Source organism: Micromonospora sp. NPDC048842, assembly GCF_040649935.1.
GTDB lineage: Bacteria > Actinomycetota > Actinomycetes > Mycobacteriales > Micromonosporaceae > Micromonospora > Micromonospora hortensis.
In genome coordinates this window covers 173,015-222,449 of sequence record NZ_JBEZGK010000011.1, presented here as the reverse complement: position 1 = coordinate 222,449, position 49,435 = coordinate 173,015, and the positions used below count along the sequence as shown (strand labels likewise).

At 71.6% G+C, this 49,435-nt stretch carries 39 protein-coding genes and 1 pseudogene (1 of these 40 only partly in view); 19 read left to right on the top strand and 21 right to left on the bottom strand.

Features of this window, described 5'->3' with window-relative positions:
• Positions 1-137: 137 nt before the first annotated feature.
• From AB0C19_RS18270 to AB0C19_RS18245, 6 genes are all read right to left on the bottom strand, one after another.
• A complete protein-coding gene (locus AB0C19_RS18270; protein WP_357186485.1) occupies positions 138-1,094 on the bottom strand; it encodes an NAD(P)H-binding protein in 957 nt (318 codons plus the stop codon).
• A 133-nt stretch (positions 1,095-1,227) separates the two neighbouring features.
• The gene (locus tag AB0C19_RS18265) at positions 1,228-2,355 is read right to left on the bottom strand and encodes a CaiB/BaiF CoA-transferase family protein (RefSeq protein ID WP_357186482.1); all 1,128 of its coding nucleotides are present in this window, start codon (positions 2,353-2,355) and stop codon (positions 1,228-1,230) included.
• A complete protein-coding gene (locus AB0C19_RS18260) occupies positions 2,355-4,511 on the bottom strand; it encodes a 3-hydroxyacyl-CoA dehydrogenase NAD-binding domain-containing protein (RefSeq protein WP_357186479.1) in 2,157 nt (718 codons plus the stop codon). Before AB0C19_RS18260 ends, AB0C19_RS18265 begins: the two co-directional genes overlap by 1 nt.
• A gap of 14 nt (positions 4,512-4,525) precedes the next feature.
• Positions 4,526-5,740, bottom strand: a complete 1,215-nt coding sequence (locus AB0C19_RS18255; RefSeq protein ID WP_357186476.1) for an acetyl-CoA C-acetyltransferase — start codon at positions 5,738-5,740, stop codon at positions 4,526-4,528.
• The gene (locus tag AB0C19_RS18250) at positions 5,730-6,896 is read right to left on the bottom strand and encodes an acyl-CoA dehydrogenase family protein (protein ID WP_357186473.1); all 1,167 of its coding nucleotides are present in this window, start codon (positions 6,894-6,896) and stop codon (positions 5,730-5,732) included. The genes AB0C19_RS18255 and AB0C19_RS18250 overlap by 11 nt, the downstream gene beginning before the upstream one ends.
• Positions 6,897-7,402: 506 nt before the next feature.
• Positions 7,403-7,618, bottom strand: coding sequence for a hypothetical protein (locus tag AB0C19_RS18245; RefSeq protein ID WP_357186470.1), 216 nt, complete (start codon positions 7,616-7,618; stop codon positions 7,403-7,405).
• Between the two features lie 147 nt (positions 7,619-7,765).
• Here AB0C19_RS18245 and AB0C19_RS18240 point away from each other — a divergent pair, with 147 nt between their 5' ends.
• The 3 genes from AB0C19_RS18240 (at position 7,766) to AB0C19_RS18230 (ending at position 10,189) form a co-directional block, all read left to right on the top strand.
• Positions 7,766-8,419: a TetR/AcrR family transcriptional regulator gene (locus tag AB0C19_RS18240; RefSeq protein ID WP_357186467.1), complete on the top strand. Its 654-nt coding sequence runs from the start codon at positions 7,766-7,768 to the stop codon at positions 8,417-8,419.
• A 257-nt stretch (positions 8,420-8,676) separates the two neighbouring features.
• Positions 8,677-9,525 carry an MBL fold metallo-hydrolase gene (locus tag AB0C19_RS18235; protein WP_357186464.1) on the top strand — a complete coding sequence of 283 codons (849 nt, stop codon included), beginning with the start codon at positions 8,677-8,679 and terminating at the stop codon, positions 9,523-9,525.
• A gap of 16 nt (positions 9,526-9,541) precedes the next feature.
• On the top strand, positions 9,542-10,189 hold the full coding sequence (locus AB0C19_RS18230) for a CGNR zinc finger domain-containing protein (RefSeq protein WP_357186461.1): 648 nt from the start codon (positions 9,542-9,544) through the stop codon (positions 10,187-10,189).
• Between the two features lie 9 nt (positions 10,190-10,198).
• On the opposite strand, the gene AB0C19_RS18225 is transcribed toward AB0C19_RS18230, so the two are convergent.
• On the bottom strand, positions 10,199-11,077 hold the full coding sequence (locus AB0C19_RS18225) for a zf-HC2 domain-containing protein (RefSeq protein WP_357186458.1): 879 nt from the start codon (positions 11,075-11,077) through the stop codon (positions 10,199-10,201).
• Positions 11,078-11,149: 72 nt separating this feature from the next.
• Here AB0C19_RS18225 and AB0C19_RS18220 point away from each other — a divergent pair, with 72 nt between their 5' ends.
• From AB0C19_RS18220 to AB0C19_RS18185, 8 genes are all read left to right on the top strand, one after another.
• Positions 11,150-12,190, top strand: a complete 1,041-nt coding sequence (locus tag AB0C19_RS18220) for an SAM-dependent methyltransferase (RefSeq protein WP_357186455.1) — start codon at positions 11,150-11,152, stop codon at positions 12,188-12,190.
• A 443-nt stretch (positions 12,191-12,633) separates the two neighbouring features.
• Positions 12,634-12,723: a K(+)-transporting ATPase subunit F gene (gene kdpF / locus AB0C19_RS18215; protein ID WP_036410889.1), complete on the top strand. Its 90-nt coding sequence runs from the start codon at positions 12,634-12,636 to the stop codon at positions 12,721-12,723.
• Positions 12,723-14,378: a potassium-transporting ATPase subunit KdpA gene (gene kdpA, locus AB0C19_RS18210; protein WP_357186450.1), complete on the top strand. Its 1,656-nt coding sequence runs from the start codon at positions 12,723-12,725 to the stop codon at positions 14,376-14,378. Before kdpF ends, kdpA begins: the two co-directional genes overlap by 1 nt.
• Before the next feature lie 20 nt (positions 14,379-14,398).
• On the top strand, positions 14,399-16,594 hold the full coding sequence (gene kdpB / locus AB0C19_RS18205) for a potassium-transporting ATPase subunit KdpB (protein WP_357186447.1): 2,196 nt from the start codon (positions 14,399-14,401) through the stop codon (positions 16,592-16,594).
• Positions 16,594-17,475, top strand: a complete 882-nt coding sequence (locus AB0C19_RS18200) for a potassium-transporting ATPase subunit C (protein WP_357186444.1) — start codon at positions 16,594-16,596, stop codon at positions 17,473-17,475. The genes kdpB and AB0C19_RS18200 overlap by 1 nt, the downstream gene beginning before the upstream one ends.
• 72 nt (positions 17,476-17,547) lie before the next feature.
• Entirely contained in the window at positions 17,548-20,097 is a 2,550-nt protein-coding gene (locus tag AB0C19_RS18195) for a DUF4118 domain-containing protein (protein ID WP_357186442.1), read from the top strand.
• On the top strand, positions 20,094-20,774 hold the full coding sequence (locus AB0C19_RS18190; RefSeq protein ID WP_238683747.1) for a response regulator: 681 nt from the start codon (positions 20,094-20,096) through the stop codon (positions 20,772-20,774). Before AB0C19_RS18195 ends, AB0C19_RS18190 begins: the two co-directional genes overlap by 4 nt.
• Positions 20,775-20,876: 102 nt before the next feature.
• Positions 20,877-22,898 carry an FAD-dependent oxidoreductase gene (locus AB0C19_RS18185; RefSeq protein ID WP_357186437.1) on the top strand — a complete coding sequence of 674 codons (2,022 nt, stop codon included), beginning with the start codon at positions 20,877-20,879 and terminating at the stop codon, positions 22,896-22,898.
• On the opposite strand, the gene AB0C19_RS18180 is transcribed toward AB0C19_RS18185, so the two are convergent.
• Positions 22,799-23,182 carry an SAV_915 family protein gene (locus AB0C19_RS18180; RefSeq protein ID WP_357186434.1) on the bottom strand — a complete coding sequence of 128 codons (384 nt, stop codon included), beginning with the start codon at positions 23,180-23,182 and terminating at the stop codon, positions 22,799-22,801. The two genes, AB0C19_RS18185 and AB0C19_RS18180, sit on opposite strands and share 100 nt — an antisense overlap.
• A gap of 56 nt (positions 23,183-23,238) precedes the next feature.
• Positions 23,239-23,649 carry a hypothetical protein gene (locus tag AB0C19_RS18175; protein ID WP_357186431.1) on the bottom strand — a complete coding sequence of 137 codons (411 nt, stop codon included), beginning with the start codon at positions 23,647-23,649 and terminating at the stop codon, positions 23,239-23,241.
• 163 nt (positions 23,650-23,812) lie between these two features.
• On the opposite strand from AB0C19_RS18175, the gene AB0C19_RS18170 reads away from it, so the two are divergent.
• Positions 23,813-24,568, top strand: a complete 756-nt coding sequence (locus tag AB0C19_RS18170; protein WP_357186428.1) for a dienelactone hydrolase family protein — start codon at positions 23,813-23,815, stop codon at positions 24,566-24,568.
• 17 nt (positions 24,569-24,585) lie between these two features.
• Here AB0C19_RS18170 and AB0C19_RS18165 read toward each other — a convergent pair whose 3' ends face one another.
• The 8 genes from AB0C19_RS18165 to AB0C19_RS18130 all read right to left on the bottom strand — a co-directional run bounded on the left by AB0C19_RS18165 (position 24,586) and on the right by AB0C19_RS18130 (position 31,728).
• Positions 24,586-25,689: an L-dopachrome tautomerase-related protein gene (locus tag AB0C19_RS18165; RefSeq protein WP_357186425.1), complete on the bottom strand. Its 1,104-nt coding sequence runs from the start codon at positions 25,687-25,689 to the stop codon at positions 24,586-24,588.
• A 100-nt stretch (positions 25,690-25,789) separates the two neighbouring features.
• Positions 25,790-26,671 (bottom strand): SMP-30/gluconolactonase/LRE family protein, encoded by an 882-nt coding sequence (locus AB0C19_RS18160; RefSeq protein WP_357186422.1) that lies wholly within the window; start codon positions 26,669-26,671, stop codon positions 25,790-25,792.
• Between the two features lie 20 nt (positions 26,672-26,691).
• Entirely contained in the window at positions 26,692-27,633 is a 942-nt protein-coding gene (locus tag AB0C19_RS18155) for a sugar kinase (RefSeq protein ID WP_357186419.1), read from the bottom strand.
• A complete protein-coding gene (locus AB0C19_RS18150; RefSeq protein ID WP_357186416.1) occupies positions 27,630-28,250 on the bottom strand; it encodes a bifunctional 4-hydroxy-2-oxoglutarate aldolase/2-dehydro-3-deoxy-phosphogluconate aldolase in 621 nt (206 codons plus the stop codon). Before AB0C19_RS18150 ends, AB0C19_RS18155 begins: the two co-directional genes overlap by 4 nt.
• 10 nt (positions 28,251-28,260) lie before the next feature.
• Positions 28,261-29,088, bottom strand: a complete 828-nt coding sequence (locus AB0C19_RS18145) for a hypothetical protein (protein WP_357186412.1) — start codon at positions 29,086-29,088, stop codon at positions 28,261-28,263.
• 5 nt (positions 29,089-29,093) lie between these two features.
• Positions 29,094-30,239, bottom strand: coding sequence for a galactonate dehydratase (gene dgoD, locus AB0C19_RS18140; protein ID WP_357186409.1), 1,146 nt, complete (start codon positions 30,237-30,239; stop codon positions 29,094-29,096).
• Positions 30,236-30,946, bottom strand: coding sequence for an FCD domain-containing protein (locus AB0C19_RS18135; RefSeq protein ID WP_357186406.1), 711 nt, complete (start codon positions 30,944-30,946; stop codon positions 30,236-30,238). Before AB0C19_RS18135 ends, dgoD begins: the two co-directional genes overlap by 4 nt.
• Before the next feature lie 35 nt (positions 30,947-30,981).
• Complete coding sequence (locus AB0C19_RS18130) at positions 30,982-31,728, bottom strand: SDR family oxidoreductase (protein ID WP_357186403.1); 747 nt, start codon at positions 31,726-31,728, stop codon at positions 30,982-30,984.
• Positions 31,729-31,887: 159 nt separating this feature from the next.
• On the opposite strand from AB0C19_RS18130, the gene AB0C19_RS18125 reads away from it, so the two are divergent.
• Genes AB0C19_RS18125 through AB0C19_RS18105 form a run of 5 tightly spaced genes read left to right on the top strand, consistent with a single transcriptional unit; the run spans position 31,888 to position 39,267 of the window.
• Positions 31,888-33,183 (top strand): extracellular solute-binding protein, encoded by a 1,296-nt coding sequence (locus AB0C19_RS18125; protein ID WP_357186400.1) that lies wholly within the window; start codon positions 31,888-31,890, stop codon positions 33,181-33,183.
• A gap of 1 nt (position 33,184) precedes the next feature.
• A complete protein-coding gene (locus AB0C19_RS18120) occupies positions 33,185-34,105 on the top strand; it encodes a sugar ABC transporter permease (RefSeq protein ID WP_357186397.1) in 921 nt (306 codons plus the stop codon).
• Positions 34,102-34,923, top strand: coding sequence for a carbohydrate ABC transporter permease (locus AB0C19_RS18115; RefSeq protein ID WP_196920834.1), 822 nt, complete (start codon positions 34,102-34,104; stop codon positions 34,921-34,923). Before AB0C19_RS18120 ends, AB0C19_RS18115 begins: the two co-directional genes overlap by 4 nt.
• Positions 34,920-37,007, top strand: coding sequence for an alpha-galactosidase (locus AB0C19_RS18110; protein ID WP_357186393.1), 2,088 nt, complete (start codon positions 34,920-34,922; stop codon positions 37,005-37,007). Before AB0C19_RS18115 ends, AB0C19_RS18110 begins: the two co-directional genes overlap by 4 nt.
• A 46-nt stretch (positions 37,008-37,053) precedes the next feature.
• A complete protein-coding gene (locus tag AB0C19_RS18105; protein WP_357186390.1) occupies positions 37,054-39,267 on the top strand; it encodes a glycoside hydrolase family 27 protein in 2,214 nt (737 codons plus the stop codon).
• A gap of 51 nt (positions 39,268-39,318) precedes the next feature.
• On the opposite strand, the gene AB0C19_RS18100 is transcribed toward AB0C19_RS18105, so the two are convergent.
• Both AB0C19_RS18100 and AB0C19_RS18095 read right to left on the bottom strand, forming a co-directional pair.
• Positions 39,319-41,757, bottom strand: a complete 2,439-nt coding sequence (locus AB0C19_RS18100; protein ID WP_357186387.1) for an AAA family ATPase — start codon at positions 41,755-41,757, stop codon at positions 39,319-39,321.
• Between the two features lie 97 nt (positions 41,758-41,854).
• Positions 41,855-44,881 (bottom strand): S8 family serine peptidase, encoded by a 3,027-nt coding sequence (locus tag AB0C19_RS18095; RefSeq protein WP_357186384.1) that lies wholly within the window; start codon positions 44,879-44,881, stop codon positions 41,855-41,857.
• A 293-nt stretch (positions 44,882-45,174) separates the two neighbouring features.
• Between AB0C19_RS18095 and AB0C19_RS18090 the strand changes: the two genes are divergently transcribed.
• Complete coding sequence (locus AB0C19_RS18090) at positions 45,175-45,633, top strand: hypothetical protein (protein WP_357186381.1); 459 nt, start codon at positions 45,175-45,177, stop codon at positions 45,631-45,633.
• Positions 45,634-45,847: 214 nt separating this feature from the next.
• On the opposite strand, the pseudogene AB0C19_RS18085 reads toward AB0C19_RS18090, so the two are convergent.
• Positions 45,848-47,098, bottom strand: a pseudogene (locus tag AB0C19_RS18085) (DUF222 domain-containing protein).
• Positions 47,099-47,348: 250 nt separating this feature from the next.
• Positions 47,349-47,828: a helix-turn-helix domain-containing protein gene (locus AB0C19_RS18080; RefSeq protein WP_357186378.1), complete on the bottom strand. Its 480-nt coding sequence runs from the start codon at positions 47,826-47,828 to the stop codon at positions 47,349-47,351.
• Positions 47,829-47,931: 103 nt separating this feature from the next.
• Here AB0C19_RS18080 and AB0C19_RS18075 point away from each other — a divergent pair, with 103 nt between their 5' ends.
• Positions 47,932-49,435 carry the 5' portion of an MFS transporter gene (locus tag AB0C19_RS18075; protein WP_357186375.1) on the top strand. Its footprint extends 74 nt past the window's final position, so the window shows 1,504 of its 1,578 coding nt (coding positions 1-1,504); the start codon lies at positions 47,932-47,934; the stop codon falls past the right edge of the window.

The following is a 49,435-nucleotide window of genomic DNA, read 5'->3' as shown; positions in this document are numbered from 1 at the left end:
CGATCTCCCACCCCCACCCCCACCCCCACCCCCACCCCCACCCGTCCCCATCCCCGTCCAACCCGGTTGATCAAGAAGTTTGCGTCACCAGAGGGCGAATCCCTGACGCGAACCTCTTGATCAACTCGACGGAACGTTCAGCGGAACAGTCGAGCATTCTCGACCGCCCAGCCGTCGAAGCCGAGTAGCGGACGGCCGATGATCTCGCGCACGGCCGGCCGCTGGTCGAGCGTCCACTGGGTGAGGTCAGCGAGGCGCGTGCCGTACTCCTCAAGGGCGTACAGGGTCACGTCGATACCGCTGTCGGGCCAGCCGCGACGCCGCCAACGCGCGCGGCTGTAGTCGGGCGTCACCTCGATGGCGACGATGTCGCGGCCGACCGCTCTGGCGATGCTCGCCACCCGCGAACGGCTGCTGATCGGCAGCCCGACCGCTTCGAGGACAGTGCCGACATGGTCGTCGGTACGCAGCGCCGCCAACGCGACAGCGGCGAGGTCGTCCTCGTGGATGAAGGGGTAGTGCCCGCCGTCCAGGTACGCCTCCCGTACGGTGCCCTCGCCCCTGACCATCTCTGGCCAGTCCGAGCCGGTGGCCGGATAGGTGCCCTCGATCACCGAGCCCATCACCGCCGACGGCCGGATGTGCACCCACTCCATCCCGGAGCCTTCGACAGCCCGCTCGATCGCCAGCCAGAACCAGGTCTCGGGCGGGTAGCTCTCCTCGTACTCCGGCCCGTGCGAGGACAGCACGACGATTCGCCGCACACCGGCACCACCGGCGACATCCAGGGCATCCCGCACCGTCGTCGGCGAGGCTCCGGCGAGGAAGACGCCGTCGACGTCGTCGTAGACCTGGATGTGATCGAGCGGCCGGGTGATGGACCCCTCGACGACCTCGACCCCGTCGGGCCAGCCAGCCACCTGGTCGGATTCGGCGAGAACACGCACGCGGTCCCCAGCGTCCAGCAGTTGCCGCGCGAGGCTCCGCCCGACAATCCCCGTGGGGCTGCTGCCCGCGTCCTTCCGGGCGTTGACCGCGGTCAGCAGGTGCAGACGAGTGCGCGAGGCAGCCGCAACCCGATCGGTTTCAGCCATGGCAAGACCCTCCAGCAGCAAAGCGGAGATCTTGCGCCTCCCGCCGGACGGGAGGTTGCGGATCGTGAGGTCGTCAACGCTACCAGCCACCGCAACGGCAGGCCGGGCCGTCGGCGCGCCTGCACGCGCCTGGTCAGGGGTGTTGCGGCCAGTTGGTGAGGATGTCCTCTACCGGTAGGACGTCCCGCTCCGGATCTGGTGCCGGGGTTGGCCGCGCTGTCGGCGTTCGGTCGAAGCGGGGTGCGGGGGCCGGCTGGATCTCGCCGCCCACCTCGACGAACGTGCCCCGGGCGGCGTTGTGCGGGTGCTCGTGCGCCTCGCCGGGGGCGAGCACCGGCGCGACGCAGGCGTCCAGGTCGGCGAAGACCGCCGTCCACTCGTCCCGGGTGCGCTCGGCGAACCGCTCGGTGAAACGGCGGCGCAGCTCGTCCCAGCCGCTCGGGTCGTACTGGGCGGGCAGGTCCGGGTCGTCGGCGAGGCCGAGGCCGGTGAGCAGTACGGCGTAGAAGGCCGGTTCCATAGCGCCGACCGCCATGAATCCCCCGTCGGCGGTGGCGTACGTGTCGTAGAACGGTGCCCCGCCGTCGAACATGTTGCGCCCACGCGGGGCGGCCCACAGGCCGGTGCCGAGCAGCCCGTGCAGGAACGAGGTGAGCAGCGCCGAGCCGTCCACCATCGCCGCGTCGACCACCTGGCCGAAACCGGAGCGCTCCCGCTCCAGCAGCGCGGCCAGCACCCCGACGGCGAGCAGCATCCCGCCGCCGCCGAAGTCGCCAAGGAGGTTCATCGGCGCGTACGGGCGCTCGCCGGCCCGTCCCAGCGGCTCCAACGCCCCGGCCACCGCGATGTAGTCGATGTCGTGCCCGGCTCGGGCTGCCAGCGGGCCGTCCTGGCCCCAGCCGGTCATCCGCGCGTACACCAGTCGGGGGTTGCGGGCCTGGCACACCTCCGGCCCGATGCCGAGCCGCTCGGCCACCCCCGGCCGATACGCCTCGACCAGCACGTCCGCGCGCTCGGCGAGGCGCAGCAGGTCCGTCACCCCGGCCGGGGACTTCAGGTCCAGCGCGGTGACCCGCCGCCCGCGTTGCAACGGCCCGCTGGTCGGCGCGGCCAGCCGGCCCGCTCCCGGAGCGCCCGGCCGGTCCACCCGCACCACGTCCGCGCCGAGGTCGGCGAGCACCATGCAGCCGAACGGCGCCGGGGCGAGGCTGGCCAGCTCGACCACGCGTACCCCGGCCAACGGTCCGCCGCGTGCCGCCATCACGCGACGTCAGCCGGTTCGGCCCGCAAGGCGGCGAGCCGGTCGGCCAGGTCGGCGGGGGGCGTGAACCGGTCGCCGTAGATGCCGGCCAGCTCGGTGGCACGGGCCGCGAAGCCGGCGGGGCCGCCCGCGTACTGCCGGACGTAGCGGATCACCCCGCCCGTCCACGCCGGGAAGCCGATGCCGAAGATCGAGCCGATGTTGGCGTCGGTCTCGGTGCGCAGCACCCCCTCGTCGAGGCAGCGCAGCGCGTCAAGCGCCTCGGCGAAGAGCATCCGCTCCTGAAGGTCGGTGAACGGCACCGCCCGACCCGCGTCGGTGATCAGGTCGGCGAGACCGGGCCACAGTCGGCCCCTGGTGCCGTCGTCGTAGGAGTAGAAGCCCCGTCCGGCGGCGCGCCCCGGCCGGTCGTACGCGTCGACCAGCTCGTCCACCAGTCGGTGCGCCGGCAGCGGGCGGAACTCCTCGCTGGCCGCCTCGAACTGGCGGCGGATCCGCTGGATCAGCGTGAGACTGACCTCGTCGGCCAGCGCCAGCGGCCCGGTCGGGTAGCCGGCCTGAAGGGCGGCCTGCTCCACCGATGCGGCGGGGACACCCTCGGCGACCATGCCGACAGCCTCGTCGATGAACTTGCCGATCACCCGGCTGGTGAAGAAACCCCGGCCGTCGTTGACCACGATCGGGGTCTTGCCGATCCGCCGGCCCAGGTCGAACGCCCGGGCCAGCGCCACGTCCCCGGTCCGCTCGCCCACCACGATCTCCAACAGCGGCATCCGGTCCACCGGGGAGAAGAAGTGCATGCCGATGAAGTCCGTCGGTCGGTCCACGCCGGCGGCGAGCTCGGTGATCGGCAGGGTGGAGGTGTTGGAGGCGAGCAGCGCGTCGGGCGCCAGCACGGGCAGCACCTCGGCGAAGACCTGCTGTTTCAGCGCCGGGTCCTCGAAGACCGCCTCGATGACCGCGTCGCAGCCGGCCACCGCGTCCACCTTGTCGGTGGTGGTGATCCGGTCCAGTACGGCGCGGGCGTCCGCCTCGGTAGTGCGACCCTTGCGTACCGCGCGGGCCAGCAACCGCTCGGCGTGCTCCCGGGCCCGGCCGGCGGCCTCCGGCGTGACGTCCTTGACCACGACGTCCAGCCCGGCTTTGGCGCAGGCGTACGCGATGCCCGCGCCCATCATGCCGGCCCCGAGCACCGCCACCCGGCGTACCGGTGCGGCGTCCACATCGGCCGGTCGGGCCGCGCCACCATTGACGGCCTTCAGGTCGAAGAAGAACGCACCGATCATGTTCTTGGCTACCTGGCCGGTGAGTAGGCCGATCAGGTGCCGGGTCTCCACGGTCAGGGCGGTCTCCAGGTCGACCTGTGCGCCCTCGACGGCGGCGGCCAGGATCGCCTCGGGCGCGGGCAGCCGGGCGCCCTTGAGCTGCTTGCGCAGCGTCGCCGGGAAGGCGGGTAGTTGTGCGGCCAGCGAGCGGCTTGCCGGGGTGCCGCCGGGCATCCGATAGTCCGGCCGGTCCCACGGCTGCGCCGGGTGCGGGTTCGCCGCGATCCAGGCCCGCGCCCGGTCCAGCAGCTCGGCGGGCGTGGCGACCACCTCGTCGACCAGCCCGGCGGACATGGCGTCGGCCGGGCGCATCCGTCGGCCGGTGAGCAGCACCGTGGTCAGCGCGCCGGCCAGGCCGAGCATCCGCACGGTCCGGGTGACACCGCCCGCCCCGGGCAGGAGGCCCAGTGTCACCTCGGGCAACCCGAGCCGGCTGCCGGGCGCGTCCAGCGCGATCCGGTGGTGGCAGGCGAGGGCGATCTCCAGGCCGCCTCCGAGCGCGGAGCCGTTGACAGCGGCGACCACCGGTCGGCCCAGCGTCTCCAGCCGGCGAAGGTCCCGTTTGATGGCACCGAGCAGGGCGGCTAGGTCGGGCGCGTCGGCGCGGGTGGCCCGGATCATCTCGGGCAGGTCGCCGCCGGCGAAGAAGGTCGACTTCGCGCTGGTCACGATGACGCCGACGAGATCGCTCTCGGCCTCCAGCCGGTCCAGCGCGGCGCTCATCGAGGCGGCGTACGCCCGGTTCATGGTGTTGGCGGACTGGGTGGGGTCGTCCAGTGTGAGCGTGACGATGTCGTCGGCGCCGCGGTCGTACCGGATGGTGTTGGTCATTGTCGTCCTCCGGGTCAGCAGCGCTCGAGAACTGTGGCGACGCCCATGCCGCCGCCGATGCAGAGGGTCACCACGGCACGGCGCAGGTCGCGGCGCTCCAACTCGTCCAACGCCGTACCGAGCAGCATCGCTCCGGTCGCACCGAGCGGATGGCCGAGCGCGATAGCGCCGCCGTTGACGTTCACCCGGTCCGGGTCGAGGCCCAGGTCGCGGACGTACTTGAGCACCACGGCGGCGAACGCCTCGTTGATCTCGAACAGGTCGATGTCGTCGACTGTGAGCCCGGCGACGGCGAGCGCCTTGTGGGTGGCCGGGATCGGCCCGGTCAACATGAGCGTCGGGTCCGCGCCGGTGACCGCCGCCCCGACGATCCGGGCGCGTGGGTTGAGGCCGAGATCCTGACCGACCTGCTCCGAACCGATCAGCGCCAGCGCCGCGCCGTCCACGATGCCTGACGAGTTGCCCGCGTGGTGGACGTGCTCGATGGCCTCCAGCCAGTGGAACTTCTGCAACGCGACAGCGTCGAAGCCGGCCGCCTCACCCATCGTGGCGAAGGACGGGGTGAGCTTGGCCAGCGCCTCCCGGGTCGTCTCCGGGCGCGGGTGCTCGTCGACGGTGAGGATGTCCAGCCCGTTGCCGTCGCGGACCGGCACCACCGAGCGGGCGAAGTACCCGCCGGCCCACGCCTTGGCGGCCCGCTCCTGCGACCGCAGCGCGTAGCCGTCCACGTCGTCGCGGGTGAAGCCCTCCAGGGTGGCGATCAGGTCCGCGCTGACGCCCTGCGGCACGAACGACGTGGCCAGCGCGGTCTGCGGATCGGTGGCCCAGGCCGCGCCGTCGGAGCCCATCGGCACCCGGGACATCGACTCGACCCCGCCGGCGAGCAGCAGATGCTCCCAGCCGGAGCGGATCCGCGCGGCGGCGGAGTTGACCGCCTCCAACCCGGAGGCGCAGAACCGGTTGAGCTGCACCCCACCCACCTGGTCGGGCAGCCCGGCAAGCAACGCGGCCGCCCGCGCCAGGTCGCCGCCCTGCTCACCGACCGGGGTCACGATGCCGAGCAGCAGATCCTCCAGCCGGCCAACGTCCAGGCCGGGGTTGCGCTCCCGCAACGCGTCGATCAGGCCGACCACCAGGGAGATGGGCTTGACCCCGTGCAGGGCACCGGTGTCCCGGCCGCGTCCGCGCGGGGTGCGGACCGCGTCATAGACGTACGCCTCAGAGAGCACGGGCGATCAACTCCTTCATGATCTCGTTGGTGCCGCCGTAGATCTTCTGGACGCGGGCGTCGGCGTACATCCGGGCGATCGGGTACTCCGTCGTGTAGCCGTAGCCGCCGAAGAGTTGGAGGCACCGGTCGACGACCTCACACTGCCCCTCGGTGAGCCACGACTTCGCCATCGCCGCTGTGGAAACGTCCAGGTCACCACGCGTGTGGCGGACGATGCAGTCGTCCAGGAAGACGCGGCTGACCCGGGCGCGGGTGGCGCACTCGGCGAGCACCATTCGGGTGTTCTGGTGACCCATCAGGGTCTTACCGAAGGCGGTGCGCTCCTTGGCGTACGCGACGGTCAGCGCGACCGCCCGTTCCATGGCGGCGACCGCGCCGACGCCGATGACCAGCCGTTCCTGCGGCAGTAGCTGCATGAGCTGGACGAAGCCCAGCCCTTCGGCGCCGCCGAGCAGGTTGGCCGCCGGCACCCGGAACTCGTCGAAGAACAACTCCGCAGTGTCGTTGGCGTGCAGGCCGATCTTGGACAGCAGTCGACCCCGCCGGAAGCCCTCCGGGTCGCCGCCCACCTCGCAGACCAGCAGCGAGACGCCGGCCGCCCGCTGCTCGGGGTCCGTCTTCACAGCCACGATGACCAGGTCGGCCACACCACCGTTGGTGATGAACGTCTTCGCGCCGGTCACCAGGTAGTCGTCGCCCTCGCGGACCGCCCGGGTACGCATCGCCTGAAGATCCGAGCCCCCGTCCGGCTCGGTCATCGCGATGGCGCCGACCAGCTCACCGCTGCACAGGCCGGGTAGCCAGCGTCGCTTCTGCTCCTCGCTGCCGTACGCCACCAGGTAACCGGTGACGATGCCACTGTGGACGGCCAGGCCGAGGCTGCTCTCCCCGGCGTACGCCTGCTCGTGCAGCAGCACCGCCTCGTGGGTGAACCCGCCGCCCCCACCGCCGTACTCCTCCGGGACCGACAGGCCGAGCAGCCCCAGCTCACCGGCGCGCCGGTAGTGCTCGCGGTCCGGATGGCCCTGCTCCTGAAGGCGCTCGGCGTGCGGCAACACCTCCTTGGTGAAGAAGGTGCGGGCCAGTTCGGCCAGGTCGTCATGCTCCGGCTCGCGCCACTGGGAGGGGGAGCCGTCGGGCGGGGGGGTCGGCATGTGCACCACCCTCGCGCGCTGTTGGCGGCATGTCAATAAGTCGTGATCAGCCGCCGGGCCCCGGTGGCCAGGCACACGTCGGGACGTCCGGTCCGCAACCCGGCGCCGCTGGGCGGGATCCGCCAGGGCTGACTGGGGCTACGGCAGTACGAGATCGCCGGCCCAGGCCCCAGACGTCGTCGATCATGGAGTTGTGGTGCTTCACAAAGAGGGAACGCGCGGCCATGTCGCCCACCACAACTCCATGATCGACGGTCGTCCGGGCGGCACGCGGGCCGGGAAGGCTGCGCGCCGACGGGGAGGCTGCCACTGTCGTGTACGCGGAGATCTTGGACAGTTTCCGTTACGAGCTAACGGAAACTGTCCAAGATTGCGGGAGCATGCCCCGCCCCGAGGCGTGCGTGGTGCGGGGCGCGGGGTTGTGGAGGTGCATCGATCGCGCGAACCCGCTGCTGTCAGACATCACTGGCGGGCGGCGAGTGGGGGCGCGAGGCGGAGCGTGCGAACTACTCGGCCTCGTCGCCGTCGGTGGGGCGCGGCGGGCGGTGCTCGGCGATCCACGCCTCGACATCAGCACGCAGCCAGACCGTCGTGCCGTGCAGCCGTTGGAACGGCGCGGGCAAGGTCGGGTAGCGGATGAGCTGGCGCATGCGGGTCCGGCTCACGCCGAGCAGGTCTTGCAGCTCGTGAGGACCGACCAGCGGACCCGGGACTTCACCCATCACTTGACGGTAGTCAACGCGGCGCTCTACTCCGAGGCGTCCAATCTGCGCCACCTGGGCCGACACCTGGTCCGGCGTCGCCGGGGCCTGTGGTGATCATGGTGACGAACGGCGGCTGGTCGGTGAGCTGTCGATAGGGTCGGGCAGATGAGTGTCGAGACGGCTCCGCGCCGCCGCCGTCTGGAGCCGGACGCCCGGCGTGGGCAGATCCTGGCCTGCGCGGTCCGGCTGTTCGGTGAGCGCCCGTACGCGGACGTGTCGACCACCGACGTCGCCCGTGAGGCAGGTGTCGCTCGCGGCCTGGTCAACCACTATTTCGGTGCGAAGAAGGACCTCTATCTGGAGGTCGTCCGGGTCATGGTGACCATCCCCGAGGTCGCCCTGGAGCGGCTGCCCAAGGGTGATCTCCGGACCCGGGTCGACGCCAGCGTCACCTGGTTCCTCGACGTGGTTTCCCGGCACAGCACCTCGTGGCTGGCGGCGGTCACCGCCCGGGGAATGGGCGGCGACGCCGACGTGGAGCGGGTGCTCGCCGAGGCCGAGGAGGTCGCCGCGGACCGCATGCTGGTCGCCGTCGGGCTGGCCGGCGAGGCGGAGCACCGCGAGGAGCTGCGCGGGATGGTCCGGGCGTACGGGGGTCTGGCCACCTCGACCGCCCGCGAATGGCTTCAACGTGGCGCGCTGACCCGCGCCCAGGTGCACCTACTGCTCACCACGACCCTGCTGACAATCGTCGAACAGGTCATCCCGCAGGTGCTCGCCGTGGACGGTTCGACCCGGCCGGCCGAGCCTCAGCCTTAGCGGCTGGACCTTCGGCCTGGGGCGTAGCAAGCAGCAGCCCGGACCCGCACCCGGTCTCGGGTCGGGCCGCCCTGCCCTGGCCAAGTGGCGTGCCGGCTCACCTTCAGCCGGCGGTCCTCGGTGTGCCCGACCTGTGGTGTGCCGCAGGCCACGGGCGTGATGATCGCAGTGAAATAGGCATAGTGGCTATGGTTATTTCAATGGTCGGCGGGTACCCATCCGCGACATGCGGGCGATCGCGTCACCGAGGAGGAGACATGACCACATCTGCCCTGTCCTACGAGGTCTTTGTCTCGGACGGTCCGGTGCGAGCGGGTGACCAGCGCATGCCGGACGGGTCACGGATCCACTGGAATCCGGTCTCTTCAACGTTGATCTTCGGAGCCGAGGAGGCGCTCCTCGTGGATCCACCGTTCACCCACGAGCAGATCTCGAAGGTGGGCGACTGGATCGCACAGTCGGGTAAGCGGCTGACGTACATCTACGCCACCCACGGGCATGGCGACCACTGGTTCGGCGCGGGTGAGCTGGTCAAGCGCTTCCCCGGCGCGGTCACCTACGCGACGCCCGGCACCATCGAGGTCATGCACCAGCAGGCCACCGTCGGACGGAGCGAGTTGTTCGACCGGGTCTTCCCCGGCCTCATCCCGGAGTCGCCGGTCGATGCGGTGTCCGTGCCGGCCGAAGGGTTCCTGCTCGAGGGCAATCTCATCCAGCCCGTCGAGACCGGACACACCGACACCGATCAGACCACTGTCCTGCACGTTCCGTCGATCGGCCTGGTGGTCGCCGGTGACGTGGTCTACAACGGGGTTCACCAGTACATCGTGGAGACGGTCGACGGCGGCCTAAGGCATTGGCTTGACGCCCTCGACCGCGTCGAAGCGCTCGCGCCGCGCGCAGTCGTCGCCGGCCACAAGAATCGGGACCGCCCCGACGACCCGGCAAGCGTCGACCTGACACGGGAGTACCTGCTGAACGTGGAGCGACTGCTGGCCGAGAAGTCGACAGCCCGCGAGTTCTTCGACGAGATGGTGCGGCTCTACCCAGACTGGGTGAATCCGGGACCGGCGTGGTACGGGGCACTTGCCCTGCTCGGGAAGTGAGCTGATGACGCCCTCCATGCCCGAACGCACGGTCGATGCGGTGGCCGGGCCGTGGATCGCCACCGCGAGGTACGGCATCGACCACGCCCCGGGCGGCCTCGGGCTCGTCCAGGATCTGCTCAACACGATCTCGGCCGGCGCGCCACGGCATCCGGACCTCCTGGACGATCTGGGCAGCGCTACCGAGTGGGCACGGGTGGCCGTCGGGCAGTGGTCGACGGCCACCGGGCGCCCGGCGCCCGACGTCACGCTCGACGCCGCGGGGCTCCGGGCACTACGGATCTTTCGCGAGGAGCTGCTGGACGAGATCGATGCCAGGCTCCACGTCACGCCCGACCCCGGGCAACCCGTCACGGCGTCGTACCGGGTTTCGACCGGATCTCGTACCAGCGGCGCCACCCTCCGACTCGATCGAGGCGGATCCGTCCACCTCGACCCGGCCGGGGTCGGTGCCGATCTGCTGGTCTCGCTCGTCCTCGCCACGCTGTTCGAGGCGCAGCTCGCCGACGTCGGACGGCGGATCAAGACCTGCCGCAACCCCCGCTGCCGAGTGGCGTTCTACGACCGCTCCCGCAACAACAGCGGAGTCTGGCACTCCGTACGCGCCTGTGGGCACCCGACCAACCTGCGCGCCCATCGCGCGCGGCAGCGGCAGGTGGGCTGACTCAGCCGATCAGGCGGCCCGCCGCTCGTCGGCCTCGCCGGTGCGGGTGGATCGACCGGCATGCGCCGCCGGTGCCGCGTACCGATCGGCGGCCTGCACTGGATAGGACTCGGGGCCTACCACGCGCAGCGGCCGGTCCACCTCGTCGGCCCCAAACCGCCAGCGCGACGGTGTCGGCTGCCGTTGTGGTGCCGGGCCACCGGGGCGCAGCCCGGGCCGGGACAGCAGCACGGTGATCAGGTAGCCGACCACCAGGAAGCCGTGGCTGATCAGCCGTTCCCCGCCCACCGAACCGGTGGCCAGGTCGTTTACCGACAGCAGCAGCAACGTGCCGACGAACGCGCTGAGCATCGGCAGCAGCCCGGCGGGTGGGCTGCGGCGCAGCGCCACGAAGAGGAAGCCCGCGCCCACTGCCACGTTCCACGCCGCCGACTCGTGCCACAGGTGCTGGCCGGTGGGGTGCAGGTGATCGGCGGTCGCGCCCCGGCCCACCTGGGCCAGACCGAGCACCAGTTGCACAGCGCCGAGCAGCCCGAGCGCCGACCGCAGGCCGGCGACGAGCGGGCCACGTCCGAAGGCCGCGCGCAACCCGGCGGCGAGCTGGCCCCGTCCGGGCACCTTCCGCAGGCCGGCGACCAGCGGGCCACGCCGCCACAGTGACCGGCGGGCCGGGGCCGCGCTGGCGGCGGCGAGGATCGCCGCCGTCCGGTCGGGCACCTCAACCACCAATCGGGTACGGACCCGACGGGTCACCGCGGCCGCCGCCGTGAACCAGGCCCGGCACTCGGCACACCCGTCGAGGTGCCCCTGCACCGCCGTCAGTTCGGCGGCGGTCTCCTCCCCGTCCAACTGCGCGGACAGGACCTCCCGCCACTGCTCACACCCCATGTACCGGTAGTCGCTCCGGCAGCCGCTCCGGTTCCCGGCGACAGTGACTGGTTGTGGAATACTCGCCGGATCATGACGCGTTACGGCCTGCTGATCCTGCCCGCCACCAACCGGGTGTACGCCCGCGCCGCCGTCGACCTCACCCGAGCCGAGCTGGAGATCTTCGGCCGCTCGGCGCTGGACGGCCGGATCGGCGAACTGGACACCGAGGTCGTCGGAGGGGCGTCCTACATCACCTTCACCGGCGACGGGCTGACCGAGCGTGACCTGGCCGTCCTGGGTAACCTCTCCGCCGGGTACGCGTTGTTCGAGATCGTCGGTGAGCTGTTGCGGCCGATCGAGTGGAGCCGTCTGGACCGCTACGACGACGATCTGCTCACCATCCAGAAGTACCCGGGCAAGACCAACGAGCAGTTCACCAAGCTGCTGCTCAACGTCACACTGCTCGCCTCGGACTGGGCCGTCGAGATGACCAGCCGCCGGTTTCGGGTGCTCGACCCGCTCTGTGGTCGGGGCACCACCCTCAACCAGGCGCTCATGTACGGCTTCGACGCCGCCGGGATCGAGCGCGACCAGAAGGACGTCGAGGCGTACCGGGCGTTCATCACCACCTGGCTGAAGCAGAAGCGGGTCAAGCACCGGGTGCTGGAGTCGGGGCCGGTGCGGCGGGAGCGCAAGGTGGTCGGCCGGCGGGTGCGGATCGAGCTGGCGCCGACCCGTGAGGAGCACAAGGCCGGCCAGACGCAGTTGCTGGACGTGGTCAACGCCGATACGGCCCGGTCGGCGGAGTTCTTCCGCCCGGAGACCGTGGACCTGGTCGTCGCCGACGCGCCGTACGGCGTGCAGCACGGCAGTCGTACCGCTGGGCAGGGGTTGACCCGCGACCCGCTGTCGTTGCTCGCGGACGCCGCGCCGGTCTGGGCCCGGTTGTTGCGCCCCGGCGGTGCGCTCGGGATCTCCTGGAACACCCACGTCGCCAGTCGGGACGACGCGGCGACGGCGTTGGCCGACGCCGGCCTGACAGTGGTCGACTCTGAGCCCTACCGCGCGCTGCGGCACCGGGTGGACCAGTCGATCATGCGCGACGTGCTGGTGGCCCGCCGTCCGGCCTGATCCGGCCCCGCACCTCTCACCGCCCAGCGCCGCGCCGCCGCCCAGCGACGACGCCGGAGCCGCGCCCGGCCTCTCTCCATCCTTTGCTCTGCTTCAACCCACGCAATGGTTTGGGCGCCTCTCTGTTGCGCCCGTTGAAGCAGAGCAAAGGACGCGCAACTGGCCCTGGCCGCCCCGCGGACCACCGAGGGTCTGTGCCGCATTTCACCTGTTCAGTGGGCAGGTGTGAAAACCACGTCAAGAAAAGGTTCGCCCCCGTCATGGTCGCGTTATGACCCCTGCCGTCCGGCGGGTGGTGGGGCTTTGATTGCCCGGCGCGACCGGAAGGCGGTCGCGACGAACCTTTCCGGCTGAGGAGTCAGCGTGTCTGACGTGGTGTTCGTGGTCCTGACGGTGGTGCTGTTCGCAGTGCTCGCCCTGGTGGTCCGGGCGGTGGAGAAGCTGTGAACGCTGTCAACGCCGTCGGTCTGGTGCTCGCGGTCGTCCTGGGCGCGTTCCTGGTGTTCGCCCTGCTGTTTCCGGAGCGCTTCTGATGACCATGACAACAGCGGGCGTCATCTTCGTGTTGACGCTGGTGGCGGCCCTGGTCGCCGTTTACAAGCCGTTCGGCGACTACATGTTGCGGGCGGTCTCCGGCACGAAGCAGTCGCGGGTCGAGCGGGGAGTCTTCCGTCTGGTGGGGGTCAACCCGGCCGCCGAGCAGACCTGGGGTGTGTACGCCCGCAGCGTGCTGGCGTTCTCCGCGGTCTCGATCCTGTTCCTGTACCTGTTCCAACGGGTGCAGAACCACCTGTGGCTGTCGCTGGGGTTCGACCCGGTGGTGCCGCACGGCGCGTGGAACACTGCCGTGTCGTTCGTGACCAACACGAACTGGCAGTCGTACTCGGGTGAGTCGACGATGGGCCACCTGGTGCAGATGGCCGGCCTGGCAGTGCAGAACTTCGTCTCGGCGGCGGTCGGCATCGCTGTGGCTGTCGCGTTGGTACGCGGCTTCGCCCGCAGCCGCACCGGGCAGCTCGGCAACTTCTGGGTCGACCTGACCCGGATCACGCTGCGGATCCTGCTGCCGATCGCGGTGCTCGGCGCGATCGCGCTGATGATCGGCGGGGCGGTGCAGAACCTGTCCGCCGGCACCGACGTGAGCACGCTGACCGGTGGCACCCAGACCATCACCGGTGGTCCGGTGGCCAGCCAAGAGGTGATCAAGGAGCTGGGCACCAACGGTGGCGGCTTCTACAACGTCAACAGTGCGCACCCGTTCGAGAACCCCACCACCTGGACGAACTGGCTGGAGATTTTCCTGATCTTCCTGATCCCGTTCAGCCTGCCCCGGGTCTTCGGCCGGATGGTCGGGCAGAACCGGCAGGGCTATGCCATCGCCGCGGTGATGGGCATCCTCGCGTTCCTCAGCGTCGCCATCACCAACATCTTCGAGCTGGCCGGCCACGGCACGGTGCCGCAGGCGGTCGGCGCGGCGATGGAGGGCAAGGAGGTGCGGTTCGACGTGTCGAACTCGGCCACCTTCGCCGCCGCCACCACGCTCACCTCGACCGGTGCGGTGAACTCGTTCCACGATTCGTTCACCTCGCTCGGCGGCATGATGACGATGGTCAACATGATGCTCGGCGAGGTCGCGCCGGGCGGCACCGGTTCGGGGCTGTACGGCCTACTCATCCTCGCGGTGATCACGGTCTTCGTGGCCGGCCTGATGGTGGGTCGCACTCCCGAGTACCTGGGCAAGAAGATCGGGTCGCGCGAGATCAAGTTCGCCTCGCTCTACTTCCTGATCACGCCGATCCTGGTGCTCGTCGGCACGGCGGCGGCGTTCGGCACCGGCAACAACTCCACGGCGCTCAACGTCGGCCCGCACGGCCTCTCCGAGGTGCTGTACGCGTTCACCTCGGCCAGCAACAACAACGGCTCGGCGTTCGGCGGCATCACAGTCAACACGACCTGGTGGGACACCGCGCTCGGGTTGTGCATGCTGCTGGGCCGGTTCCTGCCGCTGATCTTCGTGCTCGCGTTGGCCGGCTCGCTGGCCCGCCAGGCACCCACCCCCGCGTCCGAGGGCACCCTGCCGACCCACCGACCGCTGTTCATCGGCATGGTCGTCGGCGTCACAGTGGTCCTCGTCGCGCTGACCTTCCTGCCCGCGCTCGCGCTCGGTCCGCTGGCAGAGGGGCTCTGACCATCATGAGGAACGAGGACATGTCCGTCACGTCCGCCCCAACAGAGCAACTCCCCGGCACGCCCGCCACCCAGGGCAACCGGATCGGCGGGGGCCTGCTCGACCCCAAGCAGTTGATCCGGTCCCTGCCGGACGCGGTCCGCAAGCTCAACCCCCGCACGCTGTGGCGCAACCCGGTGATGCTGATCGTGGAGGTCGGCGCGGCCTTCACCACGGTCCTGGCGGTGATCGACCCGTCGGTGTTCGCCTGGGCGATCACCATCTGGCTCTGGCTGACAGTGGTCTTCGCCAACCTGGCCGAGGCGGTCGCCGAGGGTCGGGGCAAGGCCCAGGCCGCGACCCTGCGGCAGGCGAAGAAGGACACCATCGCCACCCGGCTGATCGACTGGAAGCCGGGCGCGCGGGCCAACACCTACCGCGATGAGGCGGTGCCCGCGCCGGACCTGCGTCAGGGCGACGTCGTGCTCGTCGAGGCGGGCGGCATCATCCCCGGCGACGGCGACATCGTCGAGGGCATCGCCAGCGTCGACGAGTCGGCCATCACCGGCGAGTCCGCCCCGGTCATCCGGGAGTCCGGCGGCGACCGCAGCGCGGTCACCGGCGGCACCAAGGTGCTCTCCGACCGGATCATCGTGAAGATCACCCAGAAGCCGGGGGAGAGCTTCATCGACCGGATGATCGCCCTGGTCGAGGGGGCCAACCGGCAGAAGACGCCTAACGAGATCGCGCTGAACATCCTGCTCGCCGCGCTCACTGTCATCTTCCTGCTGGCCGTCGTCACCCTCCAGCCGCTGGCCATCTTCTCCAAGGCGTACCAGGCGGCGGCGCCGGACAGCGGGGCGATCACCGACTCCGGTGTGACCGGCGTGGTGCTGATCTCGCTGCTGGTCTGCCTGATCCCCACCACCATCGGCGCGCTGCTCTCCGCCATCGGCATCGCCGGCATGGACCGGCTGGTGCAGCGCAACGTCCTGGCCATGAGCGGCCGGGCCGTCGAGGCGGCCGGCGACGTCAACACCCTGCTGCTGGACAAGACCGGCACCATCACGCTGGGCAACCGGCAGGCCGCCGAGTTCGTACCGGTGGAGGGGGTAGACGCCGCGGCGCTGGCCGACGCCGCGCAGCTGTCCAGCCTGGCCGACGAGACCCCGGAGGGGCGCTCGGTGGTCGTCCTGGCGAAGAACGAGTTCGGGCTGCGCGAGCGCGAGCCCGGCGTGATGCCGCACGCCACCTTCGTACCGTTCACCGCGCAGACCCGGATGAGCGGCGTAGACCTCACCCCGGACGCCAGCGTGGACGCCGGCGCGGTGGGCACGGCCCGCCGGGTCCGCAAGGGCGCCGCCGCCGCGGTGATGAAGTGGGTACGGGAGAACGGCGGCCACCCGACCGAGCAGGTCGGCGAGATCGTGGACGCGATCAGCGGCACCGGCGGCACCCCGCTGGTGGTCGCCGAGCACGTCGACGGTGCGCCCGCCCGAGCGCTTGGCGTCATCCACCTCAAGGACGTGGTCAAGTCCGGCATGCGGGAGCGGTTCGACGAGATGCGCCGGATGGGCATCCGAACCGTGATGATCACCGGCGACAACCCGCGCACCGCGAAGGCGATCGCCGACGAGGCCGGGGTGGACGACTTCCTGGCCGAGGCGACACCGGAGGACAAACTCGCGCTGATCAAGCGGGAGCAGGAGGGTGGCCGCCTGGTCGCGATGACCGGTGACGGCACCAACGACGCGCCGGCGCTCGCGCAGGCCGACGTCGGGGTGGCCATGAACACCGGCACGTCGGCTGCCAAGGAGGCCGGCAACATGGTCGACCTCGACTCCGACCCGACCAAGCTGATCGAGATCGTGGAGATCGGCAAGCAGTTGCTGATCACGCGCGGCGCGCTGACCACCTTCAGCATCGCCAACGACATCGCGAAGTACTTCGCGATCATCCCGGCCATGTTCGCCGGCCTCTACCCGAGCCTGGACGCGCTGAACATCATGCGGCTGTCCAGCCCGGAGTCGGCGATCCTGTCCGCTGTCATCTTCAACGCCCTGGTGATCATCGCGCTGATCCCGCTCGCCCTACGGGGCGTGCGGTACCGGCCGGCCGCCGCGTCGAAGCTGCTCAGCCGCAACCTGCTGGTCTACGGGCTGGGCGGCATCATCGTGCCGTTCATCGGGATCAAACTCATCGACCTGCTCATCCAGTTCATCCCGGGGATTTCGTGATGCGCCTACCCACCTGGATCGCCCAACACCTCGCCGCGCTGCGCGCCGTACTCGTCTTCACCGTGCTGCTCGGCCTGGTCTACCCGCTGGCCCTGGTAGCGCTCGGTCAGCTACCCGGCCTCAACCACAAGGCCGACGGCTCGCTGATCTCCTCGGGAGGGACGACCGTCGGCAGCGCGCTGATCGGTCAGTCCTTCACCGACGCCGACGGCAACCCCGTCGCCAGGTACTTCCAGTCCCGCCCCTCCGCCGCCGGCGACGGCTACGACCCGACCTCCACCTCGGCCAGCAACCTGGGCCCGGAGAGCGTTGTCGACACCATCGCCACCGACCCGGAGGAATCCAGCGAGAGCCTGCTCACCCAGGTGTGCGGGCGCAGCAAGTCGGTCGGCGAGCTCAACGGCGTCGACGGCGGGCGCCCGTACTGCACCGACGACGGAGTGGGCGCCGTGCTCGCGGTCTTCCGCGCCGACGGCCTGACCGGCCCGGTCACCCGGGTGGTCAGCGTCAACCAGGCCGCCCCGGCGACGCCCTTCGTCACCGAGTACCAGGGGGTGACTGTGGAGCCGGCCCAGCCCGGCGAGGACTACGTGGCCGCCGGCGGGGTGGTCACCCCGATCCGGGGCGACGCGCCCGCCGACCCGGGGGTGCCCGCCGACGCGGTCACCGCCAGCGCCAGCGGTCTCGACCCGCAGATCAGCCCGGCGTACGCCGAACTGCAGGTGAACCGGGTCGCGCGGGAGCGCGGCGCGGACCCGGCGGCGGTCCGCAAGCTGGTCGAGGAGCACACCGGCGGGCGTGGGCTGGGCTTCATGGGCGCGCCCGGCGTCAACGTGCTGGAGCTCAACCTCGCGCTCGACAAGCAGTTCGCCGCACGCTGAGCACTCTCGCGGGCGGGGCCGTGCCGACCGGCGCGGCCCCGCCCGCCCATCTGACCAGGGAGGATGGTCCCCGTGCCACGCGGAGAACTGCGCATCTATCTGGGGGCCGCCCCCGGCGTCGGCAAGACGTACGCCATGTTGGAGGAGGCCCAGCGGCGGGCCGCGCGCGGCACCGACGTGGTGATCGGTTTCGTGGAGACCCACGGCCGTCAACACACCGCCGCGATGCTCGGCGACCTGGAGCAGGTGCCCCGCCGCACCATTGACTACCGCGGTGCGGCGTTCACCGAGATGGACCTGGACGCGGTGCTGGCCCGCCGGCCACAGATCGCTGTGGTCGACGAGCTGGCGCACAGCAACGTGCCCGGTTGTCGGCACGACAAGCGCTGGCAGGACGTCCAGGAGCTGCTCGACGCCGGGATCGACGTGCTGTCCACTGTCAACGTGCAGCACCTGGAGTCGGTGAACGACGTCGTCGCGCAGATCACCGGCACCACCCAGCGGGAGACAGTGCCGGACGAGATCGTCCGCGCCGCCGAGCAGGTCGAGCTGGTCGACATGACCCCGGAAGCGTTGCGTCGGCGGATGGCGCACGGCAACATCTACCGACCCGACAAGATCGACGCCGCGTTGGGCAACTACTTCCGGGTCGGCAACCTCACCGCCCTGCGCGAGCTGGCGCTGCTCTGGCTGGCCGACAAGGTCGACGAGCAGCTCGACCGCTACCGCAGCCAGCAGGGGATCGCGGCCACCTGGGAGGCTCGGGAACGGGTGGTGGTCGCGCTGACCGGTGGCCCGGAGGGTGAGACGCTGATCCGTCGTGCGGCCCGGGTCGCGGCCCGCAGCAAGGGCGCCGACCTGCTCGCCGTGCACGTGGCCCGCAGCGACGGCCTGGCCGGCGCCGACCCGGCCCAGTTGGCCCGGCAACGAGTGCTGGTGGAGAGCCTGGGCGGCACGTACCACCAGGTGCTCGGCACCGACGTGCCGGCCGCGCTGCTGGACTTCGCCCAGGGCGTGAACGCCACCCAGTTGGTGCTGGGGGCCAGCCGGCGGGGTCGCCTCGCGCAGATCTTCGCCAGGGGTGTCGGGGTGACCACCACAGCGCTCTCCGGCTCGATCGACGTTCACCTGGTCACCCACAAGCAGGCCGGCAAGGGTCGCCGGGCGGCGGCCGTACCGGCGGCGCTGTCCCGACGCCGCAGGCTGCTCGGCTTCGGCCTGGCGGTGCTGGGCATGCCGCTGCTCACAGTGCTGCTGAAGACACTGCCCGACCTGACGCTGACGAACGACATCCTGCTGTTCCTCGCCGGGGTCGTCGGGGTCGCGCTGGTCGGCGGGGTGTGGCCGGCCCTGGTGGCCGCGCTCGGCGGCTCGCTGCTGCTCAACTGGTTCTTCACGCCGCCGTTCCGCACGCTGACCATCGCCGAGGCGGACAACCTGCTCGCCCTGGCCGTCTTCGTCGGGGTGGCCCTCGCGGTGAGCTGGATCGTCGACGTTGCTGCCCGTCGTACCCGGGAGGCCGCGCGGGCCGCCGCCGACGCGCAGACCCTCGCCGCCGTCGCCGGTGGCGTGCTGCGCGGCGAACGTCCGCTGCCCGCACTGCTCGATCAGCTCCGGGAGACCTTCGGGCTGCGCGCGGTGAGCGTGCTGGAGTTGGCCGAGGAGGCCAGCGGGCGACCAGAACGGGCCCGCGAGGAGCACGCCTGGTGTGTGGTGGCCAGCGTCGGCGAGCAGCCGGCCTGCACGCCTGACGCTGGCGAGACGGCGGTACCTGTCGACGACCGGATCACCGTCGTGCTCAGCGGCCGGCGGTTGGAGGCCGCCGACCGGCGGATCGTCGAGGCGTTCGCCGCCCAGGCCGCCGTCGCGCTGCGCCAGGAACGGCTCGCCCAGGAGGCCGCCACCGCCCGGCCCCTCGCCGCCGCCGACCGGATGCGCACCGCGCTGCTCGCGGCGGTCAGCCACGACCTGCGTACGCCACTGGCGTCCGCGAAGGCGGCAGTGACCAGCCTGCGCAGCCACGACATCGAGTTCGACGAGTCCGACCGCGAGGAGCTGCTGGAGACCGCCGAGGAGTCGCTGGACCGGCTCGCCCGGCTGGTCGGCAACCTCCTGGACATGAGCCGGCTCCAGGCGGGCGTGCTGGGCATCTCGGCGACAGCTATCGGCCTGGAGGACGCCGTACCCCTGGCGTTGGACGAACTTGGTCCGGCGGCCGCGACCGTCGGGACGGACATCCCGGCCGACCTGCCGGCCGCCACCGCCGACCCGGGCCTGCTGGAACGGGTGCTTGTCAACATCGTCGCCAACGCGCTGCGCTACAGCCCGCCGGATCAACCGCCCACGATCACCGCCAGCGCGCACGCCGGCCAGGTGGAGCTGCGGGTGATCGACAGGGGGCCGGGCATCCCGGAGGACCAGTGGGAGCACGTCTTCCTGCCGTTCCAACGTCTCGGCGACCGGGACAACCAGACCGGCGTCGGTCTCGGGCTTGCCCTGTCCCGGGGGTTGGCCGAGGCGATGGGTGGCAGCATCACCCCGGAGACCACGCCCGGCGGTGGGCTCACCATGGTGCTGCGGCTGCCCGCCGCGCCGACCAGCTCGGAGGGGCCGCAGGAATGACGCGCATCCTGGTCGTCGACGACGAACCGCAGATCCTGCGCGCCCTGCGCATCAATCTGCGCGCCCGCAGGTACGACGTGGATGTCGCCGGCACCGGGGCCGCCGCGTTGAAGGCCGCCGCCAGCCACCCGCCCGACCTGGTGGTGCTGGACCTCGGCCTGCCCGACATCGACGGCGTGGAGGTGATCCGGGGCCTGCGCGGGTGGACCACAGTGCCGATCATCGTGCTCTCCGGCCGGGCCGGCAGCGAGGACAAGGTCGCGGCGCTGGACGCGGGCGCCGACGACTACGTCACCAAGCCGTTCGGGGTCGAGGAGTTGCTGGCCCGCATCCGCGCGGTGACCCGCCGCCTGGGCGCGCCCAGCGAAGCGGTGCCGGCTCTGCGGATCGGCCAGCACACAGTCGACCTGGCCGACCACAGCGTGCTGCGTGACGACGGCACCGAGGTCAAGCTGACCCCCATCCAGTGGAGCGTGCTGGAGAAGCTGCTGCGTCACCCCGGCAAGTTGGTCAGCCAACGTCAGCTCCTCCAGGACGTGTGGGGGCCGGAATACCAGAACGAGACCAACTACCTGCGGCAGTACCTGGCCCAGCTTCGGCGCAAGCTGGAGGACGACCCGGCCCGCCCCCGCCACCTCATCACCGAGCCGGGAATGGGTTACCGCTACCGGCCGTGAACCGTTGACACCCGCCGGCAGAGATTGAAGAATTTCTCTCGCAGCGGCAGCGGCGTGCTTCTGTAACCGTCCCCTTCACCGGTTACCCCTCGGGAGCCCGCCGTGTCCGTGCCCCTGCCCCTGCCCCTGTCCCGTCGTCGGCTGCTCGTCGCCGGCGGTGCCGGCCTCGTCCTGGCCGGTCTCACCGACCCGTTCCGGGCCGTCCCCGCCCGAGCCGCCGTCACCACCGCCGACCTTGTCGTCTACGGCGCCACCTCCGGCGGGCTGGCCGCCGCGATCACCATGCGCCGGCTCGGCCGCACCGCAGTGGTGGTGGAGCCCACCGGCCACGTCGGCGGGTTGAGCACCGCCGGACTGGGCGCCACCGACACCGGCGTCCAGGCGTCCATCGGCGGGCTGGCCGCCGAGTTCTACCGCCGGGTGTACGTGAAGTACCACGGCGGAACCCTCACGCCGACGTCGCCGCTGCGGATGACCTTCGAACCGCGCGTCGCCACCGCCGTCTTCGCCGAGATGCTGGCTGAGGCGGGCGTGCCGGTGGTCGTCGACGCCCGGCTGGCCGGCCTGGGCCGAACCGGGAACCGGATCACCGAGCTGCGCACCGAGGACGGGTCGATCTACCGGGGCGGGGTGTTCGTCGACGCCACCTACGAGGGGGATCTGCTGGCCATGGCCGGGGTGGGGTTCACCGTCGGGCGGGAGTCCAACGACACCTACGGCGAGACGATCAATGGGGTGCAGTCGCGCAACACCCACCAGTTCGCCTACCCCGTCGACCCGTACGTGACGGCCGGCTCGCCCGCCAGCGGGCTGCTGCCGGGCATCTCCGCCACACCGCTCGCCCCGCAGGGCAGCGGCGACGACAAGATCCAGGCGTACTGCTTCCGGATGTGCCTGACCCAGGCGGCCAACCGGATCCCGTTCGGCAAGCCGTCCGGGTACGACCCGATCCGGTACGAGCTGCTGCTGCGGCACATCCAGGCCGGCTACGCGGGACCGTACTTCACCACCCACTCGGTCGGCGGCGGGAAGACCGACTCCAACAACAACGGTGCCGTGTCGACCGACAACATCGGCTTCAACTACGCGTACCCCACGGCGAGCTGGGCCACGCGCGAGAGCATCATCGCCGAGCACCGCACCTACCAGCAGGGGCTGATGTGGTTCCTGGCCAACGACCCCCGACTGCCGGTGTCGGTCCGCGACTCGACGGCCCGGTGGGGGCTGCCGGTGGACGAGTTCACCGGCACTAGCGGCTGGCCACCGATGCTCTACATCCGCGAGGCACGCCGGATGATCTCCGCGTACGTGATGACCGAGGCCGACTGTCGGGGCCGGGTACGCGCCACCGACTCGGTGGGACTGGCCAGCTACACGATGGACTCGCACAACTGTCAGCGGGTGGTCGTCGACGGCAGGGTGCGCAACGAGGGAGACGTGCAGATCGGCGTGCCGGCGCCGTACCCGGTGAGCTACCGCGCGATAGTGCCGCACCAGGCGCAGTGCGCCAACCTGCTGGTGCCGGTCTGTCTCTCGGCGAGTCACATCGCGTACGGCTCGATCCGGATGGAACCCGTGTTCATGATCCTCGGGCAGGCCGCTGCCACAGCGGCGTCCCTGGCGCTCGCCGGGAACCTCGCCGTGCAGGCCGTCTCCGTGCCCACCCTGCAGACCCGGCTGCGCCAGGACGGCGCGGTGCTGGAGTGGGGCTCCACCAGCGAGGTGATCCTGGACAACGCCGCGTCCAGCGGCATCACCAGGGCCGGAACGTGGCTGCGCAGCACCAGCATCGGCGGCTACTACGGCCCGGACTACGAGCACGACGGCAACACCGCCAAGGGCGTCAACCGGCTGCGGTTCCGCCCTTCACTGCCCGCCTCCGGGTCGTGGACGGTGCAGTTGCGCTGGACCGCGGACCCGAACCGCGCGACGAACGTGCCGGTCGACATCGCGTACTCCGGGGGGTTGGTCACCCGGACGGTCAACCAGCGACAGTCCGGCGGCCAGTGGGTGCCGTTGGGCACCTACCAGTTCACTGCGGGCAGCGACGGAAGCGTGCTGATCCGCACCGAGGACACCGACGGCCACGTGGTCGCGGACGCGGTGCGCTTCGTACGCGCCTGACCGAAGGCGGGTGCCGGGTCGACCCGGTCAAGTGGCGGGGCCACCAGCAGCGGGTCGACCTGGATCACCTCGATGCCGAGCGGGCGCAGCATGGTCCGCAGCGCGGGCTCGCACAGCTCTTCCCACTGCTGCTCCGCGCCCATCGCGGCGACCAGCAGCTCCGGTCGGGTGAAGGCGATGCCCACCCGTTGCCCCTGCGGCGAACGGCCGGTCCGCACCGTCCGCACCAGCCGTCCCGGCAGGTCGCGCACCGGAACGGCGAAGATCATCGGGGCGTCGTCCATGGCCGGGTTGGTCCTTTCCACACGTGTCGGGAGGCGGTGGGCGTCGGTGCGGGGGTTCATGCCGCTGACCTCACACGGGCCGGGGCGTCCTCGGCGATACGCGGGTCGGTCGGCGTGGTCAGGTCGAGCGCGCGCAGGATGTAGTTGGCCTCCGCCACCTCCACTCCGGCGCGCAGGCGCAGGTCGGCAACGGCGCGGTGCAGCACTGTGATGCTCTCGGCGGAGAGGCGGACCACGGCGTCGACGTCGGCGGCGATCCACCACGCCGCGACCGCGCACGGCTCGTGCCGCAGGTACTCCACCAGGTGACTACCGGGCGCGGACGGGCCGAGCCGGACGCTGACCAGCGCCTCGTGCCACCGCTCCGGCTCGTCCGCTCTGGTCGCGGGCTCGCCGGGGTCGCTGGCCGTGTCGGTGCCGGGTGGCGGCTCGCCGCGTTCCCAGCGTGTCATCCGCCAAGGACTCATGGACCCATCGTCACCACCGCGCGACGGCGGAGCACCGGTCGATACGCGCTTTCGACGGGCCAGCGCCATTTCTTGACGCCGCGTTCACGCGGCTGCCCGCCGGGGGTGCCGATACGGCGAGTAACGTTCCGAACGGACCAAGATCGGCGTACGAGGAGGCACGGTGCTGACGACGACGGTGGACATCCCGACCAGTGACGGAGTGGCGGACGCGAGTCTGACCCGACCGGACGGCGAGGGCAGGTTCCCTGCGGTGCTGCTCTTCATGGACGCCTTCGGGCCGCGCCCCCGCCTGGTCGAGATGGCCGAGCGGATCGCCGCCCGGGGCTACCTGGTGTTGACGCCCCACCTGTTCTACCGGGCCGGTCGGGCGCCGCTCTTCGACCTGTCCCGGCTCGGCGAGGCCGACCAGCGCGGTGCGCTCTTCGAGAAGATCATGCCGTTGGTCGGCGCGTTGACCCCCGAGGTGATCAGCCGGGACACCGCCGCGTTCCTCGACTTCCTGGCCGCCCGCGACGACGTCCGACCGGGCCCGGTCGCCATCACCGGTTACTGCATGGGCGGCACGAACGCGCTGCGGGCCATCGAGGCGCACCCGGACCGCATCGCCGCGATCGCCAGCTTCCACGGCGGGCGGATCGTCACCGAGGCGCCGGACAGCCCGCACCGGGGCGTCGCCTCGATCACCGGCGAGGTGTACTTCGGGCACGCCGACGCCGACCAGTCGATGACGCCCGAGCAGATCGCGACGCTGGAGGAGGCGCTCGACGCCGCCGGGGTGCGCTACCGCTCCGAGGTGTACACCGGGGCGCACCACGGCTACACCATGGCCGACACCCCGGCGTACGACGAGCAGGCCACCGAGCGTCACTGGGTCGCCCTGTTCGACCTCCTGGACCGCACCCTGCCGGCCAGCTGACCAGCGCGCCGGCCCGATCAACGGCGCAGCAGTACCGGGCCGGCGTCGATGCGGGTGCGGAACAGGGCGTACGGCTTGCGTCGCAGGTCCTGGCCCCGCTGGTACTGCGGCTGCCGGTGCAGTTGGTTGGCGGTGACGTAGAGGTACCCGTCGGTGGCCACCGACATGGTGTCCGGCCAGAGCAGTCGCGGGTCGTGCACCAGCGTTTCGTACTCGCCGTCGGGCAGTCGACGCAGCACCGCGTTGTGCTCGTACGCGGTGAGGTAGAGCCGCCCCGCGTCGTCGCTCTCCAACCCGTCCGAGGCGGTGCCCCGGTCGCCCTCGTCGACGACTGTCGCGGCGACCGCCTCCTGGGTGACGCCCGGGTCGGCCAGCGCCTCGGTGGAGACGCTGTGCAGGCGCCGGGATGCCAGCGGGCAGTAGTAGAGCCGGGTGCCGTCGGCGGAGATGGCGATGCCGTCGGATCCCATGGTCAACGGCTTCGGCGGGCCGTCGGCCGGCCGTTCGAGGAACGGTCGGCCCTCCACCACCGGGCGGAACGACGTCAGCGGCTCGGCCTTGGTGGACGGGTGGTCGTGCAGCCGCCGCCAGGACGCCCCGCTGGCCAGGTCCACCACGATGATCCCGTTCGGCCCGGTGGACGCGGAGTCGGTGATGTACGCGACCCCCGCCTCGCCCCGCCGCAGGTCGAAGCGGACGTCGTTGAGGTACGTCGTCGGCAGCGCCACGTCCGCCGGAAAGGTGATCACCTGGGCGACCGTGTCGGTGTCCAGGTCGATCCGGACCAGCTTGGGGCCGCCCGGCTTCGTGGGCTGGAACATCGGGCTGCCGGTGTCGAGCACCCAGAGCCGGTCGGCCGGGTCCACCACGATGCTCTGTACCGAGACGAACGCGCCCGCGTCGTCGTCGCCGGACGGGTCGTTCCAGGCCTGGTCGGGGTAGGGCATCTCCCGGCCGTCGCGCAGCTCGACGACTGTGGCCGGCCCCTCGTCGCCCCACTTGGGGAAGTTGACGAAGATCCGGCCCTGGTGCGAGACGCTCACCCCGGTCGGCATCGGGCCGGTGAAGGTGTGCACCAGCTCCAGCTCGCCCATCGGCTCGTCGCCGACCGGCCCGTTCACGACGTCCGCCCCACTGTGCTCATCGGCTCGCTCCCTACCGGTCGGCTGCTACCGCGCTTCGGTGCGGTTGTTCCCGCCCTGCCGTCCGATATGCCTCCGGTCAGCTCGCTGGCGCGCCGGCCCGCGCAGCGGGCAGGCCGGGCACCGGGACGTCCACCGCGAGCAGCGCGCCGTCCTGGGGGCCCGCCGAGTCCAGCCCCACCCGGGCGGTGCCGATGAAGAGTCGCCGCAGGTCGGGGCCGCCCAGGCAGATGCCGGCCGGCTGCGTGGCGGGCAGCCGGATCTCCCGGTCGAGGGTCCCGTCGGGCCGGTAGCGGCGTACCGCGGAGCCGCCCCACAACGCGATCCAGAGGTGCCCGGCCGCGTCGAGCGTCATGCCGTCCGGGCCGCCGTCGGCGGGGGACAACCGCAGGAACGGCTCCCGCCCGCTCAGGTCACCGGTGGCGGGGTCGACGGTGAACCGGTCGATCTCGCCGCGCGGGGTGTCGGCCAGGTACATGGTGGTGCCGGTCGCGTCGAACGCCGGCCCGTTCGGGATGGTCAGCCCGGTCACCGCGGGGACCGGCTCGGCGCCCGGGGTGAGGCGGAACAGCGCGCCTCCGCCGGGCACCATCGCGTACGTCATGCTGCCGGCCCAGAAGCGGCCGTGCGGGTCGGCGACCGCGTCGTTCATCCGGGTCGGCTCGGGCGCGTCGGCGACCAGCTCGGCGACCGGTCGGGGGTCGCCGGTGGCGGGCAGCACCGCGACGCCGGTCCCGGCGGCGGCCAGCCATTCACCGGGTCGGTCGGCCACCGGGGCGACAGCGCCGAGCGGTACGTCGAGGCGGCGTAGCTCCCGCAGCGGGTTCGGGGCGTCGCCGTCGGTCTCCAACAGTCGCCCGGCCAGCAGGTCGACGAGGACCAGTCGGTCGTCGACCCAGCGCAGGCCCTCACCCAACTCCAGCCGGTCGGTGCTCCAGACGGTCGGCTCGGTCAGCTCCATGGTGCTCCTCCAAAGGATCGTCAGCGGACCGTACCGCCGGGGCCGTGGTCGAGCAGCGCCAGCTCGGCCCGGTCGGGCAGGCCCTCCCAGTCGCCCCGGGTGGCGACAGCGAACGCGCCGGTGGTGACGGCCCGGTCCAGTCGGGCCGACGCGTCGGCGCCGTCGAGCCAGCCGGAGAGCAGCCCGGCGACGAAGGCGTCGCCCGCGCCGACGGTGTCCACCACCGGCACCGTCCGGGCTGGACGGTGGATGGTGCCGGTGGCGCTGTGGCTGGTCGCTCCATCGGCGCCGTGCTTGACCACCACCTCGGCGACGCCGGCCGAGAGTAGCGCCGATGCCGGATCGGTCGCGTCGGTCAGCACCGCCAACTCGTCGTCGGAGGCGATCACCAGGTCGATCGAGGGCAGCAACGGGCGCAGCACGGCGGCGGCCTCGGCGACCGACCAGAGCCGGTTGCGGTGGTTGACGTCCAGGCAGATCGTGCTGCCGGCGACGCGGGCGCGGCGCACGGCCTCCACCACCGCCTGGTACGGCTCGACGCCGAGAGCGCAGGTGATGCCGGTGACGTGCAGCAGCCGGGGTGGTGGCCCGGGCGCGTCGAAGGCCCGGGTCACGTCGGCCGGGCCCAGGCGGGAGCCGGCCGACCCGGCGCGGTGGTAGGTGACGCGGTTGATGTCGGCGACCCGATTCTCGAAGAGGATCAGGCCGGTGGGGGCGGTCGCGTCGACGCGGGACCAGGTCAGGTCGACACCCTCGGCACGCAGCGTGCGGCGGACCAGCTCGCCGGGCTCGTCGGCGCCGGTGACGCCGACCCAGGCCGGCCGGTGGCCGAGCCGGGCCAGGCCGATCGCCACGTTCGACTCGGATCCGGCGACGGAGATACCGGCGGTGCCGCCCAGTCGCAGTGGGCCGGTGGTGCGGAACGCCGCCATCGTCTCGCCGAGGGTGAGCAGGTCGGTCATGGCCGGACCGCCGCGAGGAAGGCGGCGGCGCGCTCGCGCAGCGCCGTCGTGTCGCCGCCTCGGACGGCGTCGCCGAGCAGCGGCGAACCGACGCCGACGGCTGTCGCGCCCCGCTCGAGGTAGCGCCGAGCGCCGTCGGCGTCGACACCGCCGACCGGCACGAACGCGGTACCGGGGAACGGGTCGCGCAGGGCGCCGAGGTAGTCGGGCCCGCCAAGTGAGGCCGGGAAGAGCTTGATCGCGGTGGCCCCGCCGTCGGTGGCCCGCACCACCTCGGTGGGGGTGAGAGCACCGGCGAGCACCGGCAGCCCGAGCCGGCCGCCCTCGGCGAGGCTCGCCGCGATGGCCGGGGTGACCAGGAAGCCGGCGCCCGCGTCGGCCGCCGCGCGGGCGTCCTCGACGCTGAGTACGGTGCCGGCACCCAGGGCGAAGTCGGGCCCGAGGGCGGCCCGGGCGCGGCGGATGACGCCGAGCGCGTCGGTGCTGGTCATCGAGACCTCGACCACTGCGACGCCGCTCTCGGCCAGTGTGAGCACTGCGGTCAGGGCGGCGGCCGGGTCCGGGCCGCGCACGATGGCCAACAGTCGATGGGTACGCAGCTCGTCGAGCAGGTTCATTCCGGTGTCCTCAGTGGTCGCGGTGGGCGGAGATGGTGAGTCGCCAGGTGACCTCGCCGGTGGGCGGGACGACCGCCGCGTCCGAGGGGCCGGCGTCGGCCAGGTCGAAGGCCGCGCCGAGCATCGGTTCGATGCCGACGCTGCGGTAGGGGCCGTTCGCCGGCCAGCCGCCCAGGTTGCGCCAGAGGGCGGTGCCGCGGGGCTGGTCGGCGCACTCCAGCTCCAGGGTCAGCCGGTCGGCTCCGTCGATGACCTGGACCCGGGCGCAGTCGAGCAGCACCGCGCCGAGCGCCGTCCCGTCGTCCCTGCCGAACGTGTCCAGCGTCAGCCCGGCCGGGGCCGGCCACGGGCCGGTCAACCATGGCTCGCCGGCGGGCCAGCCGCCCGGTGGCAGGAGCGCGGCGGCCTCCGGGTGCAGCCGGGTCGGGGTGCCGGCGGGCGCGTCGAGGCGGGCGGCGGGGGAGAGGTCGAGCAGGGCGTGCGCGGCCCAGACGAACCGGTACCCGGGGTCGGCGGCCAACCGGTAGTCGGCCGCCACCACGCCGGCGAAGTCGGTGATCCGGCGGGTGAGGGTGAACGTCGGCCGCTCGATGACCGCGGTGCCGGGGCCGCCGTCGCGCCACTGCCGCGACCACACCTCGCCGTGGTCGGGCTCACCGCGCACTGTGGGCAGGCACTCCTCCAGACCGCCGGCGTCGACGAACGCGCCGTCGGGGCGTACCTCGTGGCGGCCGGGTTCCGGGCCACGCCACAGCCACTCCCGGTCGCCGCCGCGCAGACTCGTCCACCGACCGCCGTGCGCCGCGTCGTACGACGCCCGCAGAGCCACCGGCCGCACGCCGGTCACCACTCGGCGAAGGACCCGTCGGCGTGCTGCCAGACCGGGTTGCGCCAGGCGTGGGGGGTCTGGGCGGCCTTGCGGACCGCGGTCTCGTCGACGGTGATGCCCAGACCGGGCCGGTCGAGGCGGGCGATGTGCCCGTCCACGAAACGGAACGGCTCCGGGTCGATGAGGTAGTCCAGCAACTCCGAGCCGGCGTTGTAGTGGATGCCGATGCTCTGCTCCTGGATCAGGAAGTTCGGCGTCGCGAAGGCCACCTGGAGGCTGGCCGCCAGGGAGATCGGGCCGAGCGGGCAGTGCGGGGCGAGCAGGGCGCCGTACGTCTCGGCCAGCGCGGCGATCCGGCGGACCTCGGAGATCCCACCGGCGTGCGACAGGTCCGGTTGGACCACTGCGACCCCGGCCTGCAACGGGCCGAGGAACTCGGACCGGCCGTAGAGCCGTTCGCCGGTGGCCACCGGGATCGGCGTGCTGGCGACGATGTCGCGCAGGTGGTGAGCCTGATCGGGCAGGACCGGCTCCTCCACGAAGAACGGGCGCAGGGCGGCCAGCTCGGGCAGGATCCGGCGGACGGCGGCCATTCCGGCGCGACCGTGGAAGTCCACGGCGATGTCCCGGTCGGGGCCGAGCACCTCGCGGGCGGCGGCCACCCGGCCGATGACCGCGTCCACCTCGGCCGAGGTGGGGATCGGCGAAAGCCGCCCGCAGGCGTTCATCTTGACTCCGGTGAGGCCGGCGGCGACCTGCGCGGCGGCGGCGTCGGCCACCTCACCGGGTTCGTCCCCGCCGATCCACGAGTAGATCCGTACCCGGTCGCGCACGTGCCCGCCGAGCAGCGCGTGCACCGGCGCGCCGTACGCCTGACCGGCGATGTCCCAGAGTGCCTGGTCGAGGCCGGCGACCGCGCTGGAGAGGATCGGGCCGCCCCGGTAGAAGCCGCCCTTGGTGAGCACCTGCCAGTGCTGCTCGATACGCAGGGGGTCCGCACCGATCAGATGTTCGGAGAGCACCTCGACCGCGCTGCGCACCACCTCGGCGCGGCCCTCGACCACCGGCTCACCCCACCCGACCAACCCGTCGTCGGTCTCCACCCGGCAGAACAACCACCGTGGCGCGACCAGGAAGGTCTCGATCCGCTCGATCTTCACTGACTGCCCCTTCGTCCCCGTGCCTTCTCGACGTCGCGGACGGCCTTGTCCAGCAACTGACGCATCGCGGTCTCGGCCGTCGTCTCGTCCCGGTCGCGCAACGCGTCGACCACAGCGCGGTGGCTGGGCACCGGGTCGTCGTGCGGGCTGCCACCGTGCACCAGCCGGTCCCGTTCGGCGAGCCCGGTCTCCATCACCACCTCCATCCGCTCCAGCAGCTCGTTGTGGGTGGCGGTGAGCAGCGCACGGTGGAAGGCGAGGTCGGCGGCGATGGCGGCGGCGGGATCACCGTTGGCCTGGGCCATCTCGGCCAGCGCCCGGTCGAGGGCGGTCAGGTCGTCCTCGGTGGCGCGGGTGGCGGCCAGCCGTGCGGCGGCCGGCTCGATGATGGCGCGCACCTCGTGCAGTTGGTCCAGCAACCGCTGGTCGGTGCCCTCGGCGAACTGCCAGCGGATCACGTCACCGTCGAGCAGGTTCCAGTCCGCACGGGGCCGGACAAAGGTGCCGCGCTTCTGTCGGGCGTCGACGATGCCCTTGGCCGAGAGGACCTTCAGCGCCTCGCGGAGCGCGGTGAGGCTGACGTCGAACTCCTCCTGCAAGGCGACGATGTTCAACGTCGCGCCGGCGGCGATCTCGCCGGTGAGGATGCGACGGGCGATCGCTTCGACTGTCTGCCCGTGGACGCCGCGGCGTGCGTACTGTGCCAATGCTCCTGGCCTTTTCGCTGGTCGGTATCGATCTCTCAGGCCGAGGCTTTCACCGCTGTCCAACCACCGTCCACCACGAGGCTCGCGCCGGTGACGTACGCGGCGTCCGGCGAGGCGAGGAAGGCGACGGTGGCGGCCACCTCGTCCGGTGTGCCGAAGCGCTTCGTGACGGTCTCCGCGATGCTGCGTTGACGGTCCTCTTCGGACACGTCGGCCCAGGCGGCGGTGAGGATCGGCCCGGGCAGCACCGTGTTGACCCGGACCTGCGGGCCGTACTCGACGGCGAGTTGGCGGCCGAGCGCGACCAGGCCGCCCTTGGCCGCGGCGTACGCGGGCCGGCCGGGCAACCCGACCAGCGCGTGCACCGAGGAGATCAGCACCACCGCACCGGAGCGCGCCCGCAGGTCGTCCAGGCAGGCGCGGACGCCGAGGAACGAGCCGGTGAGGCTGACGCCGAGTTGGTGGTCCCAGGACTGCCGGCTGGTTTCGTGCGCCGGGGCGACCCGCACGGCGTACGCGGTGCTGACCAGGATGTCGACTGGGCCGAGGCGGTCCCGTACGGCGCTCACGGCGGCCGTCCAGTCGGCCTCGTCGCTGACATCGCCCACTACGGACAGTGCGCGGTCGCCTCGCGCTGTCAGTTCCTCGGCCAGTGGGGCCGAATCGGTCACGTCGAGCAGCGCGACCGCTGCCCCCTCGGCGGCGAGTCGCCGGGCGATGGCCGTGCCGATCCCACCCATCGCACCGGTGACCAGCGCGTTCTTGCCCTCAAGCCGACGCATAAGCTGATCCACCTGACCCTCGCCTTGGTCTCGTCTAATCATTAATTACGAAGATATCTTGACAGCCGGCGACGGCCGATGCAACCTTCTGGTCACAGCATTCACATGGACGACACATCGCGTGGTGACGCTGAGTGTCGTAAAGGAAGGGATACCTCCGTGAGCGACTTCGACCCCGGTCGCCGGCGATTCCTTGGCCACCTTGGGCTCGCCGGACTGGGCGCGCTCGGCGCCAGCTCGTTCCTCAGCGCGTGCGCCAGCTCCGCCAGCGGGCCGACCGCGAGCAACGGCTCGGGCGCTGTCACCATCCAGTCCAATCTCTCCTCGCCGCAGGCCAAGGCGGCGATGGAGAAGCTGATCGAGACCTTCAACGCGCAGGGCAAGGGCACGGCGAGTCTCAACACGATCGCCTCGGAGACCTTCCGGACCCAGCTGCCGACCTACCTGACCTCGGCCAACCCGCCGGACCTCTACACCTGGTACGCGGGCTCGGTCGCCAACGACTACGCCAGCAAGAACCTGCTGCTGGACGTCTCCGACGTGTGGAAGTCACTGGACGGCTACCCCCAGTCGCTGCGCACCCTCTCCACCGACGCCAGCGGCAAGCAGATCTTCGTGCCGATGAACAACTACTGGTGGGGCTTCTTCTACCGCAAGTCCAACTTCGCCAAGTGGGGCGTGCAGGAGCCGAAGACCTGGACCGAGTTCCTGGCGCTGTGCGAGACGCTGAAGAGCAAGGGCGTCCCGCCGATCGGCATCGGCCTCGGCGACACCCCGTGGGTGGCCTCGGCCTGGTTCGACTACCTGAACATCCGGATCAACGGCGCGCCGTTCCACCGCGAGCTGCTCGCCGGCAAGCAGCGCTTCGACGACCCGAAGGTCAAGGCGGTCTTCACCCGCTGGCGCGAGGCCCTGCCCTACTTCGACCCCAAGGGCAAGGCGTACCCGTTCCAGGAGGCGACCACCGCGCTGCTGGCCGGCAAGACCGGCATGTTCCTGATCGGCACGTTCTTCGCCGACGCCGCACCCAAGGACGCGCTCGGCGACCTGGACTTCTTCCGGTTCCCGATCATCGACCCGGCGGTGCCGCTGGCCGAGGAGGCGCCGACCGACGGCTTCTTCGCCAGCGCGAAGACCGCCAACCCGACCGGCACCAAGGCCCTGCTCAGCTACCTCTCCGGGGTCGAGGCCCAGGAGGCGTACGTCAAGGCCAGCTCCGGCATCGTGCTGCCGGCCAACCCCAAGGCCAAGGCGTCGGACTCGCCGCTGGTGGTCAAGGGAAAGGCGATGCTGGACGAGGCCAAGGAGCTGACCCAGTTCTTCAACCGCGACTCCAGCGACGCGCTCCAGCCGACCGCTGACACCGCGCTGACCAAGTTCATCGACAAGCCGGACCAGATCGACGCGATCCTGCGGGAGTGGCAGGCCGGCGCCGAGAAGGTCTTCAAGGGCTGACGTGACAGCAACGATCTCCACGACTTCGGTCACCCCCACCCGGCGGCGGCGACGGTCGGCTCGACTGTCGCCGCTGCTGGTGGCGTTCGTCCTCGTGCCGTTCGCGGTCGAGAGCGTCTGGGTCTTCTGGCCGGCGATCCAGGGCTTCTGGTTCTCCCTCACCCGCTGGGACGGGATGACACCGCCGACCTTCGTCGGCGCCGACAACTACGTCGAGCTGGCCGGCGACGCCACCTTCCGGGGTGCGCTGGTCAACACGGTGATCTGGCTGGTGCTCTTCGGCGGCCTCTCCGTGCTGGGCGGGTTCGGCATGGCGCTCGTCCTGCAGAAGGAGCGGCGCTTTGTCGGCTTCTACCGGGCGGCGCTGTTCACCCCTGTGGTGTTCTCGCTGGTGGTGACCGCGCTGGTCTGGCGGGTCTTCTACCAGCCCGACGGCGTCGCCGACACACTGCTGCGGGCGGTCGGCCTGGAGCAGCTGATCCGGCCCTGGCTCGCCGACCCGCAGACCGCCCTGTACGCGGTGATCCTGCCCGCGCTGTGGCGGCAGATCGGGTACGTGATGGTGCTGTTCCTGGCCGGGTTGAAGGCGATCGACCCGGCGCTGCACGAGGCGGCCCGGATGGACGGCGCAAACGCCTGGCAGCGGCTACGCCACGTCACGATCCCCCAGCTCAAGGGGGTCAACGCGGTGGTGCTGTCGGTCATCGTGATCGACTCGCTGCGGTCGTTCGACATCGTCTGGTCGCTGACCAAGGGCGGGCCGTACCACTCGTCGGAACTGCTCAGCACCTACATGTACTCGACAGCGTTCCAGAGCCTGCGGCTGGGCTACGCCTCGGCGATCGCTGTCGTGATCTTCGTGCTCGCGCTGGCCGTCATCCTCGGCTACCTGGTCCGCGCGTTCCGGGAGGAAGCGTCATGAACAAGCTCCGTACCGGGGCCTTCCACACCGGCATGATCCTGCTCTCGCTGCTCTGGCTGGGCCCGGTGCTCTGGGTGGTGGTGATGTCCACCCGGTCGTTCGACGACATCGCCGCGCACGGCGTGGGCAGCCTGCCCCGATCGTTCACGCTGGACACCTACCGGCAGGCGTGGACCGACGGCGGCGAGCTGCGCGCGCTGATCAACAGCATGCTGGTCACCGTCCCGTCGGTGGCGCTGAGCCTGGGGTTGGCCGCGATGGCCGCGTTCGCGCTGAGTCGCTTCCGGATCCCCGGGCGGCGCACGATCCTGCTGCTGATGCTCGCCGGCAACCTGCTTCCACCGCAGATCCTGCTCATTCCGGTGGCCAAGTTCAGCGAGCTGACCGGCCTGTACGACACGCTCTGGGCGTTGATCGCGGTGCAGGTCGGCTTCGGGCTCGGCTTCTACACGTTCGTCCTGCACGGCTTCATGCGGGACCTGCCGGGCGAGATCCAGGAGGCGGCCACCATCGACGGCGCGGGCACGGCGCAGATCTTCACCAAGGTGATGCTGCCGCTGACCCGACCCGCGCTGGCCGCCCTCGGGGCGCTCTCGTTCACCTGGATCTTCAACGACCTGCTCTGGGCGATCACCGTGCTGCGTACCGATGACAACATGCCGGTCACCCCGGCGCTGCTCGCCCTCCAGGGCCAGTTCGTCTCGTCCTGGAACGTCATCGCCGCCGGTACCGTCATCGCGGCCGTGCCCACCGTCGCGGTGTTCCTCCGCTTCCAACGGCACTTCGTCTCCGGTCTGGCGCTCGGAGCGGTCAAGTGACCGCCGAGGCCGGGCAGCGCTGGACGCTGCGGGGCACGCACACCGAGTACACGGTGACGGTGCCGGCGCACGGCCGGTGGCTGGAACTCGACGCGTGGGGGTCGCACGGCGTCTCCGACGGGCCCTCGCCGGTCGCCTACGACGGCCCGGTCCCGTTCCTCACCGCCGGGGACGCGGCCCCCATCGAGTACGCCACCGACGCCGACCGCCCGTTCACCGGCGCCGACCTGGTGATCGAGACCTCGAACGGGCAGCGCCGGGTGGGCTTCGTGCACACCGACGCGCGGATCGACGCCGACCAGCGGGAGCTGGCCGTCGAGTTCGCCGACCAGGTCACCGGGCTGCGCGCCACAGTGCACTACCGGGTGCCCGTCGGCACCGACGTGGTGCAGCGGTGGGTCGAACTGGCCAACGACGGAACCGGCGCGCTGCGGGTCGTCCGGGCCGGATCGGGTGGGTTCTGCGTACCGACGCCGCACGGCGCGCTGCTCAGCCACCAGTGGGGTCAGTGGGAGCAGGAGTTCCAGCTCTCCCACGTCGAGCTGGGCCACGGCGCGTTCAGCATCGGCAGCTCCCAGGGCGTACCCGGGCATCTGCACGTGCCCTGGCTGGCCGTGCGCGACACCGCCGAGCCGGCCGGTCCGGCCTGGGGGATGGCGCTGGCCTGGACCGGCTCGTGGGAGATCAGCGCCGAGCGGGACACCGGCGGCCTGACCCGGGTCCGGGTCGGCCGTCAGCTGGTCGACGGCCCGCTGGAGTTGGCCGCCGGCGAGCGGTTGACACTGCCGGTGGCCACCGGGGCGTACAGCCCGGACGGCCTGGACGGGCTGGCCCGGGTCTGGCACACCCACCAGCGGTTGCTGGCCGCCGACCGGCTCGGCCCTCGCCCGGTGCTCTACAACTCCTGGGAGGCGACCTACTTCGCCGTCGAGGCGCAGAGTCAGCTCGCGCTCGCCCGGATCGCCGCCGAGCTGGGCGTGGAGACGTTCGTCGTGGACGACGGCTGGTTCGTGGGCCGCGACGACGACACCGCCGGCCTGGGCGACTGGACGCCCGACCCGGCGAAGTTCCCGGCCGGGTTCGACACGTTCATCGCCGACGTCCGCGCGCTCGGGCTGAACTTCGGGCTCTGGGTCGAGCCGGAGTGCGTCAACCCGAAGTCGTCCCTGTACGCCGAGCACCCGGACTGGGTCTACTCCGTCGACGGGAGGCCCCTCACGCCGGTCCGCAACCAGTACCTGCTCGACCTGGGCCGGCCGGAGGTCGCCGAGTTCGTCCACTCCACAGTCAACGGCCTGCTGCGCCGGTACGACATCGACTATCTGAAGTGGGACTTCAACAGGCCGCGTACCGATCCGGGTCGGTCCGGCGGGTTGGGTCCGCTCGACCTGGACGGCGCGCACGTCGCCAACCTGCACCGGATCTACGAGCGGTTGCGCCGGGACCATCCCGGTGTGCTGATCGAGGCGTGCGCCGGCGGGGGCGCGCGGACCGACCTGGCGATGGCCGCACGGGCCGACGTCTTCTGGCCCAGCGACAACACCGGCCCGCTGGACCGGCTGGCCATCCAGTACGGCTTCCTGCACGCCAACGCCCCACACCTGCTCAGCTCATGGGTCACCGACGCGCCCGGCCTGTTCGACACCCGACCCCGGTCGCTGGCGTTCCGATTCGTCCTGGCGATGGCCGGTGTGCTCGGCATCGGCGCGGACATCCGGGCATGGACCCCCGCCGAGCGGGCCGAGGCGGCCGGCTGGATCGCCCGCTACAAGGAGATCCGGGACGTCGTCACGCGCGGTGATGTGCACCTGATCGGTGGCCCCGACCAGGCCCGCTGTGCGGTGCAGTACAGCGCGCCCGACGAGAACCAGATCGTCGTGCTGGCCTGGCACACCGGCCGGCTCGACGGCGCCGGGCTGCTTCCGTCCCGCCCGGTCCGGTTGCCACTGCGCGGCCTCGACCCGGCGGCCCGCTACTCGCACGGCGACCGGCACTACTCCGGCAGCCACCTCGCCGCTGTCGGCCTGCCCGTGCAGTGGAGCGCGACCCACGACGCCGACCTCATCGTGCTGACCCGCGACTGAGATCGGAGCACCACCACCCCCACCCCCGAGGGACAGGAGTACCTCCATGCGCCTGAACCGACAGCTGACCGCCGCCCTGGCCGTGCTCGGCCTGGGCCTGGCCAGCCCGATGCCGGCGATGGCCGGCCCACCCCACGCCGACCCACCACAGGCCGGCCACGGGCCCGGCCGCCCCGGTAACGCCCCGGCGGCCACCGGCGCCGAGGACCAGGGCGCGCCGACCTTCTTCAACAGCGGGCTCGCCCCGACGCCCTACCAGGGCTGGAACACCTACTTCGGTCTCGGTGGCGACCCCACCGAGGCCGAAGTGCGGTCGGTCACCGACCACATGGTCAACAGTGGCCTGCGGGACGCCGGCTACACCTACGTGTGGATCGACGGCAACTGGGCCGCGCCCACCCCTCGCAACGAGGCCGGTCAGCTCGTCGCCGACCCGGCCCGCTTCCCCGGTGGAATGGCCGCGCTTGCCGCGTACATCCACAGCAGGGGCATGAAGGCCGGCATCTACACCGACGCCGGGCCGTACCTGCCGGGGCAGTGTGGGCTCGGCAGCAACGGCCACTACCGGGCGGACATCGCCCAGTTCGCCGGCTGGGGCTTCGACGCGCTGAAGGCCGACTGGCTCTGCGGCCGGGCCGCCGGCCTCGACCCGGAGACCACCTTCCGGGAACTGGCCGAGGCGGTACGCCAGTCGCCCCGACCGATGCTGCTCAACATCTGCAACCCGGTCAGCTCGGACTGGGGCGGTGGCCCGTACACCCCGGAGCAGCTCTCCACCTGGAGCTACACGTACGCGCCCACCATCGCCGACTCCTGGCGGACCTACACGGACGTGGGGCTCACCGACCCGTCCCCGCAGTGGGCGTACCCGTGGGTGCTGCGCAACATGGACATCAACGCGTACCACCCGGCGGCCACCGGGCCGGGGCACTACAACGACCCGGACTACCTGCTGCCGATGCGCCCGCTACCCGACGGCGGGTACGAGTTGAGCCTGGACGAGTCCAAGACGCAGCTCGGCATGTGGGCCATCATGGCCGCGCCGCTGGTGATCGGCTCCGACCCGCGTGGCCTGCCGAAGGAGATGATCTCGGCGCTGACCAACCCGGAGATCATCGCGGTGGACCAGGACCCGCTGGTCCGGCAGGGCGTCAAGGTCGCCGACACCGGCACCGACGCGCAGGTGTGGAGCAAGGTTCTCAGCGGATCCGGCAAGCGGGCGGTCGCGCTGCTCAATCGGCACGACACCGCCCAGCAGATCACAGTGAACTTCGCCGACGTCGCCCTCGGCGGGCCGGTCAAGGTCCGCGACCTGTGGTCCCGCTCCAACGTCGACGCCCAGCCGGGCAGCCCGGGCGTACAGCCGTTCACCGGCTCGTACACCGTCGAGGTGCCGGCGCACGGGGTGGCCATGCTCGGCCTCACCGGCGCCGACCAGGTCGCCGGCGCCGACCTCGGTGGCACCGCCAGCGCCAGCCCGGCGCTGGTCCGGGTGGACGACACCCACGCCACCGTCTTCGTCCGCGACGCTTCCGGTGCGCTGGCCGTCAACACCCGCACCGGTACGACGTGGGGCACGCGCTGGACGTCGCTCGGCGGCCCGGTCGCCGGCCGGATCCTCGGTCAGCCGTCGGCGTACGGCTCCGCCGACGGGCGGCTCGACGTCTTCGTCCGCGGCACCGACAACGCCGCCTGGCAGCGCAGTTACGTGGCCGGCAGGTGGGGGCCGTGGCGCAGCCTCGGTGGCACGCTGACCGACGCGCCCACTGTGGCGTGGACCAGCCCGACGCAGTGGACGCTGGTCGCCCGCGGTGCCGACGGCAAGCTCTGGTCGCGTACGCCGAACGCCGGCTGGACCGGTGTCGGGGCTCCGGAGAACCGGCCGTTCTACGGTCGGCCGAGCGCTGTCGTCGACGATGCCGGCGTGCTGCACGTGGCGGTCCGCAGCCGCACCGACGAGGTGTGGTGGAGCAGCCGGACCGGCACCACCTGGTCGGCCTGGACCAACCTGGGCGGTACCACCAGCGGCAGCCCGACACTGCTTGCCACCTCCGGCCGGGTCTACCTGTTCGCGCTGGCCGCCGACAACCGGCTCTGGCAGCGCAACCTGGCCGACGGGGCCTGGGGCGGCTGGTTCCGACGTGGTGAGTTCGCCACCGACGCGTTCCGGGGTGCTCCCGGGGCCGCCGCCGGTGCCAACGGCAGCGCCTGGCTGGCAGTACGCGGCGTGGACGACAGGGTGCACCAGGTCACCCTGTGATCCACTGTGGCGGGCCGTCGACCGGACGGCCCGCCACTCCGCCAGCGTGGCTCAGGCCGGGACGAGTGCCCGGCATCGGCGTAGGGCGGCCTGGGCCAGCGGCGCGTCCCGGCCCGCTATCCCAGCCTCCAGTTCGGCCACCGCTCCAGCGGCCCGCCCCGGATCACCGGCAGCGGTCGCCGCCTCGGCCAGCACCAACACGGCCTCGGCGGCCCACGCCAGGATGCCCTTTCCGCGTACCAGCACCAACGCCTCCGCCGCGTGCCGGACGGCCTCGTCCGGACGCCCGGTCACAGTGAGCCGGGCCAGCGCCGAGAGCGCCTGCACCAGCGGCCAGATCGCACCCACCCGCCGGGCGTCGACCATCACCTCGCGCAGCGCCCGTTCGGCCGATTCCACCTGGTCGTGCCTCCCGCTTTCGGTGCCGGCGGTACGGGCCAGCACTGTCGCCAGTTCGGCCCGCGCGTCCAGCAGGGTGACCGGCATCCGCTCGGCGCTGGCGACCAACCGGCTGAGCCGCTCGGCGAGCCCGTCCAGCCGGCCGGCGGCCCGGTCCAGTGACAGTTCGGTCGCCTCCACCAGTGACGCCAGCCGCTCGTACCCGGTCTCGTCGACCAGCGCCCGACCGGCCGCCAGCAACGCCTCGGCCTGCTCCGGGTGACCGGCGTGCAGCGCGCCCTGCGCCCAGTTCAGGCAGGCTCGCGCGTGTTCGCGGGGCCGGTCGGCCAGGTCGGCGGACGCGCGCAACTCGGAGATGATCGCCCAGACCGCCGGGTCGCCCAGCTCCAGCAGCAGCGAGGCTCGGGCGATGCGGACCGCGAGGTGCGCCGCCGGATCCCCGCTGGCCGCGGCGGCGGTCTCCGCCTCCGCGCAGCGGGCCAGGTGGTCGTCGACGTGCCGGCCGACGACGGTGTCGGGGGCCGCCAGCACCGCGAGCGCCGGGGCCTTGCGGCGCGGCGCGCGCAGGTACGGCACGGCACGCTCGATCTCGGTGTACCCGCGCAGCGCCTCGCCCTGCTGACGCAGCATCCGCCCGAGCACCAGACCCAGCTCACCTCGGGCGCCGGGCGGCAGCCGTCGGTCGGCGAGCAGCCGTTCCAGCACCGGGATCGCCTCGGCCTGGCTGAGCCCGTCGATGGCCGACCGGCCCAACTTGGCGGCGAGCCGCACCCGTACCGGCCGGGGCAGTTCGGCGATGTCCATCGTCTGGAGCAGGAAACTGGCGGCTGTCGCGTCGTCGCCGCGTTCGGTGGCCAGGTCGGCGGCCGCCTCCGCGTTGCGGACGAAGTCGGCCCCGCTGCCGGCCCGACGGTAGTGGTGCGCCAGTTGGGCCACCGGCCTCGGCAGCTCCTGCTCCAACACCCGCGCCACCCGCAGGTGCAGCCACTCCCGGCTCTCCCGGGGCACCAGGTCGTACACCACCTGTCGGGCCAGGTCGTGCCGGAACCGCAGGCCGTCCCCGGCGTCGTGCAGCAGGCCCGCCCGGTGCGCGGTCGTCAACGCCGCGCCGATCGCCACCCGGTCCAGGCTGAGCACCGAGGCGAGGACGCGCTGGTCGGGCGTCATCCCCAGTACGGCCGCAGCGCCGAGCACCTCCCGGGTGGCCTCGTCGAGCGGGCGCAGCCGCCAGAGCAGCACGTCCCGCAGGACGAACGGGACGCTGTCGTCGGCCAACGGGTCGCCGCCCCGCTCGGCGAGCGTCCGCAGCACCTCCTCGACCACGAACGGAATGCCAGCGGTGCGGTCGAGCAGGATGGCGGTCAGCTGCTGCGGCGGGTCATCGAGGCGCAGGGTGCGGGCCGCCAACCGGCGTACGTCGTCGGCGTCCAGCGGGCTGAGCGCGACGCGCGTGACGCTCCACGGGGGAGTCCGTGCCAGGGCGTCGTGGATCGGTGTGCTGCTCCCCGGCGTCGCCGTACGCGCCGTGAGCACCACGGCCAGCCCCTCCACCGGGTGGGTGCTCAGGTAGGCGAGGAGTTCGCAGGTCGCCGGGTCCGCCCAGTGCAGATCCTCAAGCAACAGCGTGGCCGGGCTCAGCGCGGCGAGCACCGCCGCGACGGCGCGGAGCAGGCGATGTCGCTCGGCCGCCGGGTCGGTCAACGGGGGCGGCGCGTCCGGCAGTACGTCGGCCAGTTCGGGCAGCAGCGGCGCGAGGGCGCCAGCCACCGGGTTGAGCGGACCGAGTCGGTCGGCGCCGCCCCGGATCGCGTCCAGCAGCACGCCGAGCGGGAAGGGTTCGGGCACGTCGTCGCACTCGCCGATGAGGTGCCGCCCGGGCAGTTCGGCGAGCAGTTCGGCGACGAGTCGACTCTTGCCGATCCCGGGCTCACCCTCCAGCAGGATCAGGCAGGGCGGGGTTGCGACGAGCCGGCGTAACCGGGCCAGCTCCGCCGCCCGGCCGACGAACTCGACGGGCCCGCGCAGACGTTCGGAGCGGACGGGAGTCGGGCTCCCACCGCCCCGTGTCTTGTCCTCGCCGCCGTCGATCACCGTGGGCCGAGCAGATCACCTCTGCCCGGCCCGACGGTGGGCCGGCGGACCGGCGGTGACCTGAGTCACACGCCGGCCCGCCGACCCGTCGGAACGGTCAGGACTGGACGGTGACCGGCACCGTCTTCAGCGAGCCGTCACCGTTGCGGAACTCCAGCACCCCTAGGTAACGCTGGCCCGGGGCGAGACCGAACCAGCGCAGAGTCAGGTTCGCCGTCGCGCCCGGCCGCACGCTGCGCTGCTTCGGGTCGATGGTGAACCTGCCGGTGGAGGTGCCCGGCGCGCCCGGCAGGTAGCTGGTCACCGTGTACGCGTTCGCGCCGTCAGTGATGTTCTCGGTGAACTCCTGCTCGACGACCACTATGTAGTCCCCGGCGCCGTCCGGCAGTGTCACCTTGGCGCCGTCCCGGCCGCTGGCCGTGGCGGTGACGAACTTCCCGAACTTGTCATAGACGTTGAGGCTGAACTCGGTGCACTCCATCACCCCCTCCTCGTCGTCCCAGTCGATGTGGGAGCAGGTGGGCCGCTCCGACGTCACCTGGACGAGTGGGCTGCGGGTCCCGGCCGGCACGTGCAGAGTGGTCCTGCTGATCGACGCGGGCAGCGGCACCGGCAGGTTGTTCGACGTGCTCCAGTCCCAGCTCGGCCCGTCGCCAGTGAGGGTGACCACGTTGCTGGTGCCCGAGGTGAGGCCGGAGAGCTGGGAGATCAGCTGACCCTGGTAGCCGACCTCGGCGGCGATCCGGACGCTGCCGAAGGTGCCCTTGCCGGTGATGGCGTCGGGCGCGACCAACCCGGAGTTGCGCACTACCAGCGGGCTGCGTACCGCGTGCTTGAACTGGTCGCGCCAGGTCAGCGAGCCGTCGGCCCAGGTGTCGAACGCACCACCGGTGTTGGTGACCTCAACTGTGAAGCGGGCGCTCTTGCCCGGACGGATCTGCAGCTTCTTCGGGGTTACCTTGACCTGGTAGCCCGGCGGGGCCTGCACGGACGAGGAGTAGGTGCTGGTCTTGTCGCTGACGTTGGTGACCGTACGGGTCACGCTCTGCTTGCCCACCATCCGGCCCAGCGAGATGGACGGGTAGTTGAGCTGTGCCGTGTCGGTCGCGCCGACCGTGTCGCAGCCGTCCAGGTCGCCGAGCCCGTAGTCACCGCCACGGTCGGCGGAGACCCCGCACAGGTACTGGATCCAGTCCTGCTGGTTGGAGTCGTAGACCAGGCCGGGGTCGAAGGCGCTGCCCGGCTCGACCTGGCCGGCGCCGTAGTTCATCGGAGTCGCGTCGTACGTGCCGATCTTGATCGGGTTGCCCTTGTCGGTCTTGTCCACCGCGCTGGTCATCAGCGCCGAGCGGACCGCCGCCGGCGACCAGCCGGGGTGCTTGGCCAGCAGCAGGGCGGCGATGCCGGCGATGTGCGGCGCCGCCATCGAGGTGCCCGACTCCAGTGCGAAGTCGTTGCCGCCGATGGACGGGGAGAACGCGGCGACGATGTCCTGACCGGGCGCGCTGATGTCCGGCTTGAGCAGCTCACCAGCGTTCAGGTTCGACGGGCCCGCCGAGGAGAACGCGGCGACCGCGGGCGCCTCGACCGTCTCCAGCTCGCTCGGCGAGATGGTCGCCGTGGCGTTGCCCTTGGCGACGTACGCGGTGACAGTGGCCAGATCGACCTCGTTGATGTGCACGGTCGGCACTGCCTGCACGTCGGCGTTCAGGGAGTTCAGCTCGTCGTTGTAGAGCACCATGCCGACGCCGCCGGCCCGCGCCACCTCGATGCTCTTGTCGGTACGCGGGATCTCGCCGCGCAGGCAGAGCACGATAGCGCCCTTGACCTTGGCCGGATCCAACGTGTCGTCGGCACAGAGGCCGGCACCGTAGGCGCCGTCCGGGTCGATTGCGCTGTCCTTGGCGAAGACCAGTCGGGCCGGCCCGACGCCGGTCTCGCCCATGCCCACACCGGCGATGGTGGTGCCGTTGCCGAGGGTGAGCTTCCGAGTGTTCAGCCGATCGGTAGTGCTCGCGGCCACAGTGGTCAGCCAGGGCGTCGAGTTGTCGACGGTGTTGGCGAACGGGCCGGAGTTGCCGGCGGCGGCAGCGACGAACACTCCGGCGGCGGCGGCGTTGAAGAACGTCGCGTCGACAGCCCCGAACCGCTCGGTGTCGTCACCGATCGAGTAGTTGATCACGTCGACACCGTCCGCGACCGCGTCGTCGATGGCGTGCACGATGTCGATGTCGGTGCCGGTCGCACCGCCCGCACCGTTGTCGTACAGCGCCTTGTAGATCGCCAACCGCGCGGCCGGCGCCATGCCGGAGATCATGCCCAGGTCCTGGGTGCCCGACGTGGCCCGCACGCCGTGGATACCGGCCGCGGTGCTGGCGGTGTGGGTGCCATGGCCGTTGCGGTCGCGCGGCGAGGAGTAGTCGTCCGGGAACGAGTCGGCGATGCCGCTGTCGTTGTACCAGCGCGCCCCGATCACCTTGTTGTTGCAGGTGACCGGCGCCTCGACGCCGACGTCGCAGGTGCCCTTCCACTTGGCGTCGATGACGGCCTGATCGGGGCGCGGGCTGGGCAGCGGCGCGAAGCTCGCGCTCTCCGGCCAGTAACCGCTGTCGATGACCCCGATGATGACGCCCTCGCCGGCGTGGGAGTCTCCACCGAACTCCTTCTTCCACACCCCGCCCTTGCCGGTCAGGCCCAGGTAGTCGGGGGTGTGTGAGGTGGCGGCGTGCACCTTCTGGCTCTCGTACACTGCGCGAACACCGCTGGTGGCCCGCAGCCGGGCGGCCTGCGGCCCGGTCAGGTCGGCTGCGAAGCCGTTGAACGCGGTCTCCATGGTGACGCGGGTGCGCTCGGCCGGCACACCGACGTGGTCCAGCACCGACGTACGCTGCCGGCGCAGGTGATCCCGGTACGCGTTGGCGTTCCCGGACGTGCGGTTCAGCTTGGCCCCGTCGGCCGGCTTGGTGGCCGCGATCCCGGGAACCCCGCCGGTGTAGGTGGCCAGCGGCTCCTCGGCGAGCTGGACGAGGTAGCGGGCGGTCGGCCCACTGCCGGCCGGCGCGGCGGTAGCGCTGGCGGGCAGGCTGGTCAGGCCGGCCGCGGTCAGCGCCACGGCGGCCAGCATGCTGACCCCGTACCTGGCCCGTCCGGTCCGATGTGCGTTCGGTTGTGGCACGTCGTTGCCTCCACGTTCGGTGCCGGCCGCCACGACTGATGACGGTGGCCGAAACCTAGGATCGGTACCGATCATCGAGAAGCACCCGTAACCTCGCTGTCATCTTGGAAACAAGCTCGTAACACAACGGGTACTTTGCGCGTCATTTGGGAGCGCCGACCTGGGGGATTCATGCCATTTGGTCGGTTACCCGTGCCGTCCGCCACCCGGCCATCGTCCGTCCCATCCGGACGGTCCACGGCGTGGCGGGTCCGACGCTCGTCTACCCCTGGTACGACGGCAGCGTCCTGAACCACGCCACAGCGCACGGCGTGGACCGCAGCGGGCTGACCCGATTCCAACACCTGCCGGTCCCGCAGATCGAGGTGGCGCTCGACGCGATCCTCGACGCCCACCTCGCCGTCAGCGCCGCCGGCCTGGTCGCGGTCGACCTCTACGACGGCTGCTTCCTGTACGACTTCGCCGCCAGCCGGATACGGCTGATCGACCTCGATGAGTACCGGCCCGGTCCGTTCGTGCTCGCGGCGGATCGGCTGCCAGGTTCACGCCGCTACATGGCAGCGGAGGAGTTCGCCAGCGGCTCGCTCATCGACGAACGGACCACAGTGCACGCCCTCGGCCGTACCCTGCACCACCTGCTCGATTCGCCAGAGGGCTGGCGCGGTCCTCAGGATTGCCGGCCAAATGCACCGAAGCCCTAGCGGGGCATTAGCGAGCAGCGCCGGGTCGTGGAACGAGCAGCGAGGCAGGCGCCGGCCGCCCGGTACCCCGACGTGCCAGCACTGGTCCACGCCTGGCGGCTGGCGACATCCTGAGGCGGGCGGTGGTGCGCCCCCGGCAGGCGTGGGACGCCCGGGACCACGCGCGGACGTGGTTGTCCGGCTTGAGGAGCTGGTTGGCGTCGGCTGGCTGCTCTTACGTTCGTCGGTGGTGGTGGTTGCGGCGGGGGAGTTGTTCGGGGTCGAGCCAGGTGGGTGGAATGAATTCGGGGTGGCCGTCGAGGCCGAGTTGCACGGTCCAGTCGCTGTGGTGCAGGTGTCGGTGGTGGTGGCCGCAGAGGAGGACGGCGTTGTCGAGGTTGGTGGTGCCGCCGTCGGCTCAGTGGTGGATGTGGTGGGCGTGGCACCAGCGGGGTGGTCGGTCGCAGCCGGGGAAGGCGCAGCCGCGGTCGCGGAGGGCAAGGGCGCGGCGTAGCGGCCCGGTGATGAGTCGGCGTTGTCGCCCGACGTCGAGGACTTGGCCGGTGCCGCCGAGGACGGTGGGCAGGATGGTGGCGTCGCAGGCGAGCCGGCGCGCCGTGTCCGGGGTGAGCTGTAGGCCGATGTCGAGTGCGCCGGCACCGAGTTGCAGGGTCAGCCCGTCGTAGCTGGTGGTGACGACGATCTGTGCCGGGTCGCCACCGCTGTCGGGCAGTTCGTCGGTCCGGAGGGCGAGTCGGCAGATGTCGGCGAGGGCGTCGTGGCGGCGTTGCCCGGGGGAGCGGGTGTCGTCGGGGCCGCAGGGTGCGCTCAGTGGGTCGATGGCGGCGCGGAACAGGCCGGCGGTTTCGGCATCGAGGGTGCCGGTGAGCCGCAGTCGGCCGTCGGTCTGCTCGGACAACGTGAGGTGTCGGTCGCGGGTGGCGCGGCGTGCTTCGGCGTCGAGGGCGGCTTGGGCGGCGGCGTCGGCGATGTCGGGGGCGACGTGGTCGAGGATGCGGGTGCCGAGTTTGCGCCGGTGGGTGGGGTCGAACTGGCTGGCCCAGCCGACGAGCACACCGACGGCTTTGTCGGCGGTCTCGGCGTCGGTCGACGTGTTCACGGTGTCGACGGTGTCGGCGATGCCCTCGGCCTGGTCCAGGTTGATGGCGCCATCAGTCAGCGCTTGTCGGATGCGGGGGTTGCCGGTGTCCAAAGCGGTGGCGAGGTCGATCAGGCGGCGGGCGGCGGGGATGGTGAGTCGCAGTCGTTCGCGCAGCCAGACCGCAGTGGAGGAGGCCCCCTGCGCGCGGGGCGTGCCGCGGCCGTCGAGCTCGCGGACGAGAGTGAGTTTGACGGCGGCGAGGCGTCGCTCCAAGCGGTGCGCGGCGTCGAGTGCGGCGATCAGCTCGGGCTCCGGCAGGGCCCAGGCGGGGGCGTCGACGCAGGCGGCGACCGCGTCGTCTGCCTGCGCCAACTCCTCGACCATGACCCGACACTAGAACAGGTGTACGACATCCTCAGTGACCATGATCGAATGCTTCGGGTTGTCGACGCCGAGCTGCTAGGGCCGCGCTCTTGCCAAAGCGTGCCGGCGTGCGAGACAACGCCGCAGAGCGCGTGGTGAAGCGCGGCGGCGGGTGCGGCAAAGGTGCGCGGCCAGAAGGAATCGCCGGACCGGGGCTGCCGCGCGACTTGGTTGGCGGCAGGGGCGCGGGGTGAGGTCGTGGCCCGGAGCGTCAGTCGCGCCGGACGAGGCCCGGGCCGGCGACGATGTCGATGTCGCCGTCGGCGATCCCGTGGCCGGCGGCGCAGCGGAGCACCGCGCGGATCGGCTCCCCGCAGTCGTGGTGGGTGGCGACGATGGACGGGCCGGTGTCGGTGGCGGCCCAGGTGTCGCCCCAGTTCCGTAGTGCGGTGATGACGGGCAGAAGTTCGCGGCCCTTGCGGGTGAGTTGGTACTCGTGGCGGGTGCGCTGCCCGGGCTCCCGGTAGGGGATTCGTTCGAGCAGTTCGGCGGCGACCATCTCCTTGAGGCGGGCGGCCATGGCGGGTTCGCCGACGCCGACCCGGCGGACGAAGTCGTCGAAGCGGCGCGTGCCGAGCAGGGCCTCGCGCATGATCAGGACCGTTGACCTGCTGCCCACGATGTCCATCGCCCGGGCCACCGAGCAGTTCTCGCTCGTCCAGGAATCACGATCGCCTCGTAGGTCCTCCATGCCGTCCAGCCTACCTGACTTGCATGAAGGCTAGCCAGGTGCTTCACTGGGTCGCGCTGACTTCAGCATACGCAAGTCAGACCACCAGCCTGAAGGATCTTCAGTGACCACCAGCGCCACGGCACCGACCCCGCCCGGAGCGACCCCGCCCGGAAAGAACCCACCAGGACCGGCCGTCACCGGCCGTTCGTCCTGGCGCGGCTCCCGCCCGGTGACCCTGATCGCCATGTGCCTGGGCGCGATGATCACGTTCCTGCAGATCACCGCGACGGTCTCCGCGCTGACCACGATCCAGCGGGACCTGCGGGTCGACCCCACCACTCTGGTCTGGATCCCCAGCGCCTACACCCTGATGGTGGCGAGCGTCGTGCTGTCCGCGGCCACCCTGGGCAGCCGCTACGGGCGTAAGCGCATGTTCGGTGCCGGGGTCGTCGCGATGATCGTCGGCGCAGCCGTCGTGGCCGGCGCTCCGACCGTCGCGTGGGTGATCGTCGGGCAGTTGGTCGCCGGACTCGGTGGGGCCCTGATCCTGCCGAACAGCCTGGCGATCCTCGGCGCGACCTTCACCGACCCGCACCGACGGACCGAGGTCATCACCGCGTGGTCGGCGGCCTCCGGCATCGGCCTCGCGATCGGCCCGCTCATCGCAGGCTTCCTGCTGCGGCACTACCAGTGGCACAGCGTCTACCTGTCGACGATCGCGCTGGGTCTGGTCACCCTCGTGGTCGCCATCGTCGGGGTGGCCGAGTCCCGGCCGAGCGCCGCCCGACTCGACGTGCCCGGCCTGCTGCTGGGCACCGTCGCCATCGCGGCAGCCGTCTACGCGCTGATCCAGGGCGGCAAGGTCGGCTACACCAACCCGGTGGTGTCGACGGCCTGGGTCGTCGCGGTCGTCGCACTTGTCGCGTTCGTCCTGATCGAGCTGCGGACCAGCGCGCCAATGCTCGACGTGCGGCTGTTCCGGTCCGCGTCGTTCAGCGCCGTCATGGTCGTCGGCGCGGTGTCGCTGTTCGGTTTCACCGGCGTGGCGATCCTGCTGGTCCTCTTCCACGAACGTGCCCAGGCGCTCAGCCCACTGGACACCGGCTGGCGGATGCTGGTGCTCTTCGGCGCGTACGTGCTGGTCGCCTTCGGTGCCGGGCGCGCGATTCGTCGTACCGGATTCAAGGCGCCGTTGACCCTCGGCCTGGTCCTCGGTGCGGTGGCCAGCTTCGCGCTGGCGCACCAGGGGCCGACCACGTCGTTCGGTGACCGCTGGGCGCTGTTCGCGTTGTTCGGCGCGGCCAGCGGTCTGGTGGTGGCCCCGGCGACGGCGGCGGCATTGGCCAGCGTCGCGCCCGCCCAGGCCGGCATGGCCTCCGGTGCTGTCAACGCCGCCCGCCAGGTCGGCTCGGTGCTCGGTTCGTCACTGCTCGGCACGCTCCTCACCACCACGATGGTGGCCGACCTGCCGGGCCGGCTCGCCGCGCACCAGATCGGCGAACCCACCGGTACCGCAGTGCAGGCGGCGGTGGCCTCCGGCGCCAGCGGCGGCCAGCCGCTGCCCGACCCGGTCCGGGCGGCGATCGCCGAGGCACTGACCTCCGGTGTCCAGGCCGGTTTGCGGG

What these genes read in the sequence shown, in the direction of transcription:
- AB0C19_RS18235 (WP_357186464.1), top strand. Translation starts at nt 8,677, where the DNA reads ATGACCACATCTGCCCTGTCCTACGAGGTCTTTGTCTCGGACGGTCCG.
- AB0C19_RS18175 (WP_357186431.1), bottom strand. Translation starts at nt 23,649, where the DNA reads ATGAGTCCTTGGCGGATGACACGCTGGGAACGCGGCGAGCCGCCACCC.
- kdpB (WP_357186447.1), top strand. Translation starts at nt 14,399, where the DNA reads ATGTCCGTCACGTCCGCCCCAACAGAGCAACTCCCCGGCACGCCCGCC.
- AB0C19_RS18200 (WP_357186444.1), top strand. Translation starts at nt 16,594, where the DNA reads ATGCGCCTACCCACCTGGATCGCCCAACACCTCGCCGCGCTGCGCGCC.
- AB0C19_RS18250 (WP_357186473.1), bottom strand. Translation starts at nt 6,896, where the DNA reads ATGCCGACCCCCCCGCCCGACGGCTCCCCCTCCCAGTGGCGCGAGCCG.
- AB0C19_RS18155 (WP_357186419.1), bottom strand. Translation starts at nt 27,633, where the DNA reads ATGACCGACCTGCTCACCCTCGGCGAGACGATGGCGGCGTTCCGCACC.
- AB0C19_RS18230 (WP_357186461.1), top strand. Translation starts at nt 9,542, where the DNA reads ATGCCCGAACGCACGGTCGATGCGGTGGCCGGGCCGTGGATCGCCACC.
- AB0C19_RS18190 (WP_238683747.1), top strand. Translation starts at nt 20,094, where the DNA reads ATGACGCGCATCCTGGTCGTCGACGACGAACCGCAGATCCTGCGCGCC.
- AB0C19_RS18160 (WP_357186422.1), bottom strand. Translation starts at nt 26,671, where the DNA reads ATGGAGCTGACCGAGCCGACCGTCTGGAGCACCGACCGGCTGGAGTTG.
- AB0C19_RS18220 (WP_357186455.1), top strand. Translation starts at nt 11,150, where the DNA reads ATGACGCGTTACGGCCTGCTGATCCTGCCCGCCACCAACCGGGTGTAC.
- AB0C19_RS18225 (WP_357186458.1), bottom strand. Translation starts at nt 11,077, where the DNA reads ATGGGGTGTGAGCAGTGGCGGGAGGTCCTGTCCGCGCAGTTGGACGGG.
- AB0C19_RS18150 (WP_357186416.1), bottom strand. Translation starts at nt 28,250, where the DNA reads ATGAACCTGCTCGACGAGCTGCGTACCCATCGACTGTTGGCCATCGTG.
- AB0C19_RS18270 (WP_357186485.1), bottom strand. Translation starts at nt 1,094, where the DNA reads ATGGCTGAAACCGATCGGGTTGCGGCTGCCTCGCGCACTCGTCTGCAC.
- AB0C19_RS18180 (WP_357186434.1), bottom strand. Translation starts at nt 23,182, where the DNA reads ATGGACGACGCCCCGATGATCTTCGCCGTTCCGGTGCGCGACCTGCCG.
- AB0C19_RS18080 (WP_357186378.1), bottom strand. Translation starts at nt 47,828, where the DNA reads ATGGAGGACCTACGAGGCGATCGTGATTCCTGGACGAGCGAGAACTGC.
- kdpA (WP_357186450.1), top strand. Translation starts at nt 12,723, where the DNA reads ATGACCATGACAACAGCGGGCGTCATCTTCGTGTTGACGCTGGTGGCG.
- AB0C19_RS18130 (WP_357186403.1), bottom strand. Translation starts at nt 31,728, where the DNA reads ATGCGTCGGCTTGAGGGCAAGAACGCGCTGGTCACCGGTGCGATGGGT.
- AB0C19_RS18240 (WP_357186467.1), top strand. Translation starts at nt 7,766, where the DNA reads ATGAGTGTCGAGACGGCTCCGCGCCGCCGCCGTCTGGAGCCGGACGCC.
- AB0C19_RS18105 (WP_357186390.1), top strand. Translation starts at nt 37,054, where the DNA reads ATGCGCCTGAACCGACAGCTGACCGCCGCCCTGGCCGTGCTCGGCCTG.
- AB0C19_RS18245 (WP_357186470.1), bottom strand. Translation starts at nt 7,618, where the DNA reads ATGGGTGAAGTCCCGGGTCCGCTGGTCGGTCCTCACGAGCTGCAAGAC.
- AB0C19_RS18260 (WP_357186479.1), bottom strand. Translation starts at nt 4,511, where the DNA reads ATGACCAACACCATCCGGTACGACCGCGGCGCCGACGACATCGTCACG.
- AB0C19_RS18115 (WP_196920834.1), top strand. Translation starts at nt 34,102, where the DNA reads ATGAACAAGCTCCGTACCGGGGCCTTCCACACCGGCATGATCCTGCTC.
- AB0C19_RS18095 (WP_357186384.1), bottom strand. Translation starts at nt 44,881, where the DNA reads ATGCTGGCCGCCGTGGCGCTGACCGCGGCCGGCCTGACCAGCCTGCCC.
- AB0C19_RS18265 (WP_357186482.1), bottom strand. Translation starts at nt 2,355, where the DNA reads ATGGCGGCACGCGGCGGACCGTTGGCCGGGGTACGCGTGGTCGAGCTG.